Source organism: Streptosporangium sandarakinum (assembly GCF_050942225.1).
Classification (GTDB): domain Bacteria; phylum Actinomycetota; class Actinomycetes; order Streptosporangiales; family Streptosporangiaceae; genus Streptosporangium; species Streptosporangium nondiastaticum.
On sequence record NZ_CP192034.1, the window covers coordinates 4,404,295 to 4,459,205 of the forward strand.

58 protein-coding genes and 4 pseudogenes (1 of these 62 running past the window's edge) are annotated in these 54,911 nt (G+C 69.5%); 27 read left to right on the top strand and 35 right to left on the bottom strand.

Annotated elements, in window-relative coordinates:
* The first annotated feature begins 500 nt into the window (after positions 1–500).
* Positions 501–1,493 (top strand): hypothetical protein, encoded by a 993-nt coding sequence (locus tag ACQP10_RS20670; protein ID WP_433539518.1) that lies wholly within the window; start codon positions 501–503, stop codon positions 1,491–1,493.
* 1,188 nt (positions 1,494–2,681) lie between these two features.
* Here the strand turns inward: ACQP10_RS20670 and ACQP10_RS20675 are convergent.
* The 5 genes and pseudogenes from ACQP10_RS20675 to ACQP10_RS20695 form a co-directional block, all read right to left on the bottom strand.
* Positions 2,682–2,969, bottom strand: a pseudogene (locus tag ACQP10_RS20675) (IS21 family transposase); the annotation flags it as partial.
* A 253-nt stretch (positions 2,970–3,222) separates the two neighbouring features.
* The gene (locus tag ACQP10_RS20680) at positions 3,223–5,226 is read right to left on the bottom strand and encodes a dipeptide ABC transporter ATP-binding protein (protein WP_399500999.1); all 2,004 of its coding nucleotides are present in this window, start codon (positions 5,224–5,226) and stop codon (positions 3,223–3,225) included.
* Between the two features lie 15 nt (positions 5,227–5,241).
* Positions 5,242–6,123, bottom strand: a complete 882-nt coding sequence (locus ACQP10_RS20685; RefSeq protein ID WP_346021119.1) for an ABC transporter permease — start codon at positions 6,121–6,123, stop codon at positions 5,242–5,244.
* Positions 6,120–7,079 (bottom strand): ABC transporter permease, encoded by a 960-nt coding sequence (locus tag ACQP10_RS20690; protein WP_346021118.1) that lies wholly within the window; start codon positions 7,077–7,079, stop codon positions 6,120–6,122. The genes ACQP10_RS20685 and ACQP10_RS20690 overlap by 4 nt, the downstream gene beginning before the upstream one ends.
* Positions 7,080–7,082: 3 nt before the next feature.
* Entirely contained in the window at positions 7,083–8,807 is a 1,725-nt protein-coding gene (locus tag ACQP10_RS20695) for a peptide ABC transporter substrate-binding protein (protein ID WP_346021117.1), read from the bottom strand.
* A 201-nt stretch (positions 8,808–9,008) separates the two neighbouring features.
* On the opposite strand from ACQP10_RS20695, the gene ACQP10_RS20700 reads away from it, so the two are divergent.
* Together ACQP10_RS20700 and ACQP10_RS20705 are read left to right on the top strand one after the other, a co-directional pair.
* On the top strand, positions 9,009–10,145 hold the full coding sequence (locus tag ACQP10_RS20700) for an ROK family transcriptional regulator (RefSeq protein WP_346021116.1): 1,137 nt from the start codon (positions 9,009–9,011) through the stop codon (positions 10,143–10,145).
* Between the two features lie 11 nt (positions 10,146–10,156).
* Positions 10,157–11,623, top strand: coding sequence for a M81 family metallopeptidase (locus ACQP10_RS20705; protein ID WP_433539519.1), 1,467 nt, complete (start codon positions 10,157–10,159; stop codon positions 11,621–11,623).
* 293 nt (positions 11,624–11,916) lie between these two features.
* Here ACQP10_RS20705 and ACQP10_RS20710 read toward each other — a convergent pair.
* A pseudogene (locus ACQP10_RS20710) lies at positions 11,917–12,135 on the bottom strand (transposase); the annotation flags it as partial.
* A gap of 423 nt (positions 12,136–12,558) precedes the next feature.
* Between ACQP10_RS20710 and ACQP10_RS20715 the strand changes: the two are divergent.
* Positions 12,559–13,107, top strand: a complete 549-nt coding sequence (locus tag ACQP10_RS20715) for a hypothetical protein (RefSeq protein WP_346021114.1) — start codon at positions 12,559–12,561, stop codon at positions 13,105–13,107.
* 25 nt (positions 13,108–13,132) lie between these two features.
* Here the strand turns inward: ACQP10_RS20715 and ACQP10_RS20720 are convergent, their stop codons facing one another.
* Both ACQP10_RS20720 and ACQP10_RS20725 read right to left on the bottom strand, forming a co-directional pair.
* A complete protein-coding gene (locus tag ACQP10_RS20720; RefSeq protein WP_346021113.1) occupies positions 13,133–13,483 on the bottom strand; it encodes a hypothetical protein in 351 nt (116 codons plus the stop codon).
* Positions 13,480–13,926 (bottom strand): DoxX family protein, encoded by a 447-nt coding sequence (locus tag ACQP10_RS20725; RefSeq protein ID WP_399500995.1) that lies wholly within the window; start codon positions 13,924–13,926, stop codon positions 13,480–13,482. Before ACQP10_RS20725 ends, ACQP10_RS20720 begins: the two co-directional genes overlap by 4 nt.
* Before the next feature lie 348 nt (positions 13,927–14,274).
* Here ACQP10_RS20725 and ACQP10_RS20730 point away from each other — a divergent pair, with 348 nt between their 5' ends.
* Positions 14,275–14,946: an NAD(P)-dependent oxidoreductase gene (locus ACQP10_RS20730; RefSeq protein ID WP_346021112.1), complete on the top strand. Its 672-nt coding sequence runs from the start codon at positions 14,275–14,277 to the stop codon at positions 14,944–14,946.
* Positions 14,947–14,977: 31 nt separating this feature from the next.
* Entirely contained in the window at positions 14,978–15,367 is a 390-nt protein-coding gene (locus ACQP10_RS20735) for an antibiotic biosynthesis monooxygenase family protein (RefSeq protein WP_433539520.1), read from the top strand.
* Positions 15,368–15,453: 86 nt separating this feature from the next.
* On the opposite strand, the gene ACQP10_RS20740 is transcribed toward ACQP10_RS20735, so the two are convergent.
* The 5 genes from ACQP10_RS20740 to ACQP10_RS20760 all read right to left on the bottom strand — a co-directional run bounded on the left by ACQP10_RS20740 (position 15,454) and on the right by ACQP10_RS20760 (position 19,552).
* Positions 15,454–15,906 carry a DoxX family protein gene (locus ACQP10_RS20740; RefSeq protein ID WP_399500994.1) on the bottom strand — a complete coding sequence of 151 codons (453 nt, stop codon included), beginning with the start codon at positions 15,904–15,906 and terminating at the stop codon, positions 15,454–15,456.
* A 28-nt stretch (positions 15,907–15,934) separates the two neighbouring features.
* On the bottom strand, positions 15,935–16,297 hold the full coding sequence (locus ACQP10_RS20745; RefSeq protein WP_346021109.1) for a carboxymuconolactone decarboxylase family protein: 363 nt from the start codon (positions 16,295–16,297) through the stop codon (positions 15,935–15,937).
* Positions 16,298–16,385: 88 nt separating this feature from the next.
* Entirely contained in the window at positions 16,386–16,883 is a 498-nt protein-coding gene (locus ACQP10_RS20750; protein ID WP_346021108.1) for a carboxymuconolactone decarboxylase family protein, read from the bottom strand.
* Between the two features lie 77 nt (positions 16,884–16,960).
* Entirely contained in the window at positions 16,961–18,394 is a 1,434-nt protein-coding gene (locus ACQP10_RS20755) for an MFS transporter (protein WP_433539521.1), read from the bottom strand.
* A gap of 9 nt (positions 18,395–18,403) precedes the next feature.
* The gene (locus tag ACQP10_RS20760) at positions 18,404–19,552 is read right to left on the bottom strand and encodes a serine hydrolase domain-containing protein (RefSeq protein WP_399500991.1); all 1,149 of its coding nucleotides are present in this window, start codon (positions 19,550–19,552) and stop codon (positions 18,404–18,406) included.
* A gap of 143 nt (positions 19,553–19,695) precedes the next feature.
* Here ACQP10_RS20760 and sigJ point away from each other — a divergent pair, with 143 nt between their 5' ends.
* Positions 19,696–20,583 carry an RNA polymerase sigma factor SigJ gene (gene sigJ, locus ACQP10_RS20765; RefSeq protein WP_346021105.1) on the top strand — a complete coding sequence of 296 codons (888 nt, stop codon included), beginning with the start codon at positions 19,696–19,698 and terminating at the stop codon, positions 20,581–20,583.
* A 49-nt stretch (positions 20,584–20,632) separates the two neighbouring features.
* Positions 20,633–21,571: a hypothetical protein gene (locus ACQP10_RS20770; RefSeq protein ID WP_433539522.1), complete on the top strand. Its 939-nt coding sequence runs from the start codon at positions 20,633–20,635 to the stop codon at positions 21,569–21,571.
* A 401-nt stretch (positions 21,572–21,972) separates the two neighbouring features.
* Here ACQP10_RS20770 and ACQP10_RS20775 read toward each other — a convergent pair whose 3' ends face one another.
* Positions 21,973–22,110, bottom strand: coding sequence for a hypothetical protein (locus ACQP10_RS20775; protein ID WP_390004514.1), 138 nt, complete (start codon positions 22,108–22,110; stop codon positions 21,973–21,975).
* A gap of 165 nt (positions 22,111–22,275) precedes the next feature.
* On the opposite strand from ACQP10_RS20775, the gene ACQP10_RS20780 reads away from it, so the two are divergent.
* Together ACQP10_RS20780 and ACQP10_RS20785 are read left to right on the top strand one after the other, a co-directional pair.
* Positions 22,276–22,506: a hypothetical protein gene (locus tag ACQP10_RS20780; RefSeq protein ID WP_433539523.1), complete on the top strand. Its 231-nt coding sequence runs from the start codon at positions 22,276–22,278 to the stop codon at positions 22,504–22,506.
* A 208-nt stretch (positions 22,507–22,714) separates the two neighbouring features.
* Positions 22,715–23,029: a hypothetical protein gene (locus ACQP10_RS20785; protein WP_399500987.1), complete on the top strand. Its 315-nt coding sequence runs from the start codon at positions 22,715–22,717 to the stop codon at positions 23,027–23,029.
* A 345-nt stretch (positions 23,030–23,374) separates the two neighbouring features.
* On the opposite strand, the gene ACQP10_RS20790 is transcribed toward ACQP10_RS20785, so the two are convergent.
* From ACQP10_RS20790 to ACQP10_RS20815, 6 genes are all read right to left on the bottom strand, one after another.
* On the bottom strand, positions 23,375–24,388 hold the full coding sequence (locus tag ACQP10_RS20790) for a hypothetical protein (RefSeq protein WP_433539524.1): 1,014 nt from the start codon (positions 24,386–24,388) through the stop codon (positions 23,375–23,377).
* Positions 24,389–24,398: 10 nt separating this feature from the next.
* A complete protein-coding gene (locus ACQP10_RS20795; RefSeq protein ID WP_433539525.1) occupies positions 24,399–25,019 on the bottom strand; it encodes a TetR/AcrR family transcriptional regulator in 621 nt (206 codons plus the stop codon).
* A 9-nt stretch (positions 25,020–25,028) separates the two neighbouring features.
* Positions 25,029–25,442: a recombinase family protein gene (locus ACQP10_RS20800; RefSeq protein ID WP_433541929.1), complete on the bottom strand. Its 414-nt coding sequence runs from the start codon at positions 25,440–25,442 to the stop codon at positions 25,029–25,031.
* Positions 25,439–25,657: a recombinase family protein gene (locus ACQP10_RS20805; RefSeq protein WP_433541930.1), complete on the bottom strand. Its 219-nt coding sequence runs from the start codon at positions 25,655–25,657 to the stop codon at positions 25,439–25,441. Before ACQP10_RS20805 ends, ACQP10_RS20800 begins: the two co-directional genes overlap by 4 nt.
* Positions 25,591–25,932, bottom strand: a complete 342-nt coding sequence (locus ACQP10_RS20810) for a zinc finger domain-containing protein (RefSeq protein WP_433539526.1) — start codon at positions 25,930–25,932, stop codon at positions 25,591–25,593. The genes ACQP10_RS20805 and ACQP10_RS20810 overlap by 67 nt, the downstream gene beginning before the upstream one ends.
* Positions 25,933–26,187: 255 nt before the next feature.
* Positions 26,188–26,826, bottom strand: coding sequence for a TetR/AcrR family transcriptional regulator (locus ACQP10_RS20815; RefSeq protein ID WP_433539527.1), 639 nt, complete (start codon positions 26,824–26,826; stop codon positions 26,188–26,190).
* A 49-nt stretch (positions 26,827–26,875) separates the two neighbouring features.
* Here ACQP10_RS20815 and ACQP10_RS20820 point away from each other — a divergent pair, with 49 nt between their 5' ends.
* From ACQP10_RS20820 to ACQP10_RS20840, 5 genes are all read left to right on the top strand, one after another.
* On the top strand, positions 26,876–28,171 hold the full coding sequence (locus ACQP10_RS20820; RefSeq protein ID WP_433539528.1) for an MFS transporter: 1,296 nt from the start codon (positions 26,876–26,878) through the stop codon (positions 28,169–28,171).
* The gene (locus tag ACQP10_RS20825) at positions 28,168–28,587 is read left to right on the top strand and encodes a hemerythrin domain-containing protein (protein WP_433539529.1); all 420 of its coding nucleotides are present in this window, start codon (positions 28,168–28,170) and stop codon (positions 28,585–28,587) included. Before ACQP10_RS20820 ends, ACQP10_RS20825 begins: the two co-directional genes overlap by 4 nt.
* Before the next feature lie 52 nt (positions 28,588–28,639).
* Entirely contained in the window at positions 28,640–29,212 is a 573-nt protein-coding gene (locus ACQP10_RS20830) for a CGNR zinc finger domain-containing protein (RefSeq protein WP_433539530.1), read from the top strand.
* A 154-nt stretch (positions 29,213–29,366) separates the two neighbouring features.
* Positions 29,367–30,290 carry an aminoglycoside phosphotransferase family protein gene (locus ACQP10_RS20835; protein ID WP_433539531.1) on the top strand — a complete coding sequence of 308 codons (924 nt, stop codon included), beginning with the start codon at positions 29,367–29,369 and terminating at the stop codon, positions 30,288–30,290.
* 468 nt (positions 30,291–30,758) lie between these two features.
* Positions 30,759–31,313 carry a tyrosine-type recombinase/integrase gene (locus tag ACQP10_RS20840; protein ID WP_433539532.1) on the top strand — a complete coding sequence of 185 codons (555 nt, stop codon included), beginning with the start codon at positions 30,759–30,761 and terminating at the stop codon, positions 31,311–31,313.
* A gap of 76 nt (positions 31,314–31,389) precedes the next feature.
* Here the strand turns inward: ACQP10_RS20840 and phnE are convergent, their stop codons facing one another.
* The 4 genes from phnE to ACQP10_RS20860 all read right to left on the bottom strand — a co-directional run bounded on the left by phnE (position 31,390) and on the right by ACQP10_RS20860 (position 35,320).
* Positions 31,390–32,205: a phosphonate ABC transporter, permease protein PhnE gene (phnE, locus tag ACQP10_RS20845; RefSeq protein ID WP_433539533.1), complete on the bottom strand. Its 816-nt coding sequence runs from the start codon at positions 32,203–32,205 to the stop codon at positions 31,390–31,392.
* Positions 32,206–32,207: 2 nt separating this feature from the next.
* Positions 32,208–33,056 carry a phosphonate ABC transporter ATP-binding protein gene (locus ACQP10_RS20850; RefSeq protein WP_386150571.1) on the bottom strand — a complete coding sequence of 283 codons (849 nt, stop codon included), beginning with the start codon at positions 33,054–33,056 and terminating at the stop codon, positions 32,208–32,210.
* 77 nt (positions 33,057–33,133) lie between these two features.
* Positions 33,134–34,045 carry a phosphate/phosphite/phosphonate ABC transporter substrate-binding protein gene (locus ACQP10_RS20855; protein ID WP_346021101.1) on the bottom strand — a complete coding sequence of 304 codons (912 nt, stop codon included), beginning with the start codon at positions 34,043–34,045 and terminating at the stop codon, positions 33,134–33,136.
* A 141-nt stretch (positions 34,046–34,186) separates the two neighbouring features.
* On the bottom strand, positions 34,187–35,320 hold the full coding sequence (locus ACQP10_RS20860) for a TIGR03364 family FAD-dependent oxidoreductase (protein ID WP_399500979.1): 1,134 nt from the start codon (positions 35,318–35,320) through the stop codon (positions 34,187–34,189).
* 156 nt (positions 35,321–35,476) lie between these two features.
* Between ACQP10_RS20860 and ACQP10_RS20865 the strand changes: the two genes are divergently transcribed.
* Together ACQP10_RS20865 and ACQP10_RS20870 are read left to right on the top strand one after the other, a co-directional pair.
* On the top strand, positions 35,477–36,274 hold the full coding sequence (locus ACQP10_RS20865) for a GntR family transcriptional regulator (protein ID WP_346021099.1): 798 nt from the start codon (positions 35,477–35,479) through the stop codon (positions 36,272–36,274).
* 34 nt (positions 36,275–36,308) lie between these two features.
* Entirely contained in the window at positions 36,309–36,983 is a 675-nt protein-coding gene (locus ACQP10_RS20870) for a phosphonatase-like hydrolase (RefSeq protein WP_433539534.1), read from the top strand.
* Between the two features lie 331 nt (positions 36,984–37,314).
* On the opposite strand, the pseudogene ACQP10_RS20875 reads toward ACQP10_RS20870, so the two are convergent.
* From ACQP10_RS20875 to ACQP10_RS20905, 7 genes and pseudogenes are all read right to left on the bottom strand, one after another.
* A pseudogene (locus tag ACQP10_RS20875) lies at positions 37,315–38,121 on the bottom strand (IS5 family transposase).
* A gap of 402 nt (positions 38,122–38,523) precedes the next feature.
* A complete protein-coding gene (locus ACQP10_RS20880) occupies positions 38,524–39,093 on the bottom strand; it encodes a dihydrofolate reductase family protein (protein WP_433539535.1) in 570 nt (189 codons plus the stop codon).
* 854 nt (positions 39,094–39,947) lie between these two features.
* Entirely contained in the window at positions 39,948–40,181 is a 234-nt protein-coding gene (locus ACQP10_RS20885) for a hypothetical protein (protein ID WP_433539536.1), read from the bottom strand.
* Between the two features lie 182 nt (positions 40,182–40,363).
* Positions 40,364–40,906, bottom strand: coding sequence for a DUF6461 domain-containing protein (locus tag ACQP10_RS20890; RefSeq protein ID WP_433539537.1), 543 nt, complete (start codon positions 40,904–40,906; stop codon positions 40,364–40,366).
* A 150-nt stretch (positions 40,907–41,056) separates the two neighbouring features.
* Positions 41,057–41,823, bottom strand: a pseudogene (locus ACQP10_RS20895) (transposase family protein).
* Between the two features lie 91 nt (positions 41,824–41,914).
* Positions 41,915–42,148, bottom strand: a complete 234-nt coding sequence (locus ACQP10_RS20900) for a hypothetical protein (protein ID WP_433539538.1) — start codon at positions 42,146–42,148, stop codon at positions 41,915–41,917.
* A 574-nt stretch (positions 42,149–42,722) separates the two neighbouring features.
* Positions 42,723–43,199: a hypothetical protein gene (locus ACQP10_RS20905; RefSeq protein WP_433539539.1), complete on the bottom strand. Its 477-nt coding sequence runs from the start codon at positions 43,197–43,199 to the stop codon at positions 42,723–42,725.
* 192 nt (positions 43,200–43,391) lie between these two features.
* Here ACQP10_RS20905 and ACQP10_RS20910 point away from each other — a divergent pair, with 192 nt between their 5' ends.
* The gene (locus ACQP10_RS20910; protein WP_433539540.1) at positions 43,392–44,093 is read left to right on the top strand and encodes an N-acetyltransferase family protein; all 702 of its coding nucleotides are present in this window, start codon (positions 43,392–43,394) and stop codon (positions 44,091–44,093) included.
* 20 nt (positions 44,094–44,113) lie between these two features.
* Here the strand turns inward: ACQP10_RS20910 and ACQP10_RS20915 are convergent, their stop codons facing one another.
* Complete coding sequence (locus ACQP10_RS20915; protein WP_433539541.1) at positions 44,114–44,476, bottom strand: DUF6245 family protein; 363 nt, start codon at positions 44,474–44,476, stop codon at positions 44,114–44,116.
* Between the two features lie 296 nt (positions 44,477–44,772).
* Between ACQP10_RS20915 and ACQP10_RS20920 the strand changes: the two genes are divergently transcribed.
* Positions 44,773–46,089, top strand: a complete 1,317-nt coding sequence (locus tag ACQP10_RS20920; protein ID WP_433539542.1) for a cytochrome D1 domain-containing protein — start codon at positions 44,773–44,775, stop codon at positions 46,087–46,089.
* Between the two features lie 416 nt (positions 46,090–46,505).
* Here the strand turns inward: ACQP10_RS20920 and ACQP10_RS20925 are convergent, their stop codons facing one another.
* Entirely contained in the window at positions 46,506–47,396 is an 891-nt protein-coding gene (locus ACQP10_RS20925; protein ID WP_433539543.1) for a LysR family transcriptional regulator, read from the bottom strand.
* A gap of 128 nt (positions 47,397–47,524) precedes the next feature.
* Between ACQP10_RS20925 and ACQP10_RS20930 the strand changes: the two genes are divergently transcribed.
* The 4 genes from ACQP10_RS20930 (at position 47,525) to ACQP10_RS20945 (ending at position 50,812) form a co-directional block, all read left to right on the top strand.
* Positions 47,525–47,971, top strand: a complete 447-nt coding sequence (locus tag ACQP10_RS20930) for a carboxymuconolactone decarboxylase family protein (RefSeq protein WP_346021087.1) — start codon at positions 47,525–47,527, stop codon at positions 47,969–47,971.
* 69 nt (positions 47,972–48,040) lie between these two features.
* Positions 48,041–49,489, top strand: coding sequence for an MFS transporter (locus ACQP10_RS20935; protein WP_433539544.1), 1,449 nt, complete (start codon positions 48,041–48,043; stop codon positions 49,487–49,489).
* A 32-nt stretch (positions 49,490–49,521) separates the two neighbouring features.
* Positions 49,522–50,406 carry an NAD(P)-dependent oxidoreductase gene (locus tag ACQP10_RS20940; protein WP_386150580.1) on the top strand — a complete coding sequence of 295 codons (885 nt, stop codon included), beginning with the start codon at positions 49,522–49,524 and terminating at the stop codon, positions 50,404–50,406.
* A 226-nt stretch (positions 50,407–50,632) separates the two neighbouring features.
* Positions 50,633–50,812, top strand: coding sequence for a hypothetical protein (locus ACQP10_RS20945; RefSeq protein ID WP_433539545.1), 180 nt, complete (start codon positions 50,633–50,635; stop codon positions 50,810–50,812).
* 310 nt (positions 50,813–51,122) lie between these two features.
* Here ACQP10_RS20945 and ACQP10_RS20950 read toward each other — a convergent pair whose 3' ends face one another.
* A complete protein-coding gene (locus ACQP10_RS20950) occupies positions 51,123–51,320 on the bottom strand; it encodes an HAD hydrolase-like protein (protein ID WP_386150587.1) in 198 nt (65 codons plus the stop codon).
* Between ACQP10_RS20950 and ACQP10_RS20955 the strand changes: the two genes are divergently transcribed.
* From ACQP10_RS20955 to ACQP10_RS20965, 3 genes are all read left to right on the top strand, one after another.
* Entirely contained in the window at positions 51,294–52,505 is a 1,212-nt protein-coding gene (locus ACQP10_RS20955; RefSeq protein WP_433539546.1) for a sensor histidine kinase, read from the top strand. The two genes, ACQP10_RS20950 and ACQP10_RS20955, sit on opposite strands and share 27 nt — an antisense overlap.
* 131 nt (positions 52,506–52,636) lie before the next feature.
* On the top strand, positions 52,637–53,179 hold the full coding sequence (locus ACQP10_RS20960) for a hypothetical protein (RefSeq protein WP_346021083.1): 543 nt from the start codon (positions 52,637–52,639) through the stop codon (positions 53,177–53,179).
* A gap of 231 nt (positions 53,180–53,410) precedes the next feature.
* Positions 53,411–53,605 (top strand): endo-1,4-beta-xylanase, encoded by a 195-nt coding sequence (locus ACQP10_RS20965; RefSeq protein ID WP_433541931.1) that lies wholly within the window; start codon positions 53,411–53,413, stop codon positions 53,603–53,605.
* On the opposite strand, the gene ACQP10_RS20970 is transcribed toward ACQP10_RS20965, so the two are convergent.
* On the bottom strand, positions 53,593–54,525 hold the full coding sequence (locus ACQP10_RS20970) for an alpha/beta hydrolase family protein (protein ID WP_433539547.1): 933 nt from the start codon (positions 54,523–54,525) through the stop codon (positions 53,593–53,595). The two genes, ACQP10_RS20965 and ACQP10_RS20970, sit on opposite strands and share 13 nt — an antisense overlap.
* 124 nt (positions 54,526–54,649) lie before the next feature.
* Here ACQP10_RS20970 and ACQP10_RS20975 point away from each other — a divergent pair, with 124 nt between their 5' ends.
* Positions 54,650–54,911 carry the 5' end (the start) of a TetR/AcrR family transcriptional regulator gene (locus ACQP10_RS20975; protein ID WP_433539548.1) on the top strand. 338 nt of this gene lie beyond the right edge of the window, so the window shows 262 of its 600 coding nt (coding positions 1–262); its start codon is at positions 54,650–54,652; the stop codon falls past the right edge of the window.

The window sequence follows — 54,911 nt, forward strand, 5'->3', positions numbered from 1 at the left end:
TGACGCGATGATGGAGTTTCACCGCCCGGATCGAAGGTGTGGTCATGCAATTCGGGGGCGGCGGCCCCAGAAGCGCTGACCGATTGGCCCGCATCGACGTCCACGGATCAGCGGCCTATGCGGAGGCGACTCCGGTCGTCTGGAACGACATCGATTTGTTCGGCTACCCGGCCGAGGAAGTGCTGCCTCTCCTACCGGCGCCTGCCGCCGTGTCTGACAATTCCGCGTGGCGGAGCCAGAGCATCAGAGACGCGATGACGGCACCTGCGAGATAGCGGCCGGCGAGCTTGCCGAAGCGGGTGGCCATGGCCCGCCGCTGCTCGAGCTTGCCGAAACACCGCTCAACCATGTTGCTCCCCTTGCAGATCATCGAGCCGAAAGCGGGAGGGCGGCCCCCTGGGGAGGCATCTGCTTCGATGAACTCCGTGTCCCACCTGTTCTCCGCGCCCGCATGCCGGCATCGACCGGCCCGCCGAGTGCTTGCCGTCGTCTTTGTGATCATGTGCCTCGGTCCGCTCACGCTGACGGGCTGCACCCGGCCGGAGGGTCCGCCGTCGCTGCCGCCCGCCGGCGTCTACGAGCACGACGCGGCGGGTGAGAGCTCGCAGGCCGAACCGGTCCCTGCCGACGGTACGGCAGGGGCTCTCACCCGGCCGTTGAGAGAGACCGGTTGGTTCTGCGCGCAGGTCAGAGCCAACGCGGACGGCCGCGCCGTGTGGTGCCGGATCGGTCGCCGCGACGAGGCGGACACGGTCCATCCGCAGGTGGCGCAGTTCCTGCTCGACCGCGACGACCGGCTCGCCTGGGCGTGGTTCCCATCCACCCGGGTGAACCATGAGGACGACCAGGTCGCCGCGGCCGCGGCACCGGCGCTGACCGCGATCTGGCCCGGCGCCGGTGATCGTGTGCGACAGGAGATCGACGACTTCGATCTCGAGACCCGTACGACGCGGCGGAGTGACGACATCCCCCGGACGGGGTGGCGGGACACACACGCGGACTACCGCTACGACGGGCACAACGGACTGGTCGTCACCGCCCGGGACACCTCCGTGCGGCGCTGGCCGTTCGGCTCCGAGCACTACGCCACCACGATGAGCTCCGCTGTCGATGATCTTCTGGCCGGTGGTTACGACTGCTTCTATCCACCCCGGCAGAGCTGCAACCGCCCCCGGTCGAACGGCTACTTCCGGGTCGCCCTCCGTGGTGATCAGATCGTCTCGGCCCAGTTCGGCATCGGTAGCCTGATCGAGTCCGGGCGGCAACGGCACCTGCTCGGCGAGGAGTTCCCGCACGGCCTCACCTTCCTTACCGAGGCGGTCCGCCGTCCGGTCACGGAGCGCATCGAACGGTCCCGGCGATCCGGTACCGGCTTCGCCGGCATCGTGGCCGGAACGGTCGTGATCATCGACGCGAGCCGGGGCGCTGTCGAGGGAGATGACCTGGTGGCGTACTTCGACATCCAGATCGGCGTACCGCTGACCGCGACCTGATCCGGCCCTCGACGAACCGCACCCGGCTTCCGGCCTCACCCGCGTTGCCGCTGGGTTCCTGGACTCTCGTGGTGGAGGACGTGCCGCGGGAGACGTTCCTGGCGGTCTGGCGAGGGGCCGCGCCGTACCGAACCACCACCATCAGGGACGTGGCCGGATACCGGCTCACCCCGACGGACGGCGAACGCGTGGGCATGGACGCGGGACCTGTCATCCAGGCTGACGGCCGCCTTCCAGGAACCGGCGCAGGGTGTGCCGAGTACACCGAGAGACAAGGCGCCACGGAAATCGCCACCGCGCCGGACGCCACTCGACACGCGACGGAATGAATCCGGCTCGCGGGAGGGCGTCCGGGATCGGCCTTCATCGTGGATGAAGCACGAAAGGAATGTCGTCAGCCGACAGTCAGGCCCACAACGCCCATTTCGGCCCATAGGTTTCCGTGTAGACACAGGTGTAGGAGGTCCACCATCCCCACTGGATGCCGAGGCTTCCGCCATTGACGCAGTCGGAGTAGAGGTAGTAGACGTACCTGATGCTGTCGGCCTGAGCGGGGGCCGTCCCCGCCGACAGCGTCAGGCCGGTGGCCAGCGCCGCAGTGACGGCCAACGATCGAGCTTTGCCCATTGACTCTCCTTCGGGACTCGCGACGGACATCCCGGAAAGAATGACAGCGCCTCCCGCCCCCGGCGAGTCCCGAAGTTCTCGTGGCGTTCCCACGAAATCGTGACCTTGCCAGATATCGCCGGAGGCCCCCGACGTCTCTGAAACATTCACGTACGGCACCACGTGCGATGGCACCCGGAACGTCACCAGCGACGACCCCGAATACCTCCTCTGACTGCCGCTGGCGCGCACCGAAGAGGAACAACTTCGCTCAGAGGCTGCTGAGCGCGCCGCTGACCAGGAGATCCTCGCCCGATGGCGGCGCGGACGGCGTCCATGCTGCCGAAGTGCCGGGCGATCCGGCGGCTCATGGACCGGCCGGTCCCGTGGACGCCCAGCGCGCAGAACACGCGGTTCAGCGGCCGGGTTTGGGCTGCCTCGCTCGCGGCGCTGGAGGACGGCCTCGTCCCGTGCGGGCGGTGGCCGCTCCTCGTCCTCGCCGGCCTTGCGAGCCTCCAACGCGACCGCGTCCGCGGTGAGGGCTCCAGCGCGCAAGGCCGCGGCCAGGCCGGCGACGAGCTGTTCGAAGAAAGCCTCCTGGCCGCCGGAGGCGAACACGCGGTGCACCGCCTTGCCCGAATACGACAGCCGGAACGCGAACAACCAGCAGCGGACCTGCTCACCGGCCAGCCGGACCGTCACGTCCCCGAAGTCGACCTCGGCCTCGACCCCGGGCCGATACGACTGCGGGACGAACGCGTTGCTCGGCCCCCGGCCGGCCTCCGCCCAGATCTCACCCCGCCGGTCAGCCACGTAACGCCGGACCATCTGGTACGACACCTCATCGGCGCCATACTCACCGACCAGTCGGTGATCTCACCCTCCAGGGCGGACTCCAGCACAGGCTTATGTAGCCAACTGTCCGGAATCTGCTGGGCACCTCAGAAGGCCCGATCGCTGGAGGCGGACTGCCCGGTCCCGCGGTCGGCGAAACCGGGCGCATGGCTGCGTCCGGCCACCCGGACTCCGCTGTCGAGTGAGAAGCGTTTGCGCCTCGGGATCCCTTGCGGTTGGTTCGCCTTGCTGCCGGGCAGGCGCATCCGAAGCGACCCAGGGGCCTCGCTCAGGTTGAGACGGCCGCCTCCTCACGGAGGGGGAAGTGGCAGGCGACCTGGTGGATGGTGCCCTGCAACGGAGGCTCGGAGGCACAGACCTCCTGGGCGAGGGGGCAGCGGGTGCGGAAGCGACAGCCGGTCGGCGGGTTGAGCGCGCTCGGGAGCTCGCCGCGGATGGCCATGCTCGGGCTGGCCGGATGGTCAGGGGTCGGCGAGGGGACGGCGTCGATGAGCGCCTGAGTGTACGGGTGCCGCGCGGCTCGGACCACATGTTGGGCAGGCCCCATTTCCACGAGCTTCCCCAGGTACATCACGGCGATGCGGTCGGCCATGTAGTCGACCACGGACAAGTCGTGGCTGATGAACACATACGACAGGCCGAGCTCCCGCTGCAGGTCGCGCATGAGGTTGAGCACCTGGGCCTGGACCGACACGTCCAGCGCGCTGACCGGCTCGTCGGCCACGATGAGCCGAGGGCGCAGCGCCAGTGACCTGGCGAGCCCGATGCGCTGCAGCTGTCCACCGGAGAACTCGTGGGGGTACCGTTCCAGCGACCGCTCGGGCAGCCCGACCTGGTCGAGCAGCTCGGTCACCCGGGCGTGACGGGCCGCCGCGTCGCCCATCTGCTGGATCTCCAGCGGCTCGGTGAGGATGGAGTCGATGCGCATGCGCGGGTTCATGGCCGCGTAGCTGTCCTGGAACATCAGCTGCACCTGCCGGTGCATGCGGCGGCGGGCACGCCGGTCCAGCGTGGCGGTGTCGGCGCCGTCGATGATGATCTGCCCGCCGGTGGCCGGTTCGAGGCCCGCGACGAGGCGGCCGACGGTCGACTTGCCGCAGCCCGACTCACCCACAATGCCGAGTGTCTCCCCCACCCCGACGCCGAAGGACACGCCCGCCACGGCGCTGACCCGCCCGGAGGCCTTGCGTATCCCGGTGCCGCCGGCGTCGTACTCCTTCACCAGGTCCCGGACGGTCAGGAGGGGGGCGGAGTCGTCGGACACGGCCGGGGCCCTTGCCGGCGACGCCGACATCGTGAGCGGCTCGGTGACCGGGTGCAGGCAGGCATACTCATGCCCGCTACCGCTGAGGGGGACGTCCGTGGTGCGGCATTCGTCGGTGACGAAGCGGCAGCGGGCCGCGAAGCGGCATCCGCTCAGGGGCCTTGACAGGTCCGGCGGTAGGCCGGGAATGCTGTAGAGGCGGCCGTCAGCGGCGGACTCGGGCAGGGCGCGCATGAGCGCCTCGGTGTAGCGGTGCCGGGGCGAGGCGAACAGTTCGGCGGTCGTGGCGGTCTCCACCACCCGGCCGGCGTACATGACGGCCACCCGGTCGGCGCGTCCGGCGATCACTCCGAGGTCGTGGGTGACCAGGATGACCGCCATCTTGAACTCCTCGCGCAGGTCGTCGATGAGTTCGAGGATCTGACGCTGGGTGGTGACGTCCAGCGCCGTGGTCGGCTCGTCGGCGATGAGCAGGCGCGGGGAGCGGATGAGGGCCATGGCGATGACCACGCGCTGGCGCATGCCGCCCGACAGCTGGTGCGGGTAGTCGTCGACGATCTTGTCGGGGCGGGGCATGCCCACGCGGCGCAGGATCTCGATGGCCCGCTCGCGCGCCTCGGCCTTGCCGACCCCCTGGTGGACACGCAGAGGCTCGGCGACCTGGGCGCCGATGCGCATGGTCGGGTTCAGCGAGGTGAGCGGATCCTGGAAGACCATGCCCAGGTCGACACCGCGCACTCTGCGCAACTCCTTGGCGTCCAGCCCGCGCAGGTCGCGTCCGTCCAAGAGGATCTCTCCCCCGACGACGCGGCCGCCGGGGGGCAGCAGCCCCATGATCGACAGTACGGTCATGGTCTTGCCGCTACCGGACTCCCCGACGATGCCGAGCGTCTCGCCCTGGTGGACGTCGAGGTTGACGTGGTCGAGTGCGTGTACGGTGCCGCGCCGCAGCGCGATGTCGGTGCTGAGGTCGCGCAGCCGCAGCAGCGGCTGGGTGGATGCGCTCATGTGCGAATGCTCCTGCTAGCGCCGCCGGAGGCGGACCTCGAAGACGTCCCTCAGCCCGTCGCCGATGAAGTTGAAGGCGAGGACGATGAGGATGATGGCGATTCCCGGCGGATACAGCAGCCACCAGTGACCGCTGAAGGTGTCAGCCAGGCCGTCGGAGAGCATGCCGCCCCAGTTGGCTGCGGGCGGCGGCACTCCCAGGCCGAGGAACGACAGGTAGGCCACGTAGAGGATCGCGTCCGCGATCTGGAAGGTGGCGTTGACGGTCACGGTGCCGATGGCGTTGGGGATGATGTGCTTGCGTACGGCGCGGCCGCCGGTGCCGCCCATGCCGCGCATGGCCATCACGTACTCACGGGTGCGCAGGGTGAGCGCCTCGCCGCGCACCAGTCGCGCGGGGCCGAGCCAGGCGAAGGCGCCGATGATGACGATGAGCATCGGCACCGTCGGGGTGACGATGGCGGCCATGAGCATGAACAGGAACAGCGCCGGGATCGACATCATCGCGTCGACGACGCGCATCATGACGGCGTCGGCCCAGCCGCCGGCGAATCCGGCGATGGCGCCCCAGACGGTGCCCACGACCGTGGCCAGCAGGCCGGCGGCCAGGCCGACCACGATGGAGGTCTGGCCGCCGAGCATCAGGCGTCCGAGTTGGTCGTAGCCGACGCCGTCGGTGCCCAGTGGGTGCCCGGCGGTGCCGGGAGTGAGGTAGACCTGGGTGAGGTCGGTGTGGACCTGGTCGGTGTGGTAGAAGACCGGCCCGAGGAAGCAGAAGAGCGACAGCAGGCCGAAGATGCCCACGCCGACCAGGGCGAGCCGGTTCTCGCAGAAGACCTCGAAGCCCTGGCGCCACATCCCGCGGACGGGCACCTCCTCGTGCGGGGTGGCGGTCATGAGCGGCCTGCCTTGAGTCGCACGCGCGGGTCGACCGCGGCGTAGAGGATGTCGGCGATCAGCGCGCCGAGCACGGTGGCCACCGAGATCAGTAGCGTGACGCCGAGCAGGATCGGATAGTCGCGTTTGAGCGCCGCCTGCCAGAACAGCAGCCCCATGCCGGGGTAGTTGAACAGCCGCTCGACCACCAGGGCGCCGCTGAACAGTGCGGGCAGGTACATGCCGAGCAGGGTGATGACGGGGAACAGGCCGTTGCGCAGCGTGTGTCCTGCGATCACCCGGCCCTCGGACAGACCCTTGCTGCGTGCCGTGCGGACGTAGTTCTCGTTGAGGTTGTCGACCATGGACGAGCGGATGTAGCGGGAGTAGACCGCCACGGTGAGGATCGCGAGGGTGAGCGTGGGCAGCACCAGCCCGGCGGGATCCGCCAGCACCTCGGTCAGGGTGAAACCCTGCGGCGCCTCGGGCGGCAGCACCGGCCACACCTGCGAGAACAGGATGATCATCATGAGGCCCATGAAGAAGATCGGTGTGGCGTACGCCAGCAGCGACACTCCGTTGATCGCGTAGTCAGGCCAGCGGTTGCGGCGCACGGCCTGCGCCACGCCCAGGGGGACGGCCACGACGACCGCCAGCAGCGTCGAGGCCAGCGACAGCAGCATGGTCTTGGGCATGCGCTGGGCGATGGCCTCGGTCACCGACTGGTTGAGCTGGAAGGAGTAGCCGAGGTCGCCCCCGGCCAGCCGCCACAGGTACAGCGCGTACTGTTCCCACAGCGGCCGGTCGTAGCCCATCTCGTGGTTGAAGGCGGCGATCTGCTCCAGCGTCGCCTCCTTGCCCAGGATGGCCCGCGCCGCGCCGCCCGGCAGCAGGTGCAGGATCACGAACGTGATCAGCGTCACCAGGATGATGATGACCAGGGCCTGGCCCAGGCGCGTGAGGAGATACCGGGTCAACGGTCAGCTCTTCCAGGACCAGTCTTGGAAGTACATCAGGTTCATCGGGTCCTGCGGCTCCACACCCTGCAAACCGGACTTGTAAGCCGAGATCTGATAGACGGGGTTCGGCATCCACAGCACCGGCAGGTCTTTGGCCAGGAAGTCGTTGTACTCCTGCAGGGCGCCGGCGTCGGCGGAGAACTGAGCCTTGTCGATGAGCTTGTCGGCCTCGGGGTTGCTGTAGCTGCCGAGGTTGACGGGAGCGTCGGTCTGGAACAGGCGCTCGCCGGAGGCGAAGGCCGGATAGTACCAGCTGCCCTGGGAGCCGAAGAACGACATGTCCCAGTCGCACTTGGACTCCTCCGGCTTGCAGGCCGGGGTGACCGCGACGGAGTCGGGCACCTCCTTGATGGTGAGCTGCACGCCGACCTTGGCCATCGCCGACTTGATCTCGGCGAACATCTTGGAGGTCGCGGCGAAGCCGGACTGGCTGGTGACGGTGAAACTCAGCGGGGCGCCCTTGGCGATGCCCTCACCGCACAGGGCGGGGTCGTCGCAGGTGGTCTGCCCGTCGGGCGTCACCTTCCAGCCGTGGGTCTCCAGCAGTTGCCTGGCCTTGGCCGGGTCGAAGGGGTAGGCGCAGCCCTGGCCGCTCGGCTGGCCGGGCTTGGCCGGGACCGGGCCGCAGGTGGGCGCGGCCATGCCGCCCCAGATGACCTTGCTGATGGTGGGCTGGTCGATGAGCATCTGCAACGCCTGGCGCAGGTAGTCCTGCTTGAACAGCTTGCCCGTCTCGGGGTTGTTGAAGTTGAGCTGCAGGTAGGTGATCGACCACCCGTACCAGGGGGAGACCGTGTAGCCCTTGGACTCCAGGTAGGCCTTCTGTGAGAGGTTGGTCGGCGGAATGTAGCCGTAGTCGATCTGCCCGGCGCGCAGCACGTTGAACTCGGCGTCGTCGCCGGTGAACGGACGCAGCACGATCTTGTTCAGCTTCGGCTTGTCGGCTCCGGAGTAGGTGCCTTGCTTGGCCAGGACGACCTCGCCGCTGGGCACGTAGCTCTCAAGCTTCCACGGGCCGCTGGTGGTCTTCCACAGCGGGTTGGTGGCGTAGGACTTGGGGTCCTTGGCGGCGGCTGTCAGCTCCTCGAAGGTCTTCTTGGGGTCGCCCTTGTCCCAGGCGTGCTTGGGCAGCGGGACGATGCGGTTGAGCTGGTTGTCGACGAACCAGGCGGTGTTGTACGCCTTCTTGGTCGTCAGGGAGAAAGTCTTGCCGTCCTTGACCTTGAACTCGGCGATGTTGTCGGGGAAGCCGCCGGGGCGGTACGAGGCCCACTTCTCCTTGTTGGTGGTGACGAGATCCCACCAGAACCGGATGTCCTCGGTGGTGATCGGCTTGCCGTCGGACCAGGTGTCGTCCTTGAGCGTGATGGTCAGCGTCTTACCGCCGTCGCTGACGGCGGGCGGCTGCGCCAGGGAGCGCCCGGGGTCGACGTTGTCGGCGCTGGACCCGTCGAGCTTGTAGGCGTACAGCTTGCGGTACAGGGCGGTGGAGAAGATCTCGTTCTCACCCTGGGTGAAGCCGGGGGCCGAGATCGGCAGGATCCAGTTGGGTGTGCGGAAGGCCACGGTCGCCGTGTCCTTGCCCTGCGCACCGCCCTGCTGGGCGCCGCCGCCGGTGCCCGCGCTGCAGGCGGCCAGACTGAGCCCGATGGCCACGCCGCTCACGATGCGGATTCTCGTCCCCATGGTTCTCCTCGTCGAGACGTGGGTGTGCCCTCCAGGGCCATTAGTCCGGGAAATGTATAGAGACGGAAGTTCGAAGTCAATGGAAGATTGAACTTTGTTCAGCAGGCTTATTTCGAGCTATGGTCTGGGACGAGGAGATTTCCCGATGATGATCTCCGTGCTCGATGATGGACCCCGATCGGTTCCTCAGGGAGGAGAGGCATGTCGGACCCCGCCGGTCTGCGGGAGCAGACGTTGAGTCTGCTGTCCAGCGGCAAGGCCACCTCCCGCGCGGATCTGGTGGAGACCCTGCAGGTGGCTCCATCGACCGTCTCCAGCGTGGTGCGCCGGCTGCTGGAGGAGGGCATGATCCTGGAGGAGGGCGTCGGCGTCTCCACCGGGGGACGCCGTCCCAAGATCCTCCGGCTGCGCGACGCCGGTGGCGTGTTCGCCGTGGTCGAGCTGGGCGGCCACCATGCCCGTGTGGGCCTGTGCTCGCCCTCCGGAGTCCTCATCGCCGCCGAGGAGTCCGTCATCGACATAGGAGCCGGCCCCGCATTGATCTTCGATGAGATCACCGGGGCCTTCGACGCCATCAGGACCGCCCACGCGCCCGACCAGCGGCTGCTGGGCGTCGGCGTCGCCCTGCCGGGACCCATCGAGTACCCGCACGGGCGACTCGTCGGCCCGGCCCGCATGCCCGGCTGGAGCGGCTACGACGTGCAGAACGACCTGCGCGACCGCTTCGGCGTGACCGTGCTCGTCGACAACGACGCCAAGGCCGCCGCCATGGGCGAGTACGCCACCCGTCGCGAGACCGGCGACATGATCTACGTGAAGGCCGGCACCGGCATCGGCGGCTCCCTGGTCGGCGACGCCGGGATCTATCGCGGCGGGCGTGGCCTGAGCGGCGACATCACGCACATCCGGGTCGCCGACAGCGGCGAGCGCGAATGCTCCTGCGGCGGCCGCGGCTGCCTGGAGACCGTCGCCAGCGGCGCGGCACTGGTCCGCGAGCTGGCCGGGCGGGGCCTTCCCGTGACCAGCACCCGCGACATCATCGCCGCCACCGCCAACGCCGACCCCGCCGTGGTGACCTTGGTGCGGCAGGCCGGGCGGCTGCTCGGCGTGGCGCTGTCGGGCCTGGTCAACTTCCTCAACCCCGGCAGCATCGTCATCGGCGGCGTGCTGTCGAGCCTCGACGTCTACGTCGCGGCGGTCAAAGGCATGCTCTACGAGCGCTGCCTGCCATCGCTGACCCAGTCGCTGTCCATCGAGGCGAGTCTCACCGGCTCCGACGCGGCCCTGATCGGGCTGGGCCGCCTCCTGCGCGACTCGGCCGACGTCCTCCCCTCCTAGAAAGCGCTACCGTGTCCCTGCGTATCGCCATCTGCGGCATCCACATCGAGTCCAGCACCTTCTCACCCCACATCAGCGGCGCGGCCGACTTCGACGTCACCCGCGGTCAGGCCCTGCTCGACAGGTACGGCTGGCGCGGCGAGCCGTGGGCGGCCACAGTGGAGTGGGTGCCGCTCGTCCACGCCCGCGCCCTGCCCGGCGGCGCCGTCGAACCGGCCGCGTACGACGCCTGGAAGATCGAGATTCTCCAGGGTCTGGCCGACGGCCGCTTCGACGGGGTGCTGCTGGACATCCATGGCGCGATGAGCGTCGTGGGGCGTCAGGACGCCGAAGGCGATCTGATCACCGCCATCCGAGAGGTGATCGGTCCGGAGCCGCTGGTGTCGGCGGCGATGGACCTGCACGGCAACGTCTCCCCCACCCTGTTCGACGGATGCGACCTGCTGACCTGCTACCGCACGGCACCGCACGTGGACGTCTGGGAAACCCGCGAGCGCGCCGCCCGCAACCTCGTCGACGCACTGCGCCGCGGCGGGCGACCGCACAAGGCCCTGGTATCCGTGCCGATCCTGCTGCCCGGCGAGATGACCAGCACCCGCGTCGAGCCGGCTCGCGGTCTGTACGCCCGTATCCCCGACATCGAAGCCAGGCCCGGTGTCATTGACGCGGCCATCTGGATCGGCTTCGCCTGGGCCGACGAGCCGCGCTGCACCGGTGCGGTCGTGGCCACCGGCATCGACGCCGCCGCCACCGAGCAGGCGGCACGCGAGCTGGGACAGGCATTCTGGGACGCCCGCGAGGACTTCGCCTTCGTCGCCCCCACGGGCTCCATGGACGAGTGCCTGGACGCGGCGCTGAAGGTGGGCTCGGCCCGGCCGTACTTCGTCAGCGACTCAGGTGACAACCCGGGCGCCGGCGGCGCCGCCGACGTCACCTACGCCCTGGAGCGGATGCTGGCCAGGCCCGAGATCCGCAACGGCTCGGTCCGCGCCGTCTACGCCTCGCTGTTCGATCCCCGGGCGGTGTCGCGCATCGAGCACCTGCCGGTCGGCTCACCCGTCAGCGTGCACGCCGGCGGCCGCGTCGACACCCGCCAGCCCGGGCCGCTGCTGCTGGACGGCATGCTGGAGGCGTTGGCCGACGATCCCGACGGCGGCCGGGTCGCCAGCGTGCGCATCGGCGGGCTCAGCGTGTTCCTGACCTCCCGCCGCATGCAATACCGCCTCCTGGAGTCCTACCGGCGCCTGGGGGTGGAAGTCGCCCACGTTGACGTGGTCGCCGTCAAGATCGGTTACCTGGAACCAGAGCTGTTCGAGGCCGCCGCCGACTGGATGCTGGCGCTCACTCCGGGCGGTGTTGACCAGGACCTACAGCGGCTGCCGTACCGGAACCTGAAGCGGCCCATCTTTCCGCTGGATCATGACGCCACCCTGGACCTTTCGCCATCGGTCGGATCCAAAGTCCGCACAAGGCCTTAGGTTCTGTTTTTCGGTATCGTCGCCGTGTGCCCGAGCTGATCGTGCCCACCACCCGCCTCCACGCCGCCTGGCTGGAGGCGCGTGCCGAGTGGGGTCCCGGCGTCCACGAGGACGGTTTCGGGCTGCTGCCGGCCGACGAGGTCGGCTCCCCGGCCGGGTTCGCGGCCTGGGTGGCGCAGCTGACCGGCGGGCCGGATCACGCTTTAGACGTCGTCTCATTTGGAGATACGGCGGTAGCGGATAAGGGCTGCGGCCAGGGCGACGAAGGAGCCGAAGTGGTCTGCCCGGCGCTCATAGCGGCGGTGCACCGTCTGCCAGGAAGCTCCGAAGATCGGCAGGAGCTGCCGCCAGGTGCAGCCGCTGGTCGCCACGAACACGATCGCCGCCAGGACCAAACGGTCATTGGCCCGGCGCCGACCGCCACCCTGCGGCCGCGTCGGCGACGGCGGCATCACCCGCCGGAACAGCTCCCACAGCTCGTCGGGAACCAGCCGATCAACGAAAGCACCCATGATCAACCCAACGATTGACCACCGAACAAGACGCGGTCCAAGGATGCCCTGGAGCGTCGGATCACGTGCTTTCCTCATCTTCGCTGTGACAGAGGGCGCGTTACCGCCTCGCCGGGGCGCGGGGCGTACCCGGTGAGCCAGGCAAACGATCAAGGGCAGGGTACTGCAACAAGATCATTTTCGTCCTGTCCGTTATCCATGGCTGCGGTGGAGAGGTCTCGTCAGCCGGGTATCGCCCCACGAGCGATGTGAGCGGTCCGCCCGGGCTCGCTCGACAGGCGAGTCCGGATCAAGGGAGATCGGCAGGGCGGCGTTCTGGACCGAGATCGGCGGCTCGGCCACGATGGGGACATGACGGGAAGCGGATCAGCGCAACCGCCGACGGTGGGCGGAGGAGCAGGCTCGCGCCTGAACTGGACGGCAGTGAGCGCCATGGCGGGTGCGATCGCGGCCGTGGTCGCGCTGATCGCCTACCTGGCGCCGCCGACCCCGCCTCCACAGCCCCAACCCCAGCCCGACACGGTGGTCCCCGCCCCGGCCCCGGAGTCATCGTCACCGGACCCGGTCACCACCACCCGGCATACGCCGAGGACCCGGCGTCCCACGCATGAGCCCGGCACGCCCGAACCGCCACCGAGCCCCACGCGCGAGATCCCGGATTCCTCCCCAGTGGTGGCGGCCGTCCGGCCCGGCGGCTGCGACGAAGCGGCGGAGGCGCTGACCGCATACCGCCGGAACGCCGGGACCGTCCGCGACAGCCAGGCGGCCGCGGCTCAGCAGACGTACCAGGACCTGATGGGCGCGGTCCTCGACGCGCAGGGAGCGGTGGGGCAGAAGATCAGTCTGCTGTCCCGCGAGTTCCAGGAGCTGAGCTTCCGCTTGACCGGCATGACCGGCGGCGACCCCAACCAGGTGATCGCGGACATCAATACGGACATCGCGGAGCTCAACCGGCTGTGCGAACCCACCTGATGATCCGCGCCCCCGTGGCGCCCCGTCAGGTCGCGTCGACGACCTCTTCCACCGCGCTGCTTCCGCTCCCCGGGCGGGACTCCCACTCCCATGACTCGTCCAGTCGTAGACGTCCGTCGGCCAGCACCGTGATGCGGGATACGCAGTGGCCACTGGAGGTCTCGCCCGCCAGGTTGAGCTGGGTGTAGCGGAAGTCGATGCGGTCACCGTCGAGGGTGCCGACGAGGAAGCCGCGACGGACGGAGCCTCCCGCGTAGGTGCCCCAGATCTCGTTGGCGTCCTGGTGATAGGTGAAGATCGTCTCGGTGCCGACCTCGCCGCCTGCCACGTCCGCGACCGCGCGGAATCGGCGGCCGTCCAGGGAAGGAACCGTCATGAAGGCAGTCCAATCCTGCCGAGGACCCGGTCGCCCGGGCGGAGGGCCCAGGAGGCGAGGGTGCACAGCGCGAAAAGCGATGTGTAGGCCACGTGGTACCACGCCGATCCGGACACCAGGTGAGAGGTGACGGCGCCGGAGAAGTCGAAGAACGCGCCCGCGTAGGCCCATTCCTTCAGCCGGGGGAAGCGCGGGGCCACCAGGATGAGCGTGCCGGGGATCTTCCACACGCCCAGGATGACGGCCACGTACCACGGGTAGCCCAGCTGCCGCTCCAACACGTCACGGACGTAGTCGGTCCGCAGCACGTCCCACACGCCGCCCACCGCCGACTCCAGCGCGATGATCGCCGTGGTCACCCAGTAGAGGATGCTGCGAACGCGGGAGCCGGTATCGGATTCGAGGACGCGCATCGGCGTGATCGTCTTCGCGCCTTCGGACAAGAAGACGTGCTCCTCTCGGGTCACGCCAACGGCCGTCCGCTGGTCATGACCATGACTCCGGAAACCCGAAGAATGTGACAGCTCCGGCTGTCACATTTCCGCCGCGCGCCGGGTCATGGAGGCGACGGAACGGGCTCGGCCGCCGACCTCGCGCGGGCGTCTCTCGCGAGGGTCGTCACCTTCGCCATGCCCGCGCCGTCGTACAGGTGAAGACGAAACGCGAGCAAGTGGGTGTCCGTATATGTCAGAGACTGGGGCGTCTTCGAGGCTGTCCCGCCGGCCGCCGCCCACGAGCAGGGATCACCTGCCTCGGCAACCCCCTTTCAACGAACCCGGAGGGATTCGTCCATGAAACTCACCGTCTTCGGCGCCAGTGGTGGCGTCGGTCAGCATCTGCTCGACCAGGCTCTGGCCAAGGGTCACGACGTCACGGCCGTCGTACGGAATCCGGCCAAGCTGGACGGGAAGCCCGTCCAGGTCGTGCGTGCCGCTGACATGGCCACGGCCGAGGTCACGGCCCTGCTGCCCGCCGTCGAAGGAGCCGACGCCGTTCTGTCGGCGCTCGGCCCGCCGAACAACGCCGCGGCCGGGGTGGCCTCCAGGGGCACCAAGGCGATCCTCGCGGCGATGCGCGCCGCCGGGACCCGTCGGCTGGTCGTGGTGAGCGCCGCGCCGGTGGGCACCACCCCCTCTCCCGGCCGCCCCAACCCGCCCCGGCACGACCCCGGCGACGGGCCGTTCCTGCGCTACCTGGTGTATCCGATCGTCAAGGCCGCGCTCCGTCCGCAGTACCTCGACCTGGCCGTCATGGAGGACGACGTGCGCGACAGCGGCCTGGACTGGACGGTGCTCAGGCCGGTGCAGCTGACCGACAAGCCGGTGACCGGCGCTTACCGGACGGCTGTGGGACAGAACGTGCCGGGCGGCCGGTACGTCTCACGCGCCGACGTGGCCCACGCCATGCTCGCGGTGCTCGACCGGCCGGACACGGTCGAGCAGGTCATCGGCATGGCCGACTGACCCTCTCATCACCGACCACAAGGGAGAAATCATGAATGAAGTTCCGATCACCCGTACCGAAACGCCGGTCGACGAGCCCATCACCATGATCAACGCCTTCACCGTCCCGGTGGAGGAGTCGGAGACGTTCCTGCCGCTGTGGATGGAGAACGCCGAGATCATGGCCAGGCAACCGGGATTCGTCCGGGCGCGGCTGCACCGATCGATGATCGACGACGCCGAGCTGCGGTACGTCAACGTGGCTCACTGGGAGAGCGGGAGGCAGCTCGAAGAGGCGCTGAGCAGGCCCGAATGGCAGGAGAGCGCCCAGCGGCTGCTCAATGACCCCGGCCTGCACATCACCGCGCGGCCCGGCATCTACGAGGTCATCGTCGACCTCCAGCCCTCCCACCACGGAAGCGCCGCACCGGTGACCAGCTGAGAAGTCGGCGCTGTGGCCCGGGCATCCGCTGAAGGACATGCGGATCCCGGGCCACAGTGTTGTGTACGGCAGGTGGCCGGGTGCCCCTACCGAACGGTCGACGCCCGGCCCACCGCCGCGCGGACGCTCCGGTCGTCGAAGGGATGGAGAAGGTCCCGCCAGTCCGCCGGCCAGTTCGCCAGCGCCACGCCGATCATGATGGTCAGGTGCAGCGGCGCCGACACCTCCTCATACAAGGGGGCGACATCGATGAGGTGCGTCGTCACCGCGCCGATCAGCACGAACACCAGCCCCGCCGCGCCGATGAACCTGACCCGCCGCCGCGGGACGAGCATCATCAGCCCGAAGACGAGCTCCAGGGCGCCGACCACGAACCGCATCCACGGCGGCCAACCCCAGTCGACGAACTTCTCCGCGTAGGCCGGACCGAAGAAGGTCGGCCCGGGCCAGAACTTGGTGACGAAGCCGATGAAGAACGACACGGCCAGATACCAGTAGAGGATCGTGGCCAGCCGTCTCGGCCAGGTACGTGCGGTCATGAGCACTCCGTCGTGTTCGCCATGCGACTCAGCCCCACTTCTGGCCGGCGAGCTGCCGGGTGGTGACGTTGAGCCGGTTCGACAGGTTCGTGACCGCGGCCATCAGAATGATCGCGGCCAGCCCCGCCTCGTCGTAATGCCGGGCCGCCTCGTCCCAGATGTCGTCGGGGACCGGGTCGCTGCGGTCGGCGAGCCGGGTGGCGGCCTCGGTGAGGGCCAGCGCGGCCCGCTCGGCGTCGGTGAAGTACGGCGTCTCCCGCCAGGCCACGACCAGCCCCGTCCGCGCGATGACGCCGTCCTCCATGTCGTGCCGCATGGCCTGGAAGAGGGCCTGGATCGCTTGTCCCGCGTCCGGCACCGGGTAGGCGGGGTTGGTCATTCGTGCTTGCATGATTCGTTCCTTTCCGAGAAGTCGGTGCATCGGGAGCGCTCAGGGTGAGGCGCGGACACCGTGTCCTCACCCTGAGCGGGTCCGCCGGCTACTGCCTCCACTGCTCCGTCGGCGACACACCGGGCAGCGGCTTGCCGATGAGGGCCAGGGGGATGAAGAAGCAGACCTGGCCGATCGCCATGATGAGCGTGGCGAGCGCCTTCTCGTCGTAGTGCTCGCGCGCCCGCTCGTACAGCTCGTCGGAGACGCGCTCGCCGGTCGGGTCAGCGGTGAGGACGGCCTCCACCAGGGCGAGCGCGACGCGCTCGGCGTCGGTGAAGTAGGGGGCGTCCCGCCAGGACGCCACGGCGGTGATGCGCTCCTCCGCTTCGCCGGCCTTGCGGAGGTTGCCGGTGTGCAGGACCGTCAGGTACGTGTTGCCGACGATCTGCCCGGCGCGCAACTGGAGCAGGCTGATGGTGGCCTCCGGGATGGTGCCGTTACCGGTCGCCTTGAACAGGACGCCGCCGATGTCCTTCAGCTCGGGGACGAGCACGGCGGGGTTGGACAGGCGCGACTGGCGGTGCTGCTGCTCGGTGCTGGTCATGGTGGTGGGGTTCCTTTCTGAACGGTGTTCCGCCGCTATGACGCATCCAGCGGGCCGAAGGTGACCGGCGATGGGCGTCACCCAGGGGTGCTGCCGAGGGGCTCGGCGCTCCGGCTGACGGGGTGTGGCCGCAGGAGCAGGACGGCGGCGAGGATGGCGGCCAGGTAGAACGCGCCCGCGCCGAGCAGGCCGGCGGTGTAGCCGCTGGTGAGCGCGTCGTGCGGGGGCGTGCCCGGCGGCCGGTTCGCGGTGGCGGTGACGGCGATGCCGGCCAGGACGGCCAGCCCGAGTGCGCCGCCGATCTGCTGGCTGGTGTTGACCAGGCCGGAGGCGATGCCGGAGTCGCGGGACGCCACGCCCTGGACGCCGCCGATGGTCGCGCCGACGAAGCCGATGCCCAGGCCGACGCCCCCGGCGAGCTGGGCGGGCAGCAGGACGAGCAGGGGGTTCTGGTCCGGGGTGAGGAGACCGAACCAGCCCATCGCCGCGGCGGCCACCGCCATGCCGGTCGCCAGGACGGTCCGCGTGGAGGCGCGGGCCTGCAGCGCGGGTCCGACGACGCCGGAGCCGATGCCGATGCCGACGGCGAACGGCAGATAGGCCAGTCCGGTGATCATGGGCGAGTACTGCTTGATCGTCTGCATGTAGAGGGTGAGGAAGTAGAAGGTGGCCAGCTGCCCGGCGCCCATGAGCAGCATGACCAGGTTGACGCCGAGCCGGCCGCGGTCGGCCAGTACTCCTGACGGCAGCATCGGGCTGTGCGCGCCGCGCTGGATGACCACGAACGCGACGAGCGACGCGACGGCCACCGCGCCGAAGGCCAGGGTGAGCCCGTCGCCTACGCCGTGGGACCCGGCCCGGTTGATCGCGTAGACCAGCGAGCCGAGGGCCAGGGTCGCGGTGAGAGCGCCGGGCAGGTCGAGCCCGCCGCGCTCACGGGTGCCGGGCACCAGGGCGAACGTGCCGGCCAGGACCAGGAGTGCGATGGGGATGTTGACGAACATGATCCATCGCCAGCCCAGGTACTCCGTCAGCGCACCGCCCAGGAGCAGTCCGGCGACCGAGCCCAGGCCGCCCATGGCGCCGTACACACCGAGCGCCCTGTTGCGCTCCGGTCCGGCAGGGAAGGTGTCGGCGAGCAGGGACAACGCGGCCGGGGCGACGATCGCGGCGCCGAGGCCCTGCAGGACGCGGGCGGCGATCAGCATGCTCTCGTTGCCGGCCAGGCCGCCCAGCAGGGAGGCGGCCAGGAAGACCGTCAGTCCGGCGCGGAACAGCCTGCGCCGGCCGAACAGGTCACCGGCCCGGCCGCCGGCCAGCAGCAGGCCGCCGAAGGCCAGGGCGTAGGCGGTGAGGACCCAGTCCAGGTCGGCCTCGTCGATGCGCAGGCCGGCTCCGATGACGGGCAGGCCCACGGTCACGATGGTGCCGTCCATCACCATGAGCAGTTGCGCGGCCGCGATCACCAGCAGGGCCAAGCCGGTGTTGCGGGTTTCGGAGTGCGAGGTCATGCGGGCTCCTCAGGAGGCGGTGGCGGCGCGGTGGACGGCGGCGGCGAGCCGGTCGTGTTCGGGGTAGGACCAGGCGAAGCCGAAACGGCGCCGGGTGTAGCCGAAGGCGATGCCGCTGAGCGGGTCGGCGAAGGACTCCGAACCCGCCGAGCCGTCGTGGCCGAACGCGTTCGCGCCGAGGAACGGGTAGCGCAGGCCCTTGGCCTGGAAACCGAGCGCGTAGGCGCCCTGTTCGCCGCGGACCAGGTCGCCGCCGGTGGAGTGCAACTGGGCGAACTCGGCGACGGTGTCCGGCTTGAGCAGCGGCGGGCGGCCGTCGATGCCCCATACGGCCGCCGCGTACAGGCCGGCCAGACCGCGCGCGCTGCCCACCCCGCCGGCCGATGCCGGGCCGTTCGCGCGGACGGCGCGGGTGTTGGCGAAGGCCACCTGGTCCAGCGGCGGCGTGCCGTTGAGCCCGTACCCGACGCCGAGGATGCTGTGCGGGCCCGGCAGGTTCGACCAGAACGCGGCCTCCTGCTCCGGGGTGGCCGTCCACCACTGGATCGGCCGGAAGCGGCGCTCCTCGGCCTCGGGCAGCCCCAGGTAGAGGTCCAGCCCGTACGGGACGCGGATGCGCTCGTCGAAGACCTGCTGCAGCGACCGCCCGGTCACCCGCCGGATCACCTCGTTCACCATGGCGAACGAGACGAACCCGCCGTAGCCGTAGGCCGACCCGGGCCGCCAGTACGGCCGCTGCCCGGCCAGGCGGCGCGCGATCACCGCGTCGTCGGCCAGCTCGGCGGCCGACAGCCCGCCGTCGACGCCGATGACACCGGAGCGGTGGGTCAGCATGTCCCGCAGCGTGATCGCGTCCTTGCCGGCGGCGGCGAACTCCGGCCAGTGCCGGGCCACCGGCTCGTCGAGATCGAGGACCCCCTCCTGCACCAGCAGCGCCGCCACCAGCGTCGCGGCCCCCTTGGTGGAGGAGTAGACGCCGGTCAGCGTGTCACCGCTCACCTCGTCCCCCGCCCACAGGTCCACCACCCGCCGACCGTGCGCGTAGGCGGTCAGTTGCGCGCCCACCTGGCCGTCCTGCTCGGCGGCCACCTCGGCGAACGTTTCGCGCACCTGCTCGAAGCCGTCCGCGACCGTTCCGTGGACATCCGTCCTGCTCATCGTCGGCAACCCTTCGTGAGTGAGTGTTGGTCGCCGGCATGACGGACGGTCAGGGGGAAAGGTGACCGGATACGTTCGCGGTCACCTTTTACTGGTTTGACGCGTCAGCATTCTGACCTGGCCGAGATGAGAGGAATGCGATCGTGACGCCCCATGACTTCCTGGCCGACCAGTTCCAGGGGCACCGCCCGCATCTGCAGGCGGTCGCCTACCGCATGCTCGGCTCGCTGAGCGAGGCCGAGGACGCCGTTCAGGAGGCATGGCTGCGGCTGGCGCGCTCGGACGCGGGGGGCATCGACAACCTCGGTGGCTGGCTGACCACCGTGGTCGGTCGGGTGTGCCTGGACATGCTCCGCGCCCGCAGGTCTCGACGCGAGGAGTCGCTGGAGGAGCGCCTGCCCGACCCGGTGATCAGCAGCGCGGATGCCGCCGACCCGGAGCGGGAAGTGCTGCTGGCCGATTCGGTGGGCCTGGCGCTGCTGGTCGTGCTGGAGTCCCTGACTCCCGCCGAACGGCTGGCGTTCGTGCTCCATGACATGTTCGGCCTGCCGTTCGAGCAGATCGCGCCCATCGTGGACCGCACCCCCACGGCGGCCAAGAAGCTCGCCAGCCGGGCACGCCTGCGGGTCCGCGGCGCGACCCCGAACCCCGACCCCGACCTGAGCAGTCAGCGCCGGGTGGTGGACGCCTTCCTCGCCGCCGCCCGCGACGGCGACCTCGCCGCGCTGGTGTCCGTCCTCAACCCCGACGTGACGCTGCGCGCCGACGGCGGGACGCTCACCGGCGGCATGAAGGTCATCAGAGGCGCCGCGGCCGTGGCGGGACAGCTCGCCACCTTCCAGCGCATGGCCACGAGCGCCACCACCCACCCGGCGCTCGTCAACGGCCTCGCCGGCCTGGTCAACACCATCGACGACGAGCTGATCTCCGTCATGAGCTTCACCGTCTCCGACGGCAGGATCGCCACGATCGACATCCTGTCCGACCCCGACCGGCTGGCGCAGCTCGACCTCACCCACCTGGAGCCGTGACGAAGATGAACTTGACCCTGACACCGTGTCAGACGGCACGGTGCGGAGCATGTCAGTCACCTATGTCGGCTCCGGGCCGTACTGCTACGCCAACTCCCTCGCGATGGTCCTGGGCGGCGAGGCGCCGCCTCCGGCAATGATCGAGGTCCTGACGGGCTCCCCGTACGGGATGCAGCTCATCGGCGGCCGGTTACCGCTGTTCGACGCGTTCGGCTGGGACCCCGAGATCGGGATCGACGCCGCGCTCGGCCTGCTCGGCTGGGAGTGCGAGCGCGCGGACGGCGGGACGGCGGCGGCGGCGCTCGACCGGCTGCGCCGGGCCTGCCAGGACGGCCCGGTGCTGGCCGGGCCGCTTGAGCTCGGTCTGCTGGCATACCAGCCCGGGTCGGGTAAAGCGGCCGGCGCCGACCACTACCTGGTGGTGCTGGAAGTGGCCGGTGACACCGTGCTCGCGCACGACCCGCAGGGCTACCCGTACGCCACCCTGCCGGTCGGCGCCTTCGCCGAGGCGTGGCGCGGAGAGCTGATCCCCTACCTGGAGCGGCCGTTCCGGATGCGGCACAGGTTCACCCGGCGCGAGCAGGTCGGCCCGGAGGAGGCGCTGCGGCGCTCGCTGCCCGCCGGACTGGCCTGGCTGGCGGGACGTACGGACGTGGAGGTCCCGCCCGGCACGCTGGGGTTGGCCGAGGCCGCCGAGCGCACGGCCGAACTGGTGGAGGAAGGGCTGGACCCCGAGATCAGGGCGCTGTGGCAGGCGTTCGCGGTGCGGGTGGGCGCCCGCCGCCTCAACGACCTGGCGGCCTGCCTGTCGTCCCTCCACCTCGACGCGGGCGCGGCCGTCGCCGCCGAGCAGGCCCGCATCGTCGGGGGGCTGCAGGGTCCGCTGGTGTCGGGCGACGACGCGGTGCTGGCGGCCGGCTTGCGCCGATTGGCCCCGACGTACGAACGGCTGCGCACCGCCCTGATCACCGGCAGGAAGGCGTCCTAGGACATGGAGGAAACAGATCAACGAATGATCTGACGATCGATCACGCTTCGATCAGGGGTTACGGCCGGTCGCCAGGATGAATATCGAGGGCGACTTGCTAGACCCCGGGCCGTGGAATGACATGCAGGCCGGGATCGTCCATCAGCCGTTGCATCGAGGCGTGCCATTCAGGGTCGGTCCCCGCCTCCCAGAAGGCCGTGGGCGGACACAGCAGACCACGTTCGCGGCGGCCGTGTTGTTCGAGGTGGTCGGCCAGCCGGTACAGCGGCTGGGCGAAGGGCGGCTCGCAGGCGGGGATCGGCCTCGATGGTCTCGGCCAGGTCCGCCGGCCGCCGGTCGGTGAACCGAAGCGGGGAGGTGATCTCCTCGGCGCCGCCGAGCAGCGCCCGGACCGCCGGTGATCAACGACTGGGCCATCGCCGCGCCCAGGCCGGCATCGGCGGCCGGCCACTCCCCTCCGGATCATTGTCGAACAGCAACGCCAGCTGCTCGGCCAGTTGCCGGCTGGTACGGACCCGCTCCGGATCGATCGCGGCCATCGGCTCCCCCAGCGCTGTTCGGAGACGTCCGGAATCCACCTCTACACCGGCCGCCGGGACTTGGCCATCGAAACGAAACGATCCGTTATCGCCGAACCGTCTCGAAACCGAACGTCGCCCTACGCGACCGTGCTGTCACCACCCCCAAGCAGGAAGGACACCCTGGTGAACCGCACACCCCACACGCCCCGCCCCCGCCGCCCCCACGAGCGCGGCCCCGGCGTCTTCGTGCCGCAGCATGTCATCGCCGCCCTGACCTGCCTGATCCCGGGCGTCGCGGCCGGGGTGCTGGTGTGGCTGACTCCGGCCGTGTGGCCGCCGGTCGGTGCCGCCGTGGCGGTGATGGGACTGTCGCTGACGCTGTACGGGCTCCGCCGCGGACGGCACCGCCCCTGAAACCGTCGGCGCAGCTGTCCCGAACTGGCGGCCCGTCCCTGGCGGGCCGCTGGCGTTCGCGGGCCGGACTGCGACTCTCCGGCCGGTCGTCATCGCCGGGAAGCGCCATGGGGCACAGCAGTCCATCCATTACGTTAGGTAGTTAGATAAATACTCTGTGTAATGTGACGGGTGGTGACCCTGCTACTCCAGAAAGGACATCACACCCATGCGTTTCTCCAGCCACCTGCCCACCCTCGCCCTGGCCACCGCCGCCATAGCCGGCGCCCTGGCCGTCGCGACCCCCGCCCAGGCCGACGACATCCCCACCTACACCTGCGACAAGGTCCTACACGGTGGTGCCATCGTGCTGGGTGAAGACAACTGCACCGCCTCCAATGGCGCGACCGAGCGGGGCGCGTTCCTGGGTGAGTTCATGGTGATCACCCGCGAGGAGCCGCAGTGGACGTTCCGCTGCCACATCGGGGGCGTCGTCCAGCTGCCCGAGGCCGTCAGGGGAGACAACTGCGAGCCCGTCATTTAAGTCGGTACGGCCCTACTCCTGAGCCCGGCCCAGCCGGGCTCAGCAACGTCGGATACCGCCAACGGCCATCCCGCTGTTCCCCGACCCTGTCGGTAAGGTCGGCCCCACCAGCCACCATCTGAGACGTTGCCGCAGGTGAACAGTGGTCGAATCGCTAGCGCAGCGAGGAACTGGAAGCGACCCCGGATCGGGTGAGGCATTGAGATGGCGGTAGAGGTCCGGAGTGTCGTGGCCGGTCACTCCGGACATGAGGTTGGTCGGCCCGGTGGTTGCCGTCACCGCGTCGGACTCGGGGTGCGTGGCCAGAGCGGCACCGACGGCGGAGGGCCGATGGGCGGCGGGAGGTCAGGCCTGACCACCGTAGAGCCGAGCCACTTCGTGGAAGGCTGCTTTCGGCTCCCAGCGATACGATCCCACCGCGTCGTCCTGGATGACTTTGACGATGCCGTAGCCCGCCATGTCGAGATCATGCCGGGGATCGGCGGAGTGTGGGTGGTGCGGCTCGATGAACTCGAACACGTACGCGCCCTGCACGTTCTCCTCCTCGAAGATCCCGATCAGTTCGGCGATCTGCTCGGCCTGGACTCGCTCGTTCCTGACCCACGAGCCGTTGATGACTGGCGTTGGTCCGCCGCGATCGATGATCGCGTGGCTGGAAGGTCCCTTTTCCGCGGCGCCGTCGTAGCCGCCGCAGCCGAACTCGACGATGACCACAGGCTTGCCGTACCGGTGGAATCTGCGCAGGTTCTTGACGTATCCGGAACGGTTGTACGGCATGCGGTAGTAGTCCAGGCCCACGACGTCGAACGGTGTCCAGTCCACTGCCTCCCACAATCCCGCGCCGTAGGTGATACGGCCTCTGAAAGCGGATCTGGCGACCGCGGCGGCGCTGCCCAGGAGACGGTTCAGCTTCCTGTTGAACCATGGGAACAGCGGCCAGTACAGCGGGGAGGCCAGCTTGGCGCTTCTGTCCTCGTGGGAGGCGCCGGGCATGATGCCCGCGGAGAAGACGGTGAGCTCACAACCTACGTTGAGGTCGATCGTCTCATACTCCTTCCTGAGGAGTTCGGCGGCTTCGGCCGTTCGCGCCAAATGGTCCAGCGTCTCCTGCGGACCGGCGTCGATCAGCCGGGGTTGCAGCCATACGTGCAGTCCGTTCTCCAGCGCGACTGTTGCGGTCTGAACGAGCCGGTCGAGGTCGGCGCCGTAGATGCCGACGGAATTGGCGTGCAGCTGGTCACGGATGGCCTGGATCTCCTGACGCATCAGATCGGGCCGCCATTCACCTCGGGACAGGACGCCATCGGGAAGGTAGTTCGTACCGATGTCGTAGTTGACGCCTTTGTGGGTCAGGCCCATGGGAAAGTCCCTACTTCCGGGTGGCACGGTCGAAAAGTGTGATCAGCTCGATGGCATAGGCGGTGAGATCGACGGTGGGGTCCACCGCCCACCGGCTGAGCGCCCCGATGAGGGCCTGGCCGATGGTCACGGCGACCACCTGGGGATCGAAGTCCCGGAACTCGCCGTCATCCAGGCCCTGGCGCAGGATGTCGGTCAGCAGCGTGATGACCGATTCGTCGGTGGTCGTCGCGAAGCGCGGCGTGCCGTCGGCTGCGCGGTGGCTGCCGACGATGTCTCCCACCGCCAGCACACGAGAGCGGTGCGATCGCAGGTAGTCCAGGTTGGACTGGATATAGGCCCGGAGCCTGCCGGCCGCCGTCGTCTCGGTTTCGAGCCGCGCCTGGATGAACGCCCACGTATCGTCGTAGATCTGCTTGACCACCTGTTCCAGCAGCTCATCCTTACCGGCGAAGTGGTAGGAGATCACGCTCTTGCTGATCTGAGCGTGCTGCGCGATCCGCGACAGCGATGCTTGCGCGTAACCGACGCTCGCCACCGTCTCGATGGCGGCGTCGATGATCTGTCTCCGGCGGGCCTCTTCAATGATGGGATTGCGTTTTCGGCCGATCGGCCTACTGTCAGACTGCATGGACTGATGTTAGGCCGATCGGCCTGATCCAACAAGCTGCGTGCCGCCAGTCGGCCGTGCCCCGCCCGGGGGTCCCGGCAGCAATGGAGCAGAATCCAACGAACCCGCTTCTGACCTGTAGTGACGTGGTGTTCCGCGCCGAGGTGGAAGGACTTCGTCGTGGTTGTTGGTGATGACGGTGGGACGGCCGCCGTGGTTGCCCCTGCGGGCTGCGGCGTCCAGTCCTTCCAGCGTCGCCTCGCGGATCGCTTCTCGCTCGGTTTCGGCCATGGCGGCGAAGAACGCGAAGAGCATGCGGCCGGGCCCGGCCGGGTCGTAGATTCCGGCGAGGGGGCCGGCGAGCATTTCCAGGACCAGGCCGTGCGCGGTGAGGTGGTCGGCCAGAACGGTGAGCTCGCCGGCGTCTCGGCCGAGCCGCTTCATCTCGTACACGGTGAGGATGACGCGGCAGTGCGGGGCATGGGCCTTGATCGCCGGACGGTGGCCAGGGCCTTTTCGAACGCGGGGCGGGCCTTGAGGCGGGTGGAGATCTTCTCGCTGAAGATCTTGTCGCGGCCGACGCCGTGCGCGGTCAGGGCGTCCAGTTGGGACTGGAGCTCCTGGGTGAGGGAGGAGCAGCGAGCGTAGCCGAGGCGGATGTCGGCCGAGGGCCGGTCGGGGTCGGTGGGGGCGGGCGGCGGTGTGCCGGACCGCCACGGCCGGCCTGGCCTGCGGTCGGCGGGAGTTTGAACGCGGAGCCGTTCGGCGAGCCGGGGAACCCTGGCGAAGCGGCCGGGTGGTAGGCGCCGGACCGTGACCGGCAGGGCGATCCGGGTGGGACGTCGCATCGCGGACAGGGGTGACGTTCGACCTCATCGGCGTCGCGGGTGACGTCGTCGGCGGTACCGGAATCGGCGGCGGATACGGCGCTCATTCGGGCCTGGGGAACGTCGACCAGCCCCGAATCCTCTCACAAACATTTCTCAGAACCGCCTCGATCAGAAACTTGAGTGAGAACGAGTTGTGAGAAGGATTCGAGACCTCCGGGCCATCCCTGAGACGCATTCATGATCTTCTATCGGAACCGGTCGTTTGCGAGAGCCTCGGATGTCGATCATTTTTCCTCGCCTCGGTCCACCGGATCATCGGACTTGGCCGCTTCACGGACCGCCCTCTCGGGGCGATGCATTCACGGGAGGAGGCCGTTCACGAGGGCACGCACACCCTTGGCGTAGGTGTCGCGGGCGGTCAGGTCTTCCCATCGCCTTGCCACCGCGCTCAGCCGGGGGAACTCCTTGGCATCCAATTCGGCGAAGACCCGCTCCCGGTAGGTGGGTCCGCCTTCTTCTCTCCGCCGGTGAGCCGCCGCTCGGCCGCTGATCTCGCCGGCGGTGTAGCGCCAGATGATCCGGTACGCGTCCACCGCCTCCTCGATCGTCAGCCCCCCGCGTACGGCGGCGTCGACGATCTGCTCCGGGTACCACAGTGCGCCCACCGACATGAGGTCGTCGGCCTTGAGGACGTCCACGGCCCACCGGCATCCCGACACGGCGTCATGCATGGCCATGGCGGCGGCCACCATGCGCTCGCGTGGCTCGTCCGGCAGTTCGGGGCGGGGAATTCCGGCCGCGTAGTCGTCAAGGAGCAGCAGGAGGAGTTCCTCCTTGTCGCGCACGTGGTGGTAGAGCGCCATCGCCGTGCTGCCGACCTCTCTGGCCAGCCTGCGCATGGTGAGTGCGCCCGTCCCGTCTTCCTCGATCACTCGCAGCGCGGCAGCGACGATCTCTGGCCGCGAGATCTTGGGTGGTCGTCCTGTACGCGTCGGCATCCTGCCATGCTACTTTCTATACGTGTATAAAAACTCATGGGTCGTAGCGGTGCTCGCATTCGCGGTAGCCGTGGGGACCCTCCAGATGACCGTCGTCGTACCTCTGTTACCCGGCCTCGAACAGCAGCTCCATGTCCCGTCCACCACCGTCTCGTGGACGCTCACCGCCGGGCTGCTGTCGGGAGCGGTCTCGATCCCGCTGCTGGCGCGGCTCGGCGACATGTACGGTCGGCGCACGACATCGCTGGTCGCACTCGGCCTACTCGTGGCCGGTTCGATACTCAGCGCCGTAGCGGGCACGCTGCCCCTGCTCATCGCCGGCCGGGTGCTGCAGGGAACGGCCGCGCCGCTGCTCCCGCTGGCCATGGGCCTGGTCCGGCAGGTAGTGCCAGGCCACCGGCTGCCCAGCGCGATCGGGGTGCTCAGCGCCACCATCGGGGTGGGCAGCGGCGGCGGCATGATCCTCGCCGGGGTGCTGGATGGGAACCACCGGACGGTGTTCTGGGCGCTGGCCGGGCTGGCCGGGCTGAGTTTCGTCCTGGTGGCGGCCGTGGTACGGGAGGCGCCGGCGCGCGGATCCGGACGACCGGACCTGGCCGGGGCGGCGCTGGTCGCGGTATGGCTCGTCTGCCTGCTGCTGGCCATCAGCAAGGGTGCCGCCTGGGGCTGGACCTCGCCGCTGACGCTGGGCCTGTTCGCCATGGCGGTGGCGGTGGCCGCGGCGTGGGTCACGACCGCCCGCCGCACCACGTCGCCACTGATCGAGATCCCCATGCTGCTGCATCGGGGGACGGTGGGGGCCACCGTGGCGTCGTTCCTGCTGGGGTTCGCGCTGTTCGCCGCCATCACCACCGTGTCGGCGGTGGCCCAGGGCGCGCTCGGGGCCTCGGTGCTGCAGGTCGGGATCTACCTGCTGCCGACCACGGTGCTGATGCTCGTGGTCTCCGTGCTCGCGGGTCCCCTGATGCGCCGTTTCACCGCGTCCGCGCTCGTGGCGGGCGGCTCGGTGCTGGTAACCGCCGCCACCCTGTGGCTGGCGGTTTCCAGGTCCTCAGGCGCGGACCTGTACGGGGCCGCGACGCTACTGGGGCTGGGCATCGGACTCGGCTACGCGGCGCTCGGAACGATGGCCGTCGAGCACGTGGAGCCCGCCAAAACCGCGGCGGCCGGCGGGGTGAACGCACTGGTCAGGGTCGTGGGCAGCAGCGTGGCCGGGGCAGTGGGGGCGGCGGTGCTCTCCAGCGGGGGCGCTGGATGGACCTTCGGCATCGCGGCCGGCGCGGCCCTGCTGGCGGCCCTGTTCTCCGCCGTCCACGGAAACCTCTCTCGAAAGGAACTGGCATGACGGACGAACAGCGCATCGTCGCATGGGGCGACGAGCTGATCAAGCTGCACGACGGCTTCCGCAGGGACCTGGCGGACCTGCGGTCATCGCGGGCGGATGCAGTGGACTTGCGTACATACTGCCTGACGTTCTGCGACGCCCTCCACGCCCACCACGAAGGCGAGGACAATGCGCTCTTCCCCCATCTCGGTACTGAGTACCCCGAGCTGGCTGAGACCCTGACCCGGCTCCGCTCGGAGCACCGGGTGGTGGCCCGGCTCATGGAACGGATCAGGCAGCTTCTCGACCATGACGGCACGGCGATCGGCGAGGAGTTGGACCGGCTCGCCACCGAACTGGAGGCCCACTTGGACTACGAGGAGAAGCAGTTGGTCCCGATCCTCAACAAGATGCTCACTCTCCCCGAGGAGGTCTAGGCTCGCCGCAGGACGGGACCTGGCTGATATCCGCAGTCAGGTCCTGCTTCTTTTGAGAGAAGCCGGGATCGGCCCCGCGGCCGGGCAGCGCGCAGGGGGGCGCTCGGTCCTCCGACACGGCTCTCCGCCGGTTCCTCAACCTCGGGACCGCTGGCGTTCGCGGGCCGGGCATGCGGCCCTGGCCGAATGGCTGGCCCAGCCGCCGATCACCGCAGTCATGACGGTCCCCGTGACGGCCCGCGAGCTCACCGCGGCCAAGGCCCTGCGCCAGGCGACCTGGGACGCGGCGCACGCCCAGGCGGCGCATCGGCCCCTCCCCGCCGAAGCGATCGAGACCATCAACCGGTCCGCAGCCGCGGCACCACTGGTCCCCGAGCTTGCCGCCGACGGCACGACCGCGGGCTGGGCGCCGCCGGTTCGGGCCACGCAAGCGCTGTCGACACTGGCCCGGGAGATGATCGAGCTGCTGTCCGGGCCACTCTCCGGGCGCATCCGCGAGTGCGCGAGCGACAACTGCCCGCTGGTGTTCGTCGACACGTCCCGCCCCGGCGCCCGGCGCTGGTGCGCGATGGAGCGCTGCGGCAACCGCCATAAGCTTCATGGCGCGTCGGTCAGCGAGGCGTAACGTGGCGACGGCCGCTGGCCGGAGTCCTGGGCCGGTCGTGATCGTTTCCGGGTAGAGTAGGGGCATGCTTTGACGCCTGCCCGGCACTCGGGCACCTCCGTGATCTCCTTCGTTCATCGCACCTGACTTCGAGCTGACGAAGGAGACTTTTTCCGTGACCAAGTCGATCTACATCGACGTTCCGGATGTGTTCGCCGCGTCTTATGGCGCGCACGGCGCCGAGGCACGGGCATGGATCGCCGAGCTGCCCCGGCTGGGCGGCGAGTTCCTGGACCGCTGGGGGCTGCGGCCTGATGGCCCGCCCGCATATGGCATGGCTTCGCTGGTCTTGCCCGTGCTTCAGTCCGACGGGACTCCCGCCGTCCTGAAACTTCAGCAGCTCCGGGAGGAGACCGCCGGCACGGCCACCGGCCTGCGGGTGTGGAACGGCAACGGGATCGTGCGCCTGCTTGACCATGACGAGAACAGCGCCACGGAGTTGCTGGAGCGGCTGGACGCGGCCCGGCCCCTGTCCTCGATCTCCGACGACACCACGGCCTTGCAGATCCTGGCTGAACTGATGGCGCGGCTGACCTCGGTGCCCGCCCCGCAGGATCTGCGGAGGCTGGCCGACATCGCCGCCGCCATGCTCGACCAGGCCCCGCGGGCGGTGCCGGCACTGCGCGACCCCGCCGAACAGCGGCTGGTGCGAACCTGCGTGGCCGCCGTGGCCGAACTGGTCGGCGAACCCGGCGACCGTCTGCTGCACTGGGATCTGCACTACGACAACGTTCTTGCCGGGGAACGGGAACCCTGGCTGGCGATCGATCCCGAACCGCTGGCCGGCGACCCAGGGTTCGAGTTGCTACCGGCACTGGACAATCGGTGGGATGAGGTGGAGGCCACCGGTGATGTGGCTCGCGCGGTGCTCCGGCGCTTCGACCTGCTGACCGAGGTCCTCGGCCTGGATCGGAAGCGAGCAACCGGCTGGACTCTCGGCCGCGTGCTGCAGAACGCCCTGTGGGACATCGAAGATGGCAAGGCGACACTGGAACCTGCCCAGGTCGCCATCGCCACGGCTCTGTCGCGCCGTTGGTGAGTGCCCATCTGGTCGAGGGTGGGTCGTCATGCCCACCCTCGGCTGCGGCGTTCGCGGGTTAGCCGGCGACTTGCTGTTGTTGCTTGGCGCGGGTGTGGGCCAGACGATAGGAGTCGGTGCCGGTTTCGGTGATCGTGCCACCGAAGGTGAGGCGGTCAACGATCGCGGCGCAAAGGGGGGCCCGGTAGCGATGGAGCAGAATCCAACGAACCTGCCCCCAAGGGGCCACCGGAGTACGGCGGGAACGGGCCGCACCGGACCGCAGACAGGACAGAACCCAGGTTCTGCCCTGTTCCCGAGATGTCGCCTGCCCAGGTCAGCGCGGTGAGGCCGCTACGGGAGCCGATCTGGCCCCACGCTGGCTACGGTCGTCCACAGCCGAAACCCGGCTTCCACCCTGCTGCTGACCTGCGGTCTCCACCCGCAGGTCAGCAGCAGGTTCGTTGGATTCTGCTCCGTTGCTACTGGGTGCTGTCGCGCCGCGACATCTCGCTGCGCGAGAAGACCCTGTGGCGGATGCTGTATGAGACCGCCGCCCGGGCCGCCGAGATCCTCGCCCTTAACGTCGAGGACCTCGATCTGGAGCACCGGCACGCCCCCATCCGCTCCAAGGGCGGCGCCACCGAATGGGTGTATTGGGACACCGGCACCGCCCACCTGCCGCCCCGCCTGCTCCGACTCCCCGACGGCAGCACCCGCACGCACGGCCCTCTGTTCCTGTCCGAACGGCGGCCTGTCCCGGCCCGCCGCCCGGGCGCCGGCGACATATGCCCGCACACCGGCCGGGCCCGCCTCGGCTACGACCGCGCCCGCGTCCCGCTTGACACCTACGCCGGGCTCGACCTGCACCAGCTGCGCCACAGCGCCGCCACCCACCTCGGCGAAGCCGAAGTCCCGCTGCAGCTCATCATGGGCAAGACCCGCCGCAAGAACCCCCGCACCGCCATGCGCCACGTCAAACCCGGCCCTGAAGCCATCGCCAAGATCACCACCATCCCCGGCCCACCCCGCCGCACCCAGTGACCATGTCGTCGACCAGCCGGAAGACCCTTCAAGATCATCCCAATGTGGATTTTGGGCTTATGTGGGCTGCCCCCTACTAGGCGCCGATCCGGCGGCGCACGGACGCCGAGAGCTGGTCGACCGCGATGACGAGCACCATCACCACCATGAGGTGGGTGACCATCTCGTCGAACCGGAAGAGCTTGATCGACTGGTTGACGAGGAAACCGATGCCGCCGGCGCCGACGAGGCCGAGCACCAGGGACGAGCGCACGTTGACGTCGAACCGGTAGAGCAGCAGACCCACGAACTGTGGCACCACCGCCGGGAGCACGGCGTGCAGGGCCACCTGGAGCCCGGAGGCGCCGTTGGTGCGCAGGGCGTCGCGCGGACCGAGGTCGATCTCCTCCATCGCCTCCGCCCACAGCTTGCCCATCACCCCCGTGTTGTGGAAGATCAGCGCGAGCACGCCGGCGAACGGGCCCAGTCCCACGGCGGTGACGAACACCAGCGCGAAGACGACGTCGGGCACCGCCCGCAGGAACGACAGGACCGACCGTCCGACCTGGTAGGCCCACCGGTTCGGCGTCGTCGTCCGCGCCGCGAGAAGCGCGAGCCCGAGCGCGAAGGGCACGGACAGCGTGGTGCCGAGCAGCCCGATGTAGAGCGTGACGAGCGCGGCGTGGATGCCGGGAGAGAGCACCCGCGACCACGACAGGTCCGGCGGCAGGGCCTGGCCGAGGAAGTCGGCCATTCCCCGCCAGCCCTCCACGAGCGCCGCCGGGGAGAACTCGGTGCCCCGCCAGGCGAGGACGTGTGCGGCCACCAGGACCGTGATGACGACGCCGGTCGTCAGCGAGGGCCGGCGTCGCCGTGGCGGAACGAGCGGTCTACTCGGTGTGAGGACGTCCATGCTCAGCGGTACTCCTGCTCGGCGGTGCGGCGGTCGGGGGCGTAGAGGGCCTCCAGATCCGCTTCGGTGAGGGCCCCGGCGGGGGCGTCGACGGCGACCCGCCCACCCAGCAGACCGACGACGCGGTCGGCGTGCCGGCGGGCGAGGAGGGGTTGGTGGAGCACGGCGGCGACGGCGAGGCCCTGATCACGGGCGAGTTCGGCCAGCAGGCCGACCACCTGTTCGGCGGCCACCGGGTCGAGGGCGGACACCGGCTCGTCCGCGAGGACGATGCTCGCCCGCTGGCACAGGGCGCGGGCGATCGCGACCCGCTGCTGCTGCCCGCCGGACAGGCGCCCGGCTGGTTCGGCCGCGCGGTCGGCCAGGCCGACCCGGTCCAGACAGACCATAGCCTCCTCCCGGAGATCGCGGGGGAACAGCAGCGGCGTGAGCGAGTGCCGCAGTGGCAGCCGTCCGAGCGCCCCGGCGCAGACGTTGTCGAGCACGCTGCGGCGACGGACGAGATGGACCTGCTGGAAGACCATGGCCGTCCGTCGGCGCAGCCGTACCGATTCGGCGTCCCGCGCCGCGCCAGCCTCGCGGCCGTGGATGTGGATCGTGCCGTCGTCGGGCGTCTCCAGCCCGACGACGCAGCGCAGCGCGGTGGACTTGCCGCAGCCATTGGCGCCGAGCAGTGCCAGGAACTCCCCGGACCGGAGCCGCAGATCCAGCGCGTCCAGCACCGTCCTGCCGGAGAAGGACTTGCGCAGCCCCCGGATCGCGAGCGCGACGCCCGGGTCCGCCGCCCCCTCCACGGGGGAGGCGGAGAGGGCGGCGGGAAGGTCGGCGGCCCCGCTCCCGGAGGGGAGCACGGGAGGACCGCTCCCGCCCGGTGCCGCTCGGCCGGCGGGCGGCGGCACGCGCCGGACCTCCTCGGTGGGCATCATCGTCAGGCGTCCTTCTCGGTCAGGTTGAGCGTGGTGGCGAGATCGAACAGCGGCTTGTAGGTATCCGTGGTCACGGCGACCAACGGGCCGGGCGGATCGACGTCGAGGAAGGCGCCGACCTTGGCGACATCGGCGGCGTCCAGTTCGAGCAGCGCCTTGGCGACCGCCCCGCGGAACCGCTGGTCGAGCTTGCCGTGCACGGTGATCGGGTCGTTCGGGATCGGCTCGGAGCTCCAGATCCGGCGGTACTTCGACGGGTCGAAGGTGCCGGCGGCCTGCGCGGTCGCGAGCTGCTGACTGTTGATCTCAGCCGCGTCTGCCTTGCCGTTGACCAGGGCGAGCAGCGCCTCGGGGTGCCCGCCCGCGTAGTCGATCCTCACGCTGGACTCGGTGAGACCCGCGGTCTTGAGCGCGTACCGGGGCAGGGCATCGCCGGAGGTCGAGCCGGGGCTGGACAGGGCGAGGGACTTGCCGGCGAGGTCCTTGACCGAGGTGATCGGCGACTTCGCCGGCACCCAGATACCGCCGGTGTAGGTGGTCAGGGAGCCCTTCGCGTCGGCGAACGAGGCGACGGCCCGCGCGTCGGCCATCCGGCTGGCGAACACGTAGCCGAGCGGCCCGAACTGGGCCAGCTCCAGCTGGCCGTTGCGCATCGCCAGCACCTCGGCCGAGTAGTCCTCGACGACCTTCAACTCCACCGGGCAGCCGAGTTCGCGCTGCAACGCGGAGGCGAGGACCTCGTAGGCGGGCTTGAGCTTGGCCGGATCCTCATAGGGCTCGACGCCGAAGCGGACTCTGCCGCCGGGACAGGTCGCACCGGCGTTACCGGACGCTCCGGTGCCGCCACAGCCGGAAAGGAGCGGAAGCAGTGCCGAGGCCGCCGCCACGGCGGCCAGGAGACGTCGTGTACGCATGGGGTTCTCTCTTCCTAAGGGGTCGGTCGTTCACCGGCGGAGACGGTGCGATCGGTCCCGCACATGTCCGGCGGGCCGCGGTTGATGGGCCGGGGACGGGAGCAGGGGCGGTGAGCGGGGGGCCACGGTCGCGGGCCGGGGTCAGCCCAGCAGGTCGTCGAGGACCTCCGGGGCCAGACCGAGCGCGGTGGTCATCCCGATGCCGGAGGTGACGGAGACCACCCGGACGCCGGACATGGGCGTGGCGACCAGGAACGGCTGCGCGGCCGAGGCGTACACGCCGCGCCAGCGCTCGCGCACCGTGAGGCGGTCGACGCCGAGCAGGCGTCCCGTCTCGGCCAGGACGTGCCGGTCGAGTTCGTCGGCGTTGAACGGTTCGAGGGTGGTGGCGTAGGCGTGGGTGTCGCCGATGACGAGATCGCCGTCCGGGCGCTGGGTGAACATCAGATTCAACCCGGCGGCGAACAGGGCCGGGTGGTTCGCCTCCAGCCGCGCGCGAAGCGCCGGCAGGGTGGGGCAGGCGGCGAAACCGTCGTAGCGCAGGAGCGAGAAGCCGCTGAGCACCGCGGGGTCCACCGCTTGGCCGTGCGGGTCGTGAACACGCAGCATGTGCAGGGCGCAGCGGCGCACCGCGGCCTGTTCCGCCAGCTCCGGGAAGTGGCGGTCCACATCGTGCCCCACCGCCACCACCACCCGCCCGGCCCGGATCCGTCCCCGGCTGGTGCCCACCAGGTCCGGTTCGACGGTGTGCACCGTGGTGCCCCAGTGGAACCGAACACCGTGGGCGGCCAGCCAGCCGGCGATCGCGTGCGTGGCCTCCCGCGGGTCGACGCGCACGTCCATCGGCAGCCAGGCGCCGCCGGTCACGCCCGGACCGGTGGGCACCCTGCCGGCCACCTCGGCCGGGTCGAGCAGCACCACCTGATCACCGCGGGCGGCGTGGAACTCCTCCAGGACCGCGTACTCGTCCTCGGCCCGCGCGACGACGACGGTGCCACCGTCGCGGAGCCAGAAACCGGCCTCCCTGGCCAGGCGCAGCCAGGTGGTCCGGGCGGCCGTCGCGTACCGGAGGGCGTCGCCGTCCTGGACCGTGAAACAACCGTGCCCGAAGTTGCGCACCGAGGCGCCGGTGGCCCGCTCGTCGCGTTCGATGACGGTGACGGACAAGCCGCGGCGTACCGCGTCCACGGCGTGGGCGAGACCCACGATGCCCGCGCCGACGATGACGAGGTCGGCGGAGTCGAGTGGCTGGTTCCGCAGCAGATGACTTGTCATGACAAGTAAGGTGCTCGGCGTCGCGGCCCGCCGTCAAGAGCGGCGAACGACATGTCACCCGCTGTTTGCATGGACTTCATTTCCGCAGCTCGAAGTGCTTTTTAGCGATACTGCCCCTTCCGTCCCCCGCTCGCGCTTCCTGTATTGTCAAGTCGCATGGACGGACCCCTGCACGAGCGCATCGCCTCCGACCTGCGCCGCCGCATCATCTCCGGTGAGCTGCCGGTGGGCGCGGCCGTACCCTCCGAGTCGCAGTTGTGCGAAGAGTGGGGGGCCTCCCGTGGACCGGTCCGCCAGGCACTCGCCGCGCTGCGCGCCGAAGGGCTGGTCGGCGGCGGCCGCGGCAAGCCTCCGGTGGTGCGCAGCCAGGCGATATCCCAGCCCTTCGAGACGTTCCTGTCGTTCTCCCGGTGGGCCAGGGGGATGGGTCGGACGCCGGGCCAGCGCACCCTGGAGATCGCCCGGCGGCCGGCGTCACCGGAGGCCTCCGATGCACTGGGGCTGGATGAGGGGGAACCGGTCGTCCAGGTCCTGCGGCTGCGGCTGCTGGACGGGCTGCCCACGATGATCGAACGCACCACGTTCGTCTGGCCCGTCGGCCGGCTGCTCTTCGACCACGACTGCGACTCCGGGTCGGTCTTCGCCTATCTGAGCAGCCAGGGCGTGGACCTCAGCGTGGCCCGCCACGTCATCGACGCAATCACCGCTGACGACACCGACGCCGCGCTCCTGAAGATCTCCCCCGGGGCGCCCCTGCTGCGTGAGCGCCGCCGCACCTCCTCCGCCACCGGCGAGCCCATCGAGTACTCCGACGACCGCTACCGGCCCGACATCGTCTCTTTCACCATCGAGAACTCCCAGCAGGCCCACCCGGCACTGCTGCGCAGCTCGAACCGGCATGAGCCGCCCCACTCGCGGCGCGACGACCCGCCCACGCCGGTATCGGCCGGCTGAGCAGCCCCACCCGACACCCCTGAGGACACACGTCATGATCGAACTGGCAGTTCTGGATATCGCCGGCACCACCATTGAGGAGCACGGCGCCGTTTACATCGCTCTTGAGGAGGCCGTGCGCGCCGCGGGCGGCCATCCGACCCCCGCGGACATCCGGCGCTGGATGGGCGCCGACAAGCGCGAGGCCATCACCGCGCTGCTCACCGGAGAGGCGGGCGGCGCTCCCGAAAGGAGCACCGTCGACGCCGTCTTCGCCGACTTCCGCGACCGCCTGGACTCCGCGTACGCCGACCGGCCGCCGGCGCCCCTGCCCGGTGTCCCCGAGGCCCTCGCCACATTGCGCGCCGCCGGTGTCAAAGTGGCCCTCACCACCGGCTTCGACCGGGGCGTGACCGACGCGCTGCTGGCACGGATCGGCTGGGAGGACGGGTTCCTCGACGCGGTCGTGTGCGTGGACGACGTCGCCGCCGGGCGTCCGGCACCGTACATGATCTTCCGGGCGATGGAGGCGACCGGCGTCCGTGACGTCAGCCGGGTGCTCACGGCGGGCGACACGGTCCGCGACCTCGAAGCCGGCTCCAACGCGGGCGCGGGCATCGTGGTCGGGGTGCTCACCGGCGGCCTGGACGCCACCGCGCTCGGCGCGGTCCGCCACACCCACCTGCTGCCCGGTGTGGCCGACATCCCGGACCTGCTCTCCCTGGCCTGATGATCTCGGGCTTCGCGCCGAAGGGCCTTCGAGGAGGATCGGTACAGAAATTAGCGGTAGATGCTGCCACCTGCGGAAATGTGATAGCCGAACCCGGCAGAATGGTCGTTCTCTCGGATGTGGCCGGGCCGGGGGTGGCGGTCGTGAACTGGAGAAACGTCTCTGTCCACGGCCCTACCGCCAAAACTCGTACCGATCCTCTTCGAAGGCCTCCAGGACAGCATCGACGCTATCGCAGATAATCGCCAAGTATCTGCGGTCAACCGCACCCAAAAGGCTCAACACGAAACCGCACAGCGATGGCCAGCGCGGACAGGGCTTAGAGGGCGACTCATTTGGTGAGTCGGCGGTAGCAGATGAGGGCCGCGGCGATGGTGACGAAGGACGCGAAGTGATCAGCTCGACGTTCATAACGCCGGTGTAGGCGGCGGTAGCCGACCAGCCAGGAGACGGTCCGCTCCACGACCCAGCGGTGCCGGCCGAGCCGCCGGCCGGACTCGATGCCGCGGCGAGCGATGCGCGGGATGATGCCTCGGCCGCGCAGAAAGGCCCGCAGGTGGGGATAGTCGCATCCCTTGTCACCGTGAAGCTTGGCGGGCTTGCGGCGCCGCGGTCCGCGGCGCGAGCGGATCGGCGGGATGCTTCGGACCAGTGGTTCGACGGCCAGGCTGTCATGGGTGTTGGCGGCACTGATCGCGACAGAGATCGGCAGACCGGTCCGCTCGGTGATGAGATGGATTTTCGACCCGCTCTTGCCGCGATCGACAGGATTCGGGCCTGTCAGCTCCCCCCTTTGACCGCACGCAAGCTGACCGAGTCGATCGCGCAGCGCGACCAGTCCAGCTCACCCCGGGCGCCGAGCTCGTCCAGGATGATGCGGTACAGCTTGGCCCACACCCGGGCGGCGCTCCATTCGGCGAACCGACGATTGACGGTCTGCCAGGAGGCGCCGAAGACCGGCGGCAGCTGCCGCCAGGCGCACCCGGCCGTGGCCACGTACACGATCGCCGCCAGGATCATCCGATCGTCCACGCGCCGTCGGCCACCGCCTTGCGGTCGGGCGGGCACCGGCGGGACGACCCGCTGGAACAGCCCCCCACAACTCATCAGGGACCAGTCGCTGAAGGAACGCATCCACGGACGATCTAACGACTGACCTCCAAATGAGTCACGCTCTTAGCGCCAACGGCTGTCCCCAGGTTCCTCAACCCCGGTGCGGCGCGGGGGCGGGCCTACGGTGGCGGCATGGGGGTCCTGGTAGTAATCGCGGAAAATCCAACGGATATGCCTCTGGCCTGCTCTGATGCAAGAGCGTCGCAGGGCTGATACGCCAGCTGGCGAACACTGCGCACCGAGCCGAGGGCGCTGCCGGACCTTGCCCGGATGCGCTACGTCGATGCTGATCAGCGATATTCGTTAGATTTTCCGCGATTACTACTGGAACCCCCTCTACGCGCGCGTGACCCTGTCGGAAAAGTCGGAGAATTCCGCGCCGACGTGCCGTCGCGAGGGAGCGGCCAACGTGCCAGGATAAATCACGTCAAGCCGTAACTCGCGTGGGCCGGTATCGCAGGGCGACCGCCCCCGACCGGAACTCACGGCGGTCCACGGGCTCGAGCTGGATGCGCTCGCGCAGACCGGCGAGCAACGTCGGCCCGTGTCCGGCAAGGACCGGCTGCACAAGGAACTCGTACTCGTCGATCAGTCCCAGCTCTGCCAACGCCAGGGGGAGCGTCACGCCACCCACCCACAGGCCCTCGCCTGACTCCTGCTTGAGCCGCTGAACCGCTTGCCCGAAGTCGCCTCGCACCAGCTCGGCATTCCAATCGACCGCGCTCAGCGTGCTCGACACGACGTACTTCTTCGCCCGGTCGATGGTCTCGGCGAACGGGATCTGCCGCTCATCCATCCAGTCAGGCCACGTGTCCGTGGCCGGCTTCCGCCACGCCGACTCCATCATCTCGTAGGTCACCCGGCCGAATAGCAGGGCATCGGCTCGCTCCATCTCAGCGGTCCAGTAACGCATCGACTCCTCGTCCGGAGGGAGCCCTGCCTCGTGATGGCAGCAGCCGTCGAGCGTGACGTTGATCGAGTATCGAAGTGGTCTCATCTCGTTGTTCTCCCTTGATGCGCGCAGCGCGTTTTCACCGGACGTCTACTTAGACGGCTGTCGGCGCCATTTCTCATCGGCGCCCGATCGCAGCGCTCCGTCCCGCCCAGGGGGGTGCCTCCCCTCTTCGGTCCCGCACCGGACCGTGGGGAAGAGCCGCACAGGGCGCCGCTGCCGATCCACTTTGCGCGGGCGCCCGGTCCTGCCGGTCGCCCCGGCGGGGGCCGAGCGTAGCCGTCGCGTCCCGCCCCTCAAGGCCGCTCCTCGCCGCGCTCGGACGGCCTTGACCGCCGGGCCCGCCGACGGCTGGAAGACCTCGGCCCGGGGCGCCGAAAGAGCGGGAAGCGCGGAGCAAGTTAGTAGTCAAGTCCGACTTGCCGGGCCAGGCCCCCGCGGGCGCGCCGGTCCGGCCCGCCCGCGGTGAGCGGGACCGAGGCGGCCGGGGCCGGCAGAGCGGGCCGCACAGGCGAGAAGACCCCACCAAGATCACACGACAAGCCAAGCCGGAGAAGGCGGAGACACCACGAAGATCACCAACACGACAAAGACAGCAAGATCAAAGAGAGGAGGCAGACAAGAGGAGAACTGTCCGTTCCAGGTGCCGTTGGCGGATGGAGCAGGGTCTGACCTGCGGCACGGCACCTCGATCCGGACGGTTTCGAGGAGAGCCGTCCAGGTTCTCTTGTCAGTCAGGAGCGGATGTCCGTAAGGAATCAACCGTCCAGTAAACGATCTTTCAGCCATGAACGACCAAGTAGCGGTGCTCAGTCTCGGTGCCTGCCTACGCAGGCGTCTTGAGCAGCGCCACCAGCTATCGACCACGACTCGTGGCTGGCAGTAGTTCGGCGGAGTGGTCACTGATGACGCTGGTGATCGCCGTTCAGGGCGCGGTGGCAGATCTCCATCAACTCCGGACGATTGCGAGCCAGCTCGCCCAGTGCGAACAGGATGACCACCCCGAAAATGAGCACCACCGAAGTTCCGGAATAGACGGCGACGGCCAGGCAACTACCCGTGAACCCGAGTCTGTCGACGACCAGCGAGGAAGCATGGAACGGGAGGAGTGGCGCAACGGCGGCGACGGTCAAGCAGAGCGCCGCAAGCCAGGTGGGTCGTGCCGGGTTGCGCCCGAGAGACGGAGGCTTTTTCATCCTGATGGCCTGGTGCGGCAAGCCTGCGGAGAACGGCACCGTGGAGCCCGCAGGAGCTTGCAGCGGAGTGGTCCACCGTCTACGGCCAACTCGCGGGGGTCGCGGACGGTGGGTTCTGCTCACCTCGGATCAGGAACGGCTCCGCACAGGTAGGTGGCCTCCTCCAGCAGCTGCGGCGTCATCGTGATCCCGGTGAGGCGCTCGGCCAGGAGGAACGCCGGCCCTTCGTTGGGGTCGGTGTGTGGAGGGTAGACGGAGTCGATCCGCTCCATGGTCTCCGCGAGTTCGTCCGGCATCTCCTCTGAGTAGCCTTCCCAGTGCGGGAACTCGCGCTGGATCTTTCCGTCTTTGATCCAGTGGGAATAGCCGTCCTGGTGCTGGAACTCGAACCGGATCTTTCCGTCTTCGATCCAGTGGAAGTAGTCCATGCACTTGATGTCGAGGTAGAAGTGGGAGACGAGGCGGGTGCCCGCCGACAGCGGCACGATGATCTCGTCGGTGACGCCGAGCCTGCCGTTGGCCTCGACGATGAGTACCCAGTCGCCTACAGCCGTGACGCCGAAGAACATGCTCTTCCCGTCGTAGCCGGAGTAGGCGGTACTCGTCAGCTCATCAAGCGTCATGTGAGAGCAGTCTTCGACCCGGACGCCGAGCCGGGTCACCAGTTCCTCAGGTGTCAGGCCGCGGACGTAGGTGAAGCAGTAGGCACCCCCAGATCGGGGAGGTGCTCGGAGGGGAACCGGGAGTAGTCGCCAGGGGTCGCGATCATCCCGTCATGCTCGCAGCGCCCACCGACACAATGAACCTTTTCCTCATTGAGCGATCCGGCGGTTCTGCAGGACGGCGATGGCCTTGCACAGGTGCCCGGCCTTGTTAGGGCTGCAGCGAAGCCTGCGGAGGATGCACCAGCTCTTGAGCTGGGCATTCGCCCGCTCACCCGGGCCTCGAAAGTAGGCGTGTGACCGGTTGGCCCGCTTCTGGGACTCTGGCTTGTTTCTCCCTCGGCACGGGGTGATGACCGGGCTTTCCGCCCCCTGATAGGCCTTGTCGGCGAGCGTGACGACGCCGGCCCGCTCCAGCTCGCGCAGGACGCCCCAGATCCGGGCGGCGCTCAGGTCGTGGGCCTTGCCGGGCAGCGCTCCGGACGTCCACAGGAGCGTCCCGTCCGGGGTGGCGATGACCTGGACGTTCATCCCGTGCACGCGGTGCTTGCCGGAGAAGTACGACCGGTCGGCTCTCACCCGGTCGGCGCGGATCAGCGTGCCGTCCAGCACCAGATAGTGCAGTCCGTCCTTCTTAGCTTTGCGTACCGCCTGCCGGAGTTTCGGAGACCGCGCCGACAGAGCCTCACCGTCTCTTCCACGTAACGCCAGGCGGTTGCCGTCGACACTCCGAACCCGGCGGCGAGTTCGCTGAATGTCTCGCTTTTGCGCAGGTAGACCAAGACGAGCAGGGCTTGTTGTCCTGGGTTCAGCCGCCGCCAGATCGATCCGATCGCCTTGCGGCGCCGGCGGATCAGCCCGGCCACGTAGTTCAGCGTTGAACGCGACACATCGACCGCGGCACGGTAGAACAGCACCGGTAGCTCCTGGTCGTGACGGGTCTGGGCGTGGTGATCAATCCGTCTACCAGGAGCTTTCTACGCCATCAGGCGAACGTCAGAGTCGCGATCATGCTGTGACCAGTAGGCCCGTCCCCAGAGGGTGGAAAAGGTTCACGGCTGCCCTTGGCAGGAACGATCGAAAGAGCCGGTACAGCAGGACGCCCGCCGCAAACGCGCAGATACCCATCAGAAGGTCATCGCCGTGCGCGGCGACCTGCACGACGACGGTGGAGTTCGCTGCCCGCAGCGTGCCATCCCCGATGGCGTACAAGGCGCCTGCCACTGAGATGTCCGAGCCCATCGACACCTCAAGAGGAAGCTTGTGGGGTATGTCCGTGCAAATGCACGGCCACCACTCCGTGCGCCTGCCCAGCACCTTCGATCGCAGACGCCAGCCCCCAGATCGCCGCAACGATCCCCGCCAGCAGCGAGAGGCTGGCGAACCATCCCACAAACGTGCGACTCACGCGATCCCTCTGGCCATCGCATTCATCCCGTTCGCCCGCGAGCACGACTTGGTCATGGTCGGGCCGCTTCGCGTGGCGGCGCACTGGCGACCTGGCGTCTGCCGGCGAGGTAGACAGTGATCACAAAGACGGCCAGGGCTGCACACATCACGACTATCCCCTGCGTGACGCCGGTACCGGATCCCTCCGCCCACCACGACCACGTCGCTACAAAGAGGACGCCCATCAGCACAATGGGAAGAAAGACGGGGGCGAGTAGCACCATGCTCCTGCGCCCTCGCGGGGATCGTGCGACCAACCCGCAGATGATCGCCGCCAGACAGGGCGGAACCAACATCCCCGACAGAAGTCCCCCGGCAGGCCACAGCTGAATGGTCGTGATGGCCCCCAGCACGATGGCGAACCAGATCAGGATTCTGCGGCGGCAACTCGTTGCACCCCGAGTTGTGGACGGGTGGCGCCCGTCAGGAGTACGGCCACGGCCACGTACGGAAGAAGGAGCAGCCCAAGAGGGAGCAGCTCACTGAAACGCCAGCTGTACGAACTCGAAATGATCATGTCCGCGCCGAACCAGGTGGTCCATGCCCAAGCCAGGCCGGCCGCGATCCACCTGTGGTCATGCCAGACGAGCACCATGACGGCGACGTAGACCAGGAGCCGGAGTGTCTGCTCGACGACGTCCCCCGTCGATAGCACCCCTGGCTCCGGTCCTCGCTGGACATACATCCCAATGTCCCGGACAGCCGCGGGGAACTGCTGGATCAGCAGAACCAGCGGTCCGAGGACGGCGGCGACGCGGGCCGCATCGCGCCACCACATCCAAGATTGCGGACTGATGGGCCGGCGTAAGCGAATGGCGGCCGCTTCACCGATCAGGTCGGCCACGTCCTGCGGATGCGGACGGCGACGGCCGGGCCGCGGCCGCGCGCCGGCGACGCCGCTACGCCGAGATCGTGCGACTCGGCACCGCTCTGGCCCGCGGCCGGGCGGCCGAGGTCGGCCGGTTCTGCCGGTCTGCGGCCTGTGGTTCCTGCCCGGCGTGGGGTTCCGCCGGGACGCGGTCTACGACCGGCCGGCGTGCCGGACGGCGTGCCGGACTGCGGCCTGGCGGGCGCGCCGGGCCGTTTTGCTCTGCCCGAGCCGGCCTCCGGCGCCACCCGCGACCCCGACGCCGCAAGACGACGACGAGATCTGAAACGTTACGTTGCCATCTCGCGGCATATGGTGCGTGACAGCGCCGTACAAGTTGATCGCAGGCAGTCTCTCTACAAGATCGCTGATGGAGGGTTCTACGTGGCCGTTTCGATCCGAAGTGCGAAGTTGGAAGATGTTTCCGCGCTCGTCGAGCTACGCATGGCGAACGCGGAGCATCACGTTGGGCTTGGCCCGTCGGTCCATCGCCGACCGGACGGCGATGTGGTGCGCGGCTACTTCGAGAGTCGTCTGCGCGACGGGCAGGATGACCTGCTGCTCGTGGCCGAGGTGGAGGGCGAGGCAGCGGGTATGGCGGAGGTCGTCCTGCGATCGGCGCCTCCCGACCATCAGATCCTGATTCCGCGCCGCACCGCGGAGGTCCACACTGTGGTTCTTGACCGCCATCGTGGTCAAGGTGTCGGTCGGGCTTTGCTGGCCGCGGCTGAGCAGACCGCCAGGGACCGCGGCGTCGAGTTCCTCCTTGCGGTGATCTTCGCGCCGAACGAGGACGCCGTCGACTTCTACTCTTCGGCCGGATTCGGTGACCACGGGCTGCTGCTCGGCAAGGGACTGGGCGCGGGCTGATCAGCGCCACGGCGTTCGCCTCAGCCGTTGGGTCCAGGCCCCGCAGCAACGCGGCGAGCCGTACGCCCAGCCGTCACCGGCCCGGTCGAGGTGACGGCTGGGCGTACGGCTTCAGGCCTCTGACCTGCGATGGGATAGCGGTCGAAGGTGACCCGGGTCGCGCCGGTCAGTTCTCGCCGATCAGGTCGGATCGCCTCGACCTGCACCGCGCCGAGCAGCGCGTTGGCCAGCCGCATCCGGTACGGCCCCTCCCCACCGGGGCGGGCGGCCTCGGTGGCGTGCTCATCGGCGGTACCGGTGCCGTCGTACAGGCCGAGTGCGGCCAGGGCGGCGGCGAGCTGGGCGGCGGAGGCGGGCTCATCAGAAAGCGGGGGGAGATCCATGAGGGGCCACCGTAGAGGCCCCAGCCCGGGGCACCAGAGGGTTTCGAGCGTTTCGAGCGGCGCCTACGCGCGAGCGCGTGAGACGGCGGCCCCCAGAGCCGGGGGAACCCAAGCGAGGCCGGGCAGCCGTGGGGGTGAAGAGCGGGTCAAGCACCTGGCCGGGATCGGAACCGGTGGATGTCGGACTCTTGGCAGGTGACCGGTGAGGAGTAGGAAAGTGCAGGTCACCACTGATATCGGGAGCTGCGATGCTGCGCGAGCGGGTGAGGAACGCCTGGAGGGCCCCCTGGAGCTCAATGCGCGTCCGGCGAGGACGGGGCCGGCTCTGGGCATGCCGGGCCCTGGCCGCGCTCCTGGTCGCAGCACCGGTGGCGCCGGTCTCCGCCGCCTCGGCCGATCCTGCCGGTCTGAGCGGCCGGGAGTTGATCTATGTCACCAACTACGCCGCCGGCACCATCTCGGTGATCGATGACGCGGCCGGCAAAGTCATGCGCACCTTCCGCGTCGGCGACAGCCCGGGCAGGATCGCCGCCGGCCCCGACGGCCGCCGTCTTTACGTCACCGACTTCGTCTCCGGGAAACTGTCGGTGATCGACACCGCCACCGGCGCCGTGGCCGCCATCCCCGTCGGCAAGGCTCCCATCGGCGTGGCCGTCAGTCCCGACGGCCGGCGGGCCTACGTCGCCGACTTCGGCGGCGGCAGTCTGTCGGTGGTCGATGTCACCACCGGCACGCTCATCGGCACCGTCGACACGGGCATCACCCCCGTGGACGTGACGGTCAGCCCCGACGGCCGGCGCGCCTACGTCACCGACTTCCTGTCGGGGTCGGTGGCCGTGGTCGACACCACCGCCGGCACGGTGGCCGGCACCATCACCCTCAGCGGCGGTCTGTGGGGGGCGCAGGTCTCCCCCGACGGACGGCGGCTGTACGTCGCAGAGCTGCAACGCAGCGTCGTGAATGTGATCGACACCGCGACGGGTGAGCCCACCGCCGGGCTGGACACCGGCAAGAGTCCCCGCTTCGTCACGTTCAGCCCCGATGGTGCCCGCGCCTACGTCAGCAGCGCCTACTTGGATACCGTCTCGGTGATCGACACCGCGGCTCCGCAGGTCGTCGCCGTCATCGGGGTCGGGGGCAGTCCGCGTGATCTGGCCGTCACCTCCGACGGCTCCCGGCTGTATGTGGCCAATCTGGTGTCCGACACCGTCTCGGTGGTCGACACCGCCGCCAACACCGTCGTGGACACCATCGCCGTCGGTGACCAGCCCGTCGGTGTGGTCGCCATCCGTCATCCGGCCCCCTCCGACGGCGACCCATCGCAAAGCCTCACGACGGCCACGGCCACGGCCACGGCCACGGCCCCGATCCGCGGCACGGCGGCCACCGGTCAGCGACACCCGCCGGCGGCCGCCGAGCAGGTCCGCTCCATCCGGCACAGCACCCATAGCCTGGCCGCGATCGGCGTCTCATCAAGCCGGCGCACTCCTGGCTCAAGGGGTGTGAGGCGGCCCGCATCCGGTTCTCGTTTCCGTCCTCACGGCCGATGCCGCTCCGCTGCAGCCGCAGGCAGGTCACCCCTTGCCGGCCGCCCCGGCGGGGGCCGAGCGTAGCCGTCGCGTCCCGCCCCTCAAGGCCGCTCCTCGCTGCGCTCGGACGACCTTGACCGCCGGGCCCGCCGACGGCTGGAAGACCTCGGCCCGGGGCGCCGAAAGAGCGGGAAGCGCGGAGCAAGTTAGTAGTTAAGAGCCCGGATTGTTCGATCAGCCTCGATCGTAGCCCCGCAGATCCCTTGGCCGGCACGCCCTTCCGAGCACAAGCGACGTAAAGGACATCAACCTGCGTAACGCCCTCTCAGAACGCCGACCGCCAACGTCGGCACCTGGGTTCGGCGCGCCTGACGACATGTGCGCTTCGGCGCCGGTGGAAACGTGGCACTCCGCCGGACGTCCTCGTCACCGGTCATGTCGAACAGGGCGGCGCGGCGTTCCAAAGATCGTTGATCAAGTGGTCTGACCGCCTGCCGGACTCAGGCCTTGGAGGCGTGCGTCTCCACTGCCACCCTGGCGAAGGCCAGGGCCTTGGCGGAGACGCTCGCCGTACGCCATATCAGCGCGTACTCGAACGGCCCGACGTCGTGGAACGGGACGTAGACCAGGTTGGGCCGTGGATAGTAACGGGTGCCCTGGGCGGCGGCAATCGTGACGCCCTCGCCCGCCGCAACGAGGGCGAGCAGTTCCTGCCAGTACTTCGTGGTTGTCGAGTGATGGATGGGCCGCCCGGCCGGGGTGCGATCAGGCATGTGACTCGCCTGGAAATAGCCCGGCATGCCGTCGATGAGCCGCAGGTTCTCACCCGCGAGATCCTCGACGGAGATCGACGTACGGCCGGCCAGGCGGTGCGAGGCGGAGACGGCGAGCATGGTCCGGTCGCGCACGAGCACCGGGCCCACGGTCAGATCGGGCTCGTCCACGGGCAGTTCGATCACCTGGAGGTCCAGCTCGCCCCGGCGCAGCGCGCTGTACCTGTCTGACAGGTGGACTTCGCGGATCTGCACCTCACACCCCGGATGCGAGGCCCGGAACGCCTCGACGACGTTCATGACCCGCTCGCTGGCCAGCGGGCTGGAGAAGCCCACGCGCAGCACCTCGCCGATGCCGCGCGCGGTATGCGACGCCTTGGCCACGGCTTCGAGAATCCCGTGGCAATGCGGACCGAGGTCTTCGCGCAGTTGCCTGCCCAAGGGGGTCAGGGCCACCCGGCGGCTGGTGCGCTCGAACAGCGGGCCGCCGACCCGGCGTTCCAGCGCCTGGGTCATCTGGCTGACCCGGGCGCGTGACACGTGCAGGCGGTCGGCCGTGCGGCCGAAATGCAGCTCTTCGGCCAGCACCAGGAACGTCTCCAGCTCCTGCCAGTTCACCGGCACCCCCTTTCGGTAAGGGCACCTTACCGAACGGTGAGAACTTTGCCGTTGTTCATGACCATCTGCCGGATTCACACTGCTTCAGGCAGACGACCACCGACGGCGACGAAGGGCTGAACCACACGATGACCAGGCAGCGCATCGAACTGGCGGAAGCGTCGCCACGAGCCGCCCGCCTGATCACCGCGCTGGAGGACGTGCTGCGGCGCGAGGGGTTGTGCGATGACCGGTTGCGCGAACTGGCGCGCATCCGGGTCGCCCAGCTCAACGGCTGCGCGTACTTCCTGGCCCTGCGCTCCGCGGAGGCGATCCGCCTGGGCGAGCGGCAGGAGCGGCTCAACGAGCTGGCGGGCTGGCGCGACTCGCGCCGGTTCACCGACTCGGAACGTGCCGCCCTGGCTCTCGCCGAAACGATGACCAAGCTTCCGGCCGACGGCGTGCCCGATGACGTGTACGGCGCGGCGGAGAACCTGCTCGGTCCCTACAACCTCGCGAATCTGATCATGGCCGTGTCCGTCGCGAACGCGCTCGATCGCATGTGCCTGACCGCGAGGGTCCCCCCTCCGCACTAGGCCTCACCAGGCCTGACATCCCCACGGGGCGGCTTCGCGCTGCCCTGATACATCCCAGAAGAGGAAAAGATGACACCTCGCGAACCCCTGGAAGCCCCCGACCCTCGGAGATGGCTGGCGCTGACCCTCTTGGTGGCGTCCTTCTTCATGGTCATCGTCGACTCCCAGATCGTCATGCTGGCCCTGCCCTCCATCGAGAGCGAACTCGGCTTCTCCCCGGGCGGCGTCCAGTGGGGGATGAGCGCGTACCTGCTGAGCTTCGGCGGCCTGCTGATGTTCGGCGGGCGCACCGCCGACCTGCTCGGCGGCCGCCGGATGTTCCTGCTCGGCACCGCCCTGTTCGGCCTCGCCTCAGTGCTGTGCGGCCTGGCCTGGAACGACTCGGTGCTGATCACTGCCAGGGTCGTCCAGGGCGTCGCCGCCGCGATCATGACGCCGACCGCGATGGCGGTGCTCATGCACACCTTCGCCGAGGGGCCCGAGCGCAACAAGGCACTGGGCATCTGGACCGGCGTCGGCGCCTTCGGCGCGACCGCGGCGCTGCTCATCGGCGGCCCGATCACCGACGGGCTCGGCTGGGAGTGGATCTTCTACATCAACGTCCCGGTCGTCGTGGCGGTCCTGGTCTTCGGCCCCCGTCTGCTCAAGACGACGCCGGTCCAGGACGGCCGCCGCCGCTTCGACCCGGCGGGCGCGGTGACCATCACCGCCGCCATCGCCCTGCTGGTCTACGCCGTCTCCGAGGCGCCGCTGGTCGGCTGGGGCAGCGGCCAGACCATCGGCCTGCTCATCGGCGCCGCCGTACTGCTCGTGATCTTCACCGTGATCGAGAACCGGTCGCAGGCCCCGCTGGTGCCGCTGCGGATCTTCCGCTCACCGACCGTGGTCGGCGGCAACATCCTGATGCTCATCGTCGCCATGACGGTGTACGGCGGGGCGCTCATCACGTCGCTCTACGCCCAGCAGGTCCTCGGCTACAGCGCGGTGAAGTTCGGGCTCAGCACCGCGATCTACGCGGTCATGTCGATCATCGGCGCGAACGTCAGCGCCCGGCTGGTCGCCAAGGTCGGCTACAAGCCCATCGCGATCGCAGGCATGACGCTGCTGGCCGGCGGCCTGCTGCTGCTGACCCAGATCGACCCCGACGGCGGCTACTGGAGCGACCTGTTCTTCGGCCTGGTCGTCTTCGGCTCCGGAATCGGCAGCACCAACGTCGCAGCCTCCATCGCCTCGCTCACCGGCGCCAAGCCCGAGGAGTCCGGCCTGGTCTCCGGCATCAACAACGCCGTCTTCCAGATCGGAGCCGCGCTCGGCATCGCGATCGCCTCGTCGGTCGCCTTCGCCTCCACGACGGGCGCCGACGCCAAGGGCTTGAACGACGGGTTCCAGGCGGGCTTCCTGGCCACCGCGGTCTTCGCGCTGGCCGGGCTCGCGACGGCGCTGCTCCTGCTGCTGCACCGGGACAAAAAGACGTCCCCGCAGGGCACCGGCAAGCACTCGGTGCCCGTTCACCACTGACCCAACCACCACGCATCACCAAGGAACACGCAATGACAGACGACAACGTGACCGTCATCGGGCTGGGCTCGATGGGTACGGCCATCGCCGAGGCGTTCATCAGGGCTGGGCACCCCACGACGGTGTGGAACCGTACGTCGCACAAGGCCGCACGCCTCGCCTCCAAGGGCGCGATCCACGCGGAGGCGATCGAGGACGCCGTGGCCGCGAGCCCGTTGATCATCACCTGCCTGACCACGTACGAAGACACCCGCCAGGTCCTGCAGCCGGTCGCCGCCGCCCTGTCGGGGCGCACCCTGGTCACCCTGAACAGCGGATCCCCGGCCGGTGCCAGGGAGACGGCCGCCTGGGCCGACGCCCACGCGGCCCGCTACCTCGACGGCGCGGTCAAGAACGTGCCCGCGGCCGTGGGGGCGCCGGACACCCTGATCTACTACAGTGGTGACAAGGCCGTCTTCGATGCCTGCGAGCCGACGCTGACGATACTGGGCGGCGACACCGTCCACCTTGGCGACGAGATCGACCTGGCCGCCCTGTACGAGATGGCGGTGGGCGCCCTCCTGCTGCCCACCCTCGTCGGCTTCTTCCAGGGCGCCGCCGCCCTCCGGGCACGCGGGCTGCACGCGGGCAGCATGGTGCGCTTCACCGGCAAGTGGCTGGACATGATCAAGTCCCTGCTCCCGGTGTACGCCAAGGAGATCGACAGCGGTGACTACAGCGACGCCGCCTCCTCCGTGAACCTCTTCCTGGCCGGAGCGGCCCACGACGAAGACCTCGCCCGGGAGACGAACGTCGACGTGACCTGGCTCGGCCCGCTGAACGACCTGCTGAGGCGAGCCGCCGAGGCCGGCCACGGAGACCACAGCATCTCAGCTCTCACCGAGGTGCTCGGCAAGCCGACCTCATCCTCCGGCTGAGAAGGGGAGGGGCGAGTTCATGGGGCCGCTTCGGAGTGAGCGTACCGGTGGGCTCGCCTCTTCAACGGTCGTGAGTTGTCGTTCCCAGCCGCCTGGTGCCGACCGTCGCGTACGTGGCCGTAGTGCCGTTGTGCGTGGCCGGCTTCTCGACCCTGGTCGACTGGCCCTTGGGCGGGGCCGCGCCGAGTGCGCCGTTGTTCGATCCGACGCACGAAGCCGGCCGCCAGTGTCACCAGGACCACTGGCCGAACGGCAGGACGAGCTCCGGCAGGCGCAGCAGGGCAGGTCTTACGCCGAGAACACGGCGATCGCCCAGGTCACGCCGCCGCAGGCATACGACATGGACGTCATCATCTACTCCCTCGTGCAGCCGGGGCCGCCCACGGGAGCTTTTCCGTCCGAATGAGTGACCGAGTCGTCCGAGGACGACTGGCACCGGCACCACCCCGGCTTCGCCACCGGCTTGGACGAGCGGCTCGCCGTCGTCGACACCGGAAGTCGGCCGCATCGGCGCGAGCAGTCCCGTCGCATAGGCCCGCCTGGCTGTGGTATCAAACGTGTCCTGCAACGCGGCCGTGGCCTCGTTGACCGAGCCGGTCTCTGTGACCGTCTCCCGCAACAGACCGACCCGGCATGCGACACCACGCCCCGTCCGTCCGCGCTGACCATGCCCCGGCGAACCCTCTTGCCACGCTTCACTCGACAAGTGGGTGAGGTCAGCCGCCGACCACCTCGACTGCCGCGGCTACAAGATCATCGACGACGGAGCAGACAGGAGCGTCGCCCCAGGCCTGCTCTGTGGCCCGCCCGTCTCCGGTGCGAACCAGAATCGGCCGAACGCCGGCGGACTGTGCGGCCGCGATGTCCGATGGCCGATCGCCGATCAGATGGCTCTTGGACAGGTCGAGGTTCAGCTCGCCGGAGGTCTGGGAACGGGCCTGCTCGCGTTGTTCGCCGTGGCCGGGCTCGCGGTGGCGGTGGCGGTGGCGGTGGCGGCGAGCGTGGTGGGGGTCGGACTGCTGCTCTTGCCGTTCACGGTCTCGCTGGTACGGCTGGTCGCCGAACGTGAGCGCGCGCGGCTCGGCCGATGGCGGCACCAGGTGATCAGCCCGTACGCCGCCCGCCCCGCCACCGGCTGGGCCGGCCGCACCCGCGCGGCCGTCCATGACCCGGCGACCTGGCGTGACCTGCGCTGGCTCGCCTGCCACGCCAGCATGGGCCTGCTGCTGGGCCTTCTGGGAGTCGTGCTGCCGGTCCTGGCCGTGCGTGACCTGAGCTTCCCGCTGTGGTGGCGGCTGCTTCCACCCGACGAGACCGGAACGTCCCTGGGCTTTCCCGTGCACACCTGGCCGGCCGCGCTGGCGGTCAGCCTGATGGGCGTCAGCTGGGCGGCCGTCCTCGTCGGTCTCGGCCCGGCGATGGCTCGCCTGCAGGCCCTGCCGGGGCTACGGCTGCTCGGCCCGCACCCGTCGGTGGACCTGTCGGAACGCCTCGCCCGGCTGTCGGTGACCCGCGCGGGCGCCCTGCGGGCGCACGCCGCCGAACTGCGCCGCATCGAGCGGGCGCTGCATGATGGCACCCAGAACCGGCTCATCGGCGTGGCCGTGCTCCTCGGCGTGGCGCGCGATGCGCTGACGCGCGATCCCGCGAGCGCGGAGGGAGCCATCGACCGCGCCCAGAGCGCCGCCGAACAGGCGCTCGGCGAGCTCCGGACCGTGATCCGGGGGATCCTGCCGCCGGTGCTGGAAGAGCACGGCCTGGCCGGTGCCCTCACCTCGCTGGCGGCCGACTGCCCCGTACTCTGCCAGGTCACGATGGCCGAACCGGGCCACCTTCCCGTCGCGGTCGAGAGCACCGCCTACTTCATCGCCGCCGAGGCCCTCACCAACACCGCCAGGCACGGCCGCGCCGCCACCGCGTCCGTCAGTGTCAGCCGCGTAGGCGAGGCGGCGAAGCCACAACCACTCGTTGATGGGGTGCCGTTAAGACTCGTGTCACCAGGTACACGCGATCGCGTCAGACCTGGTGGTGAGAGCATGGCGACACCGGACGACACCGTCGTTCCGTCGGGTCTTCCGCTCAGCGACGGAAGCTGCTGAACAGGCTCAATGCGATCGCGTGTACCTGGTAGCAGCTTCGTTGACGGCAGGCCGAGCCCAGCGTGGCCGTTCGAGCGCGCTACAAGAGCGTTGCAGCCGAACCACAAGCGGGCTTCCCTAGCCTCGGGATCATGTTGACGACCCTGGTTGTGACCGCCTCCCTCCTGTTCACCGGCGCACCCGCGCAGAGCGTGGCGACCAAGCCGCTGACCTTCCGCGGCATGACGCTCCAGATCCCCAAGACCTGGAAAGTCGGGAAAGAAGACATGTGGGGCATCCACGTCAAGACCGGCGGTTGCGGCCGGCTCGCCGTCGAGTGCCGTGGGTTCTACCTCGTCGGGCCGGAGGGCATCTCCCTGGCCCGCCACGGCAACCCTTACGACCCCGAGGAGCCGTACCACCCGGGCAACGGGCTCGCGGCCTGCGCACCCGACAAGCGCTACGTGGAGGACTTCCCCGGCAAGCTCGTCGCCCGTGGTCTCCGCCCGGTCGGTGCGGGACACAAGGCCACCTACCGCGTCTGGCGCGTCGGCTGCTCGACGCAGTCGGCCAAGCGGACCGGCGTCTCCTATCAGGAGCGGATCTGGCACCTGCCCAAGTCGAAGATCCTCATCTTCGACCAGTGGAGCGACAGCCGGCTCGGCACGATTCTCAAGCGGGCGACCTGGAGCTGAGCCCGCCGATCACGATGCTCGCGACCACGGCGAAACAGAGCAGGTGCGAGAACGGCCGTGGCGGCAGTGGCGATCAGCACGAACTGCCGTCGCGCCAGGACGTGGAGCGCGCGGATGTGCCGGAGCGCCACTCCCCCGAGCGCCGCGCGATCCTGGTGCTCCGCGATCTCGAAGGGGTACCGGACTCCCCGCGGGTGGCAGCCGGCACGGTGAAGTCGCGCCCGCGAGTGCATTCGCCGTGCCGCCTTCCGGTGGGCCAGGGCCGCCGGCCCCTCTGCCAAGCTCTACATCAACGACTTCAGCGTCGAGTGGAGCACCCCCAAGCGGGCCGGCCTCCACAACCTCGTACGCGACCTGCGGGCCCAGGGCGTGCCGATCGACGACGTCGGTCATGTCGAGCCGGTCGGCACCCGTCAGGCCGGCTGATCGGCCTGCTTGCCGTCGATCCGGCCCAGGGGGTGGGGGGCCGATTCCAGGGCGGCGCGGGCGTCGGGCCATGCGAGGTCGCCGGAGGTCAGGGCGCTGCGCAGGTAGGCCGTGGTGAGCCGCTGCAGCAGGGCCAGGCGTTCGGGGCTCTCGTCGGTCGTCTCGGCGACCTGGTGTCCGGCGACGCCGCCGAGGGTGTGCTCGGCGCCGAACAGCGTCAGCAGGCTCTTGGCGCCGGGGCTCAGGTGGTAGCCGTCGGTGAACCAGTCCGGTCCCCGCAGCGACAGCGGCGAGTCGTCCTTGTCGCCGGCGACCAGCAGGGCCGGGGTGGTCATGAACTCGAAGGCGGGGTTCATGAAGGGCAGGTGCTCGGCGGCGAAGGGCGACAGGTCCTGGCCGCCCGTGCCGGGCAGGGCGAGCAGCACGCCGGCCGTGACGCGGGGGTCGGACAGGTCCTGGCCTGGGCGGCCGTGGGCGTCCAGGATGCGGGCGCCGAGGAGCATGCTGGCGCTGTGGGCTCCCCAGGAGTGCCCGGCGACGGCCAGGCGGTCGTGGTCCACGCGTCCGGCCAGTCCCGGCAGGGCTGCTTCCAGGACGTCGAGGCTGTCGATGACGCGCCTGAGGTCTTCGACCCTGATGCGCCAGATGTGGGGGGTGCGGGGGTCGTCGGCGGGGAGGGCGAGGGTGCGGGAGTCGAGGTGGGTGGGTTGCAGGACGGCGAAGCCGTGGGCGGCCCAGTGGTCGGCCAGGGGGGCGTAGCCGTCCATGGACCAGCCGTGGCCGTGTGACAGGACGACGACGGGCAGATGGTCGCCGGTGGCGGGGGCCGAGACGCGGACCTGGAGGTCCTGGCCCCGTCCGGGGGCGGGCAGGACGACCGGCCTGACCGACACGACGGGGGCGGTGGGCGATGCGGGCATGGTAGTGCCTTCCGGGTGGAGTTGCCGCAGGTGGGCGTGGGAGAGGGCAGGGCTTGGCCGTCGGGCCTTGGCTCTGGCATGATGTGCAAGCGGGACGCTGTCCCGTTTTCGACAATACGGGACCGTGTCCCGTTTAGCAATCCTGACCCCTGGGAGGAACGGCGTGGAGGAGTCGCGTCCGAAACGGGCCGATGCGCGGCGCAACGAGGAGAATCTGCTGCGCGCGGCCGCCACGGTGTTCGTCGCCTCGGGCGTGGAGGCGCCGATCCGCGACATCGCGGCCGAGGCCGGCGTCGGCACCGCCACGATCTACCGCCATTTCCCCACCCGGGCCGACCTCGTCATCGCCGTCTACCGCCACCAGGTCGAGTCCTGCGCGCAGGCCG

What these genes read in the sequence shown, in the direction of transcription:
- ACQP10_RS20670 (WP_433539518.1), top strand. Translation starts at nt 501, where the DNA reads ATGTGCCTCGGTCCGCTCACGCTGACGGGCTGCACCCGGCCGGAGGGT.
- ACQP10_RS20680 (WP_399500999.1), bottom strand. Translation starts at nt 5,226, where the DNA reads ATGAGCGCATCCACCCAGCCGCTGCTGCGGCTGCGCGACCTCAGCACC.
- ACQP10_RS20685 (WP_346021119.1), bottom strand. Translation starts at nt 6,123, where the DNA reads ATGACCGCCACCCCGCACGAGGAGGTGCCCGTCCGCGGGATGTGGCGC.
- ACQP10_RS20695 (WP_346021117.1), bottom strand. Translation starts at nt 8,807, where the DNA reads ATGGGGACGAGAATCCGCATCGTGAGCGGCGTGGCCATCGGGCTCAGT.
- ACQP10_RS20700 (WP_346021116.1), top strand. Translation starts at nt 9,009, where the DNA reads ATGTCGGACCCCGCCGGTCTGCGGGAGCAGACGTTGAGTCTGCTGTCC.
- ACQP10_RS20720 (WP_346021113.1), bottom strand. Translation starts at nt 13,483, where the DNA reads ATGACGGTTCCTTCCCTGGACGGCCGCCGATTCCGCGCGGTCGCGGAC.
- ACQP10_RS20730 (WP_346021112.1), top strand. Translation starts at nt 14,275, where the DNA reads ATGAAACTCACCGTCTTCGGCGCCAGTGGTGGCGTCGGTCAGCATCTG.
- ACQP10_RS20735 (WP_433539520.1), top strand. Translation starts at nt 14,978, where the DNA reads ATGAATGAAGTTCCGATCACCCGTACCGAAACGCCGGTCGACGAGCCC.
- ACQP10_RS20740 (WP_399500994.1), bottom strand. Translation starts at nt 15,906, where the DNA reads ATGACCGCACGTACCTGGCCGAGACGGCTGGCCACGATCCTCTACTGG.
- ACQP10_RS20745 (WP_346021109.1), bottom strand. Translation starts at nt 16,297, where the DNA reads ATGCAAGCACGAATGACCAACCCCGCCTACCCGGTGCCGGACGCGGGA.
- ACQP10_RS20750 (WP_346021108.1), bottom strand. Translation starts at nt 16,883, where the DNA reads ATGACCAGCACCGAGCAGCAGCACCGCCAGTCGCGCCTGTCCAACCCC.
- ACQP10_RS20755 (WP_433539521.1), bottom strand. Translation starts at nt 18,394, where the DNA reads ATGACCTCGCACTCCGAAACCCGCAACACCGGCTTGGCCCTGCTGGTG.
- ACQP10_RS20760 (WP_399500991.1), bottom strand. Translation starts at nt 19,552, where the DNA reads ATGAGCAGGACGGATGTCCACGGAACGGTCGCGGACGGCTTCGAGCAG.
- ACQP10_RS20770 (WP_433539522.1), top strand. Translation starts at nt 20,633, where the DNA reads ATGTCAGTCACCTATGTCGGCTCCGGGCCGTACTGCTACGCCAACTCC.
- ACQP10_RS20775 (WP_390004514.1), bottom strand. Translation starts at nt 22,110, where the DNA reads ATGGCCGCGATCGATCCGGAGCGGGTCCGTACCAGCCGGCAACTGGCC.
- ACQP10_RS20785 (WP_399500987.1), top strand. Translation starts at nt 22,715, where the DNA reads ATGCGTTTCTCCAGCCACCTGCCCACCCTCGCCCTGGCCACCGCCGCC.
- ACQP10_RS20790 (WP_433539524.1), bottom strand. Translation starts at nt 24,388, where the DNA reads ATGGGCCTGACCCACAAAGGCGTCAACTACGACATCGGTACGAACTAC.
- ACQP10_RS20795 (WP_433539525.1), bottom strand. Translation starts at nt 25,019, where the DNA reads ATGCAGTCTGACAGTAGGCCGATCGGCCGAAAACGCAATCCCATCATT.
- ACQP10_RS20800 (WP_433541929.1), bottom strand. Translation starts at nt 25,442, where the DNA reads ATGAAGCGGCTCGGCCGAGACGCCGGCGAGCTCACCGTTCTGGCCGAC.
- ACQP10_RS20810 (WP_433539526.1), bottom strand. Translation starts at nt 25,932, where the DNA reads ATGAGCGCCGTATCCGCCGCCGATTCCGGTACCGCCGACGACGTCACC.
- ACQP10_RS20815 (WP_433539527.1), bottom strand. Translation starts at nt 26,826, where the DNA reads ATGCCGACGCGTACAGGACGACCACCCAAGATCTCGCGGCCAGAGATC.
- ACQP10_RS20825 (WP_433539529.1), top strand. Translation starts at nt 28,168, where the DNA reads ATGACGGACGAACAGCGCATCGTCGCATGGGGCGACGAGCTGATCAAG.
- phnE (WP_433539533.1), bottom strand. Translation starts at nt 32,205, where the DNA reads ATGGACGTCCTCACACCGAGTAGACCGCTCGTTCCGCCACGGCGACGC.
- ACQP10_RS20855 (WP_346021101.1), bottom strand. Translation starts at nt 34,045, where the DNA reads ATGCGTACACGACGTCTCCTGGCCGCCGTGGCGGCGGCCTCGGCACTG.
- ACQP10_RS20860 (WP_399500979.1), bottom strand. Translation starts at nt 35,320, where the DNA reads ATGACAAGTCATCTGCTGCGGAACCAGCCACTCGACTCCGCCGACCTC.
- ACQP10_RS20865 (WP_346021099.1), top strand. Translation starts at nt 35,477, where the DNA reads ATGGACGGACCCCTGCACGAGCGCATCGCCTCCGACCTGCGCCGCCGC.
- ACQP10_RS20870 (WP_433539534.1), top strand. Translation starts at nt 36,309, where the DNA reads ATGATCGAACTGGCAGTTCTGGATATCGCCGGCACCACCATTGAGGAG.
- ACQP10_RS20880 (WP_433539535.1), bottom strand. Translation starts at nt 39,093, where the DNA reads ATGAGACCACTTCGATACTCGATCAACGTCACGCTCGACGGCTGCTGC.
- ACQP10_RS20900 (WP_433539538.1), bottom strand. Translation starts at nt 42,148, where the DNA reads ATGGGCTCGGACATCTCAGTGGCAGGCGCCTTGTACGCCATCGGGGAT.
- ACQP10_RS20915 (WP_433539541.1), bottom strand. Translation starts at nt 44,476, where the DNA reads ATGGATCTCCCCCCGCTTTCTGATGAGCCCGCCTCCGCCGCCCAGCTC.
- ACQP10_RS20920 (WP_433539542.1), top strand. Translation starts at nt 44,773, where the DNA reads ATGCGCGTCCGGCGAGGACGGGGCCGGCTCTGGGCATGCCGGGCCCTG.
- ACQP10_RS20930 (WP_346021087.1), top strand. Translation starts at nt 47,525, where the DNA reads ATGACCAGGCAGCGCATCGAACTGGCGGAAGCGTCGCCACGAGCCGCC.
- ACQP10_RS20935 (WP_433539544.1), top strand. Translation starts at nt 48,041, where the DNA reads ATGACACCTCGCGAACCCCTGGAAGCCCCCGACCCTCGGAGATGGCTG.
- ACQP10_RS20940 (WP_386150580.1), top strand. Translation starts at nt 49,522, where the DNA reads ATGACAGACGACAACGTGACCGTCATCGGGCTGGGCTCGATGGGTACG.
- ACQP10_RS20955 (WP_433539546.1), top strand. Translation starts at nt 51,294, where the DNA reads ATGGCTCTTGGACAGGTCGAGGTTCAGCTCGCCGGAGGTCTGGGAACG.
- ACQP10_RS20960 (WP_346021083.1), top strand. Translation starts at nt 52,637, where the DNA reads ATGTTGACGACCCTGGTTGTGACCGCCTCCCTCCTGTTCACCGGCGCA.
- ACQP10_RS20970 (WP_433539547.1), bottom strand. Translation starts at nt 54,525, where the DNA reads ATGCCCGCATCGCCCACCGCCCCCGTCGTGTCGGTCAGGCCGGTCGTC.